The organism is Pseudomonas sp. BLCC-B112 (assembly GCF_028550695.1).
GTDB lineage: Bacteria > Pseudomonadota > Gammaproteobacteria > Pseudomonadales > Pseudomonadaceae > Aquipseudomonas > Aquipseudomonas danubii.
This window is the reverse complement of the sequence record NZ_JAQQGK010000006.1, coordinates 501455-559125: the sequence shown is the minus strand read 5'-3', so window position 1 is coordinate 559125 and position 57671 is coordinate 501455. Positions and strand designations below refer to the sequence as shown.

Below are 57671 nucleotides of genomic sequence, written 5' to 3'. Positions count from 1 at the left end.
AGCCGGCTCCTGCAACCTCATTTTTCAACCCGCTGCCGGCTTTGCCACGTGGCGGATTTGCTGCGTCACTGCATTGTCATCTTTCTGTCATACAGGATCGCTAGGGTGTGCGCATGAATGATCTGGCCAATTCCCCCATGACTACGACTTCTCCCCCCAAGCGCATTGACTTCAATACGCCTGAACTGCAACGCAAGCGTCGCATTCGCGCGCTCAAAGACCGCCTGACCCGCTGGTACGTCCTTGTTGGCGGACTGGCGGTACTGGGTGCGATCACCCTGATCTTTTTCTTCCTCGCCTATGTCGTGGTGCCGCTGTTCCAGGGCGCCGACCTGACCGTCAAGGACCCGCTGACCCCGGCCTGGATGCAGGACGCCGGCAAGCCGCTGATGTTCTCCCTGGAAGAGCAGAACCAGGTCGGCATGCGCGTCTCCGACAAGGGCCAGGCGCTGTTCTTCGACATCGACAGCGGTGCCGAGCTGCGCAAGGTCGACCTGCCGATCCCGGCCGGCGCCAACGTGGTGTCCATCGGCAAGGACCAGCCCGGCAATCCGCTGGTGGTGGTCGGTCTGTCCAACGGTCAGGCCCTGGTGTTCCGCCACACCTACAAGGTCAGCTACCCGGACGGCAAGAAGACCATCTCGCCGGCCATCGAGTACCCCTACGGCGACAGCCCGATCACCCTGAACGAGCAGGGCGGTGCCCTGGAGCACGTCAACCTCAACGCCACTGATTCGTCGCTGATCATCGCCGGTTCCACCGGTGCGCAACTGCATGTGCTGAAGCTGACCCGCGAAGAAAACATGATGACTGGCGAGGTCACCAGCGAGCAGAGCCGCATCGAGCTGCCGCAGATGACCGAGGCGGTGAAGGCCATGTACATCGATCCGCGCCAGCAGTGGCTGTATGTGATCAATGGCCGGGCCCAGGCCGACGTGTTCAGCCTGCGGGACAAGAGCCTCAACGGTCGCTACAAACTGCTGGAAGACGCTGACACCGAAGTGACTGCCAGCACCCAGCTGGTGGGCGGCATCTCGCTGATCATCGGTACGTCCAAGGGTGGCCTGGCCCAGTGGTTCATGGCCCGCGACCCGGATGGCGAACTGCGCCTGAAGCAGATCCGTACCTTCCAGATGGGCACCGCGCCTATCGTTGAAATCACTGCCGAAGAGCGTCGCAAGGGCTTCGTTGTCCTGGACGCCGTCGGCAAGCTCGGGGTGTTTCACAGCACCGCCCACCGCACCCTGCTGGTGGATCAGGTGGTGGACGGCCCTGGCGTGTTCGGCCTGTCGCCACGGGCCAACCGGGTGATCGTCGAGGCCGGTGGCAAGCTGCAGCCGCTGCTGCTGGACAACCCGCACCCGGAAGTGTCCTGGAGCGCGCTGTGGAGCAAGGTCTGGTACGAGAACTACGACGAGCCTAAATACGTCTGGCAATCCACCGCGGCCAACACCGACTTCGAACCCAAGCTGAGCCTCTCGCCCCTGACCTTCGGCACTCTGAAGGCGGCGTTCTACGCCATGCTGCTGGCTGCGCCATTGGCGGTTGCGGCGGCGATCTATACCGCCTACTTCATGGCCCCGGGCATGCGCCGCAAGGTCAAGCCGGTGATCGAGCTGATGGAAGCGATGCCGACGGTGATCCTCGGCTTCTTCGCCGGCCTGTTCCTGGCGCCCTATGTCGAAGGTCATCTACCGGGCATCTTCAGCCTCTTGATGTTGCTGCCAATCGGCATTCTGGTGGCCGGTTTCATCTTCAGCCGCCTACCGGAGTCGATCCGCCTGAAAGTGCCGGATGGTTGGGAAAGTGCGCTGCTGATTCCGGTGATCCTGTTCGTGGGCTGGTTGTCGCTGTACATGAGCCCCTTCATGGAAAACTGGTTCTTCGGCGGCGACATGCGCATGTGGATCTCCCACGACCTGGGGATCACCTACGACCAGCGCAACGCCCTGGTGGTCGGCCTGGCCATGGGTTTTGCGGTGATTCCGAACATCTACTCGATCGCCGAAGACGCCGTGTTCAGCGTGCCTCGCGGCCTGACCCTGGGCTCTCTGGCCCTGGGCGCCACGCCGTGGCAGACCATGACGCGGGTGGTGATCCTCACCGCCAGCCCGGGGATCTTCTCGGCGCTGATGATCGGCATGGGCCGCGCCGTGGGCGAGACCATGATCGTGCTGATGGCCACCGGCAACACCCCGGTCATGGAAATGAACCTGTTCGAAGGCCTGCGCACCCTGGCCGCCAACGTCGCGGTGGAAATGCCCGAATCGGAAGTCGGCGGCAGCCACTACCGCGTGCTGTTCCTCTCGGCGCTGGTGCTGCTGTTGTTCACCTTCGTCATGAACACCCTCGCAGAACTGATTCGTCAGCGTCTGCGCAAGAAATACTCGTCGCTTTAAGAAAGGTAGAAGTCTGTGAAACAGAACTCCCTAAAAGACTGGTTCAAGAGCGGCGCCCCGGGCGTCTGGATCAGCGGTGGCGCGGTGTCCATCGCGGTCATCATGACCATCGGCCTGCTGGCGGTGATCGCCGTGCGCGGCCTCGGCCACTTCTGGCCGGCCGACCTGGTGCACGCCAGCTATGACGTGCCGGGCCAGGCCAACCACCTGGTCATCGGTGAAGTGGTGCAGAAGGAAGAAGTGCCCCGGGCGCGCCTGAAGAGTGCCGGTTTGCCGGTGCCCGACCAGGGCCCGGAGTTCATGACCCGGGAGCTGATCAAGGTCGGCAACCGTGATCTGAACGGCAACGACTTCACCTGGATCGTCGGTGAGTGGCTGACCAATCAGAGCTACCCCAAGGAGCTGATGGCCGTCGAACGCCGTGAGTGGGGCAACTTCTATGGCTACCTGGTCAACGTCAAGGAAAGCGGCAAGGTGATCGCCGAAGGCGAGGCCGCCTGGCCTGAGCTGCAAGCACGGATCAACCGCGTGAACCAACTGGCGGCCCAGCTCAAGAGCCTGGAGAAGTCCGACATCGGCGCGATCAACGCCGGTCTGGAGCGTATCCGCCTGCACGGTCGCAAGCTGGAGCTGGAGGGTCGGATGAGTCCCGCCGCTCAAGCCGACATGGACGCCGAGCGTGCCGAACTCAATGCCCGTTACCAGGACATCGAAGCCCGGCTCAATGACCTGCACGCCCAGTTCAATCGCGACAGCCTGACCGCCCGCGATGCCAACGGCAAAGAGCTGGAGATCAGCCTGGGCAAGGTGGTGCACGCCTACCAGCCGAATGCCATGGGCACCTTCACCAAGATCGGTTTCTACTTCAGCAAGATCTGGGAATTCCTCAGCGACGACCCCCGTGAAGCCAACACCGAAGGCGGGATCTTCCCGGCGATTTTCGGCACCGTGATGATGACCCTGATCATGGCCATGATCGTCACCCCGTTCGGCGTACTGGCGGCGGTCTACCTGCGTGAATATGCCAAGCAGAACACCCTGACCCGGGTGATCCGCATCGCGGTGAACAACCTGGCAGGGGTTCCGGCCATCGTCTACGGCGTATTCGGCCTGGGCTTCTTCGTCTACGTGCTTGGCGGTTCCGTGGACCGGCTGTTCTTCCCCGAAGCTCTGCCGGCGCCGACCTTCGGCACCCCGGGCCTGCTCTGGGCTTCCCTGACCCTGGCGCTGCTGGCAGTGCCGGTGGTGATCGTGGCCACCGAGGAAGGCCTGGCGCGGATTCCCCGTACCGTGCGTGAAGGTTCCCTGGCCCTGGGCGCGACCAAGGCCGAGACCTTGTGGAAGATCGTCCTGCCGATGGCCAGCCCGGCGATGATGACCGGCATGATCCTCGCGGTGGCCCGTGCCGCCGGTGAAGTGGCGCCGCTGATGCTGGTGGGTGTGGTGAAACTGGCGCCGTCGCTGCCGCTGGACGGCAACTACCCGTACCTGCACCTGGACCAGAAGATCATGCACCTGGGCTTCCACATCTATGACGTCGGCTTCCAGAGCCCCAACGTCGAGGCGGCGCGGCCGCTGGTGTACGCCACCGCGCTGCTGCTGGTGCTGGTGATCGCCGTGCTCAACCTGTCGGCCGTGTGGATTCGCAACCACCTGCGCGAGAAGTACAAGGCGCTGGACAGCTAATCGGCTGGCTTCTACAGAACACAATGATGTCACCGCAGGCCAGACGCCTGCGGTTCACGACAAACGAATTGGTAGCACAGGGAGCATCCCATGCAACACGAAGCACATACTCACGGCATCAACATGTCCGCCCTGGGCCGCGACAAGCAGAGCCTGAGCCTGGAACAAGAGACCGTGGCCATCGAAGTGCCCGGCCTGAGCCTGTTCTACGGCGAGAAACAGGCACTGTTCGACGTCAGCATGAACATCCCCAAGCAGCGCGTGACCGCTTTCATCGGCCCGTCCGGTTGCGGCAAGTCGACCCTGCTGCGGACCTTCAACCGCATGAACGACCTGGTGGACGGCTGCCGTGTAGAAGGCGCGATCAACCTTTACGGCAACAACATCTACCGCAAGGGCGAAGACGTGGCCGAGCTGCGTCGTCGGGTCGGCATGGTGTTCCAGAAGCCCAACCCGTTCCCCAAGACCATCTACGAAAACGTGGTCTACGGCCTGCGTATCCAGGGCATCAACAAAAAGCGTGTGCTCGACGAAGCCGTAGAGTGGGCGCTCAAGGGCGCGGCGCTGTGGGATGAGGTCAAGGACCGCCTGCACGAATCGGCCCTGGGCCTGTCCGGCGGCCAGCAACAGCGTCTGGTGATTGCCCGGACCATCGCCGTGGAACCGGAAGTGTTGCTGCTGGACGAACCCTGCTCGGCCCTGGACCCGATCTCGACCCTGAAGGTCGAAGAACTGATCTACGAGCTCAAATCCAAGTTCACCATCGTCATCGTCACCCACAACATGCAGCAGGCGGCGCGGGTTTCCGACTACACCGCGTTCATGTACATGGGCAAACTGGTGGAATTCGGCGATACCGATACGCTGTTCACCAATCCGGCGAAGAAGCAGACCGAAGACTACATCACCGGGCGTTACGGCTAGAAAGCAGCTGCAAGCCGCACGCTTCAAGCGGCAAGTAACAGCAGTTCAACGCGACGAAACCTATCAACTGGCAGCTTGTAGCTTGCGGCTTACAGCTTTTGTGGAGCAGAACCATGATTTCGAAGGAAGGCCTCACCCACCACATCTCCGCGCAGTTCAATGCCGAGCTGGAAGAGGTGCGCAGCCACCTGCTGGCCATGGGCGGGCTGGTGGAGAAGCAAGTCAATGACGCGGTCACCGCGCTGATCGAAGCCGACTCCGGGTTGGCCCAGCAGGTGCGCGAGATTGACGATCAGATCAATCAGATGGAGCGCAATATCGACGAGGAATGCCTGCGCATCCTCGCCCGTCGCCAGCCGGCGGCTTCCGACCTGCGCCTGATCATCAGCATCTCCAAGTCGGTGATCGACCTGGAGCGCATCGGCGACGAAGCCACCAAGATCGCCCGTCGGGCCATCCAGTTGTGCGAAGAGGGCGAAGCTCCTCGTGGCTACGTGGAGGTGCGGCACATCGGCGACCAGGTGCGCAACATGGTGCGCGATGCCCTGGACGCTTTTGCCCGCTTCGATGCCGACCTGGCACTTTCCGTGGCTCAGTACGACAAGATCATCGACCGTGAATACAAGACTGCGCTGCGCGAGCTGGCCACCTACATGATGGAAGACCCGCGCTCTATCTCGCGGGTTCTGAGCATTATCTGGGTGCTGCGTTCGCTGGAGCGGATCGGCGATCACGCGCGCAACATTTCCGAGCTGGTGATTTATCTGGTGCGTGGCACCGACGTGCGCCATTTGGGGCTCAAGCGCATGAAGGAAGAAGTTGAAGGCACAAGTGGCGAATCCGCTAATGTTCCGGATCAAGCTGACGATAAGTAAGAGTGCCCGAGAAGAGCGCCCGGCCCTTTGGCCGGGCGTTTTTGTTTGTGCTCCTCGAATTTGAAAAGCAGCACCCGCGAACGAAAAGTCCCGGCGTGACTGAAGAGTTTTGGCAAAGTGCCATCAGCCAGCGTTATGCTTGCCGGGATTTTTAAAGGGGTGGTCGATGAGTAAGGTAAGTGTGTTGGTGGTGGATGACGCTTCGTTCATTCGTGACCTGGTGAAGAAGTGCCTGCGCAACTACTTCCCTGGCATCAAGATCGAAGACGCGATCAACGGCAAGAAGGCTCAGGCGATGCTCGCCCGCGAAGCCTTCGACCTGGTCCTGTGCGATTGGGAAATGCCGGAAATGTCCGGCCTTGAGCTGCTGACCTGGTGCCGTGAGCAAGAGGCGCTGAAAACCATGCCGTTCGTCATGGTCACCAGCCGTGGCGACAAGGAAAACGTGGTGCAGGCGATCCAGGCCGGGGTTTCCGGCTATGTGAGCAAGCCTTTCACCAACGAACAGCTGCTGACCAAGGTCAAGCAGGCGCTGAACAAGGTCGGCAAGCTCGACACCTTGATGAACAGCGCGCCGACCAAGATGAACTCGGCCTTCGGCAATGACTCCCTGAGCGCCCTGACCGGCGGCAAGCCGGCGGTGGTGGGGGCGGCTTCGGCCCCGGTCAATCCGTTTGCCAAGCCGGCGGCCCCTGCGCCGGCCTCTGCAGCCGCAGCGCCGGCGCGTGGTTTGCTCAACAGCCCTCCGGTCAAGGCGCCGACGCCCGCGGCAGCGGCCAGTGGCGGTCGTGGCCAGGGCCAGCTGCGGTTGTCCAGCGGCAATCAGCCGTGCGTGATCAAGGCCCTGAGCATCAAGGAAGCGTTGCTGGTGGTGAAGCGTACCGACAGCCTGCCTCAAGTGCTGGAGAGCGCGGTGCTGGACCTGGAGCAGGGCGACAACGCTGAAGTGGCGCGGCTCAACGGCTACCTGCATGCGGTGGTGGCGTTGGAGCCCAAGCCGGACAGCGATTGGCTGCAACTGACCTTCCGTTTCGTCGACCAGGATGCCCAGAAGCTCGACTACATCTCGCGCCTGATCGCTCGCGGCACCGCGCAGAAGCATTTCGTTCCCGGCGCCTGATCCTCCCAGTCCGCTTTGTAGGAGCTGGCTCGCTGTAGGAGCTGGCTCCTACGAGGATCGAGGCTGCGGAAACCTGCGGAAAACACTTTTCCCGTTGCGGATTTTTGCCTTGCGCTGAGGCGGCCTGCTGCACCATCCCGCTATCGCGCGAACCACTCGCAACATAGGCCGTAACCCTCAAGCCACAAGGCCTTCGCCGTACCCCTCGATACTTTCTGCCGTACGTCCGATTGATTTTTCTGCCCTTGATTTATATCTGTTTGGATATAGATTGTGCATAGCGCTACGTGCCTTTCAGCGCTTGCGGCCATGCCTTGAAACAACCCGGCGCGGCCGGTCCTGGCCGTGTTGATTAGCCTTGTTCCTGTTCATTAACAGGAGAGGTTCGATGCCCAGGCACAAGGATGTGGTGTTTGTCGGGAGCGCGCTGCGAGATCTCAGGGCGTTCCCTGAAGATGCCCGTCGGGCCGCCGGTTTCCAGTTGGATCTGCTGCAGCAGGGTGAACAGCCCTACGATTGCAGGTCGGTGAAAACCATCGGTCCGAGCGTTTTCGAGATCAGGGTCCATGAGGATTCAGGGGCGTTTCGGGTGTTCTATGTGGTCAAGCGGCCGGCAACCATCTATGTGCTGCATGCGGTGCGCAAGACCACCCGCAAGACCGAAGCGCGGGATATCGAACTGGCTCGCGCCAGATATCAGGAAGCAGGTTCACGTCATGACTGATTCACCGGTTACTCAGCGGTTCACCAGTGTCTGGGATGCCCTTGAGGCCACTCCCCAGGAAGCCGCCAACATGCGCCTGCGGGCTAAGCTGATGCTCGAACTGGGCAAGACCGTGCAAGCCTGGGGCCTCTCGCAGAAGGAGGCGGCCAAGCGCCTCAATATCACCCAGCCACGCCTCAACGACGTGCTCAGCGGCAAGATCAACAAGTTCTCCCTCGATGCCCTGGTCAACCTCTCGGAGGCGGCCCATCTGGGGGTGGATCTGCGCTTCGATGGGCCAGGCCTGGAACCCCTGGTGCCGGCCTGATTCACACAAGCTCCATATCCGGCTGTTAGCGTGGCTGCATAACCTGCCAAGAAGCTGCCCAATGTTTGTGCGCCTGCTGTTTTTCTGTGGACTGTCCCTCGCCGCCACGTCGCTGGCGGCGATGACGGTCTACAAGTCCATCGACGCCGATGGCGTGGTGTCCTACAGCGACCGGCCTTCGCCGGGCGCCCAGGCGTTCGTGTTTCGCGATCGCATGGAGGAACACCTGGAGCGCCAGGTGCGCCTGGATATCCAGAAGCACAAGGGCGGGGACGTGGTGTATGTGCGCAACGACCTCTACGCGCCGGTGGAGATCGAGTTGGGCTTTGCCGGTTTGCACAACGTCAGCGGAGCGCCCGGACGCCCGATCCGACAGGTACTGCCGGCCCGCAGCAGGCAGCGCCTGGCGCTGCTCACGGCGACTCGCGCCGACCAGCCCCTGAGCTATGTCCCCAGGTTCCGTTACTCCCTGGGGGACCCGGTAGCGACCACCCAGGCCTATCGCTACCCGCTGCCCTGGCGTGGCGGGCCGTTTCGCCTGACCCAGGGCGCCAATGGCCAATACAGCCATTTCGGTCCCAGGAGCCGTTATGCCATGGACATCGCCATGCCCGTGGGCACGCCGATCATCGCCGCCAGGGGCGGGGTGGTGGTCAAGACCGAGAATGCGCAGAACGGCCGGGGCAACAATCCGGCGGGCAACTTTGTCCGGGTGCTGCACGACGACGGCACCATGGGCGTGTACCTGCACCTCAAGCAAGGTTCGGTGAGTGTGCGCGAAGGGCAGCGGGTGGCGGTGGGCAGCCCGTTGGGGTTGTCGGGCAATACCGGCAACAGCAGCGGGCCGCACCTGCATTTTGTGGTGCAGCGCAATACCGGGCTGGGGCTGGTGTCGATTCCCTATCAGTTCAACCAGCCGCTGGGGGATCTGCCGAATTTTGCCTTGGGCAAAAAATGATCTTTGCCTGTAGGAGCCGGCTTGCCGGCGAGCGGGCCGAAGGGCCCGTCAATCCAGCATCAACACCTTGGCCAGGATGATCTTGGGTCCCTTCATCTTCTTGATGATGATGCGCAGGCCTTCGACTTCCAGCACTTCTTCCTCTTCCGGCACCCGTTTCAGGGTTTCGTACACCAGGCCGGCGAGAGTTTCGGCTTCGATATGGTCCAGGTCGATGCCCAGCAGGCGCTCGACCTTGAACAGCGGCGTGTCACCGCGCACCAGCAGCTTGCCCGGCTGGTAGGCGAGGATGCCGCGCTCGGTCTTGCGGTGTTCGTCCTGGATGTCGCCCACCAGCACTTCCAGCACGTCTTCCATGGTCAGGTAGCCAATCACCTTGCCGTCGGCTTCTTCCACCAGGGCGAAGTGCGAACCGCCCTTGCGGAACTGCTCCAGCAACTGCGACAGCGGCATGTGCCGCGACACACGCTCCAGCGGGCGGGTCAGCTCGGCCAGGTTGAACGACTCGGGAATATGGTCCAGGGCCGCCAGTTCCAGCAGCAGGTCCTTGATGTGCAGCAGGCCGACGAACTCGTTGCGCTCGCTGTCGTAGACCGGATAGCGGCTGAACTTGTGGCGACGGAACAGGGCAAGGATTTCCTTGAGCGGCGCGTTGAATTCGACGCTGACCAGGTCCTCTCGGGAGTTGGCCCAGTCCACCACTTCCAGTTCGCCCATTTCCACGGCCGAGGCCAGTACGCGCATGCCCTGGTCGCTGGGGTCCTGACCGCGGCTGGAGTGCAGGATCAGCTTGAGTTCTTCACGGCTGTAGTGATGCTCGTGGTGCGGGCCGGGTTCGCCCTGGCCGGCAATGCGCAGGATGGTGTTGGCGCTGGCATTGAGCAGGTAGATGGCCGGGTACATCAGCCAGTAGAACAGGTACAGCGGTACCGCCGTCCACAGCGACAGCAGCTCGGGTTTGCGGATCGCCCAGGATTTGGGCGCCAACTCGCCGACCACGATGTGCAGGTAGGAAATGATGAAGAACGCGGTGAAGAACGACACGCCGCGGATCACTTCCGGGGAGTTCACGCCTACGGCGCCCAACAGCGGCTCCAGCAGGTGGGCGAACGCCGGCTCACCGACCCAGCCCAGGCCCAGGGAGGCCAGGGTGATGCCCAACTGGCAGGCCGACAGGTAGGCGTCCAGCTGGCTGTGCACGGTACGCAGGATCTGCCCGCGCCAGCCGTTCTTGTGGGCGATGGCTTCGACTCGAGTCGAGCGCAGCTTGACCATGGCGAACTCTGCGGCAACGAAAAAGCCGTTGAGCAGGACCAGGATCAGAGCAAAAAGAATCATGCCGAAGTCGGCGAACAGAGACGCGAGGGTGAAACCAGGGGAAGGGTCCATGATGGAGTTTTGCGGGTTCCGTGTATTCGAAGAAGAAGGAAAGGCGGTGCCTGAATGGCAGGCACAGGTGACGCAATGTAGCGGCTGACGGGGCGATTGCCTAGGGGCAAACCACGGTCAGCGCTGTTCGGTAAGGCTGCCAGCTGCGGCTTTTTTAACCTGGGCCGGGGCGAAATGGCAGGTAAAGGTGCTGCCGTGGCCCAGTACGCTGCTGATTTCCAGGCGTGCGCGATGACGCAGCAGCACGTGCTTGACGATGGCCAGGCCCAGGCCCGTGCCGCCGGTATTGGAGTTGCGGCTCGAATCCACGCGGTAGAAGCGTTCGGTGAGGCGCGGCAGGTGCTTGCTGTCGATGCCGATCCCGGAGTCTTGCACGCTCAGGTGCGCGCCCTGGTCGTCGCCCCACCAGCGGATGCGGATATTGCCTTCGGCCGGGGTGTATTTCACCGCGTTGAACACCAGGTTGGAGAAGGCGCTGCGCAGTTCCGCCTCGCTGCCCTTGAGCTGTACCGAGGCGTCGGCTTCCAGGGTGATGCGCTGGTTGCGCTCCCCGGACAGGGCCTGGGCATCGCTCTTGATCGATTGCAGCAGCCCATCGATGGGCACCGGCTGGTTGTCCGAGGGGTAGTCGGTGGCTTCCAGCTTGGCCAGCAATAGCAGGTCGTTGAGCAGGGTCTGCATGCGCCCGCCTTGCTGCTGCATCTGTTGCAGGGCACGGCTCCAGCGCGGATTCACTTCCTCGACGTTGTCCAGCAGGGTCTCCAGATAGCCGCAGATCACCGTCAACGGGGTACGCAGCTCGTGGGACACGTTGGCGATGAAGTCCTTGCGCATCTGTTCCAGCTGGTGGATGCGGGTCACGTCGCGCACCAGCATCAGGTGCTCATTGTTACCGTAGCGGGTGATGTACAGCTGGATGCGGACCCGGTCGTTGGCCGGGGAGGGGATCTCCAGCGGTTCGGCGTAGTTGTCTTGCTCGAAGTATTCCTTGAAGCGCGGATGGCGCACCAGGTTGGTCACCGGCTGACCGCTGTCCTGGGGCGTCTTGAGGCCCAGCAGGGTTTCGGCGGCGCGGTTCCACCATTCCAGGTTACCGTCGCTGTCGAGCATGATCACCGCGTCTTTCAGGGCCGCGGTGGACTCCTGGACCCGGTCGATCACCGCCTGCAGGCGCCCGCGCACCCGTTGGTCGCGGCGTTGCAGGTGATAGATGCTGTCGAACACCTCGCCCCACAGGCCATAGCCGTCGGGCGGAGCTTCGTCAGGTTGATGCAGGCGCAGCCATTCGTGCAGGCGCAGCAGCTGCTTGAGGGTCCAGGCCAGGTAGAGCCCTAAGCCGGCGGCCAGGCTCCAGCCGTAGTAACCACTGATCAGGCCCACCAGCAGGCAGCCGGTGATCAACAGCAGCAGGTGGCGAATCAGGGTGCCATGCCAGTTTTGATTCACTTGAAACACGTCCGTGGGGGTGAAGCAGCTCCGAGCTGCAAGTGTTGAAGCGGCCACTCATCGGCGCGCCGCTTATCGCTTGCCGCTGCTGTCAGGCCTTGGTGGAAAAACGATAGCCGGTGCCGCGCACGGTTTGTACCAGATTCTCGTAGGCGTCACCCAGGGCTTTGCGCAAGCGGCGGATGTGCACGTCTACGGTGCGTTCCTCGACATACACATTGCCGCCCCAGACCTGATCCAGTAGCTGGCCGCGGGTGTAGGCACGCTCCTGGTGGGTCATGAAGAATTGCAGCAGGCGGTATTCGGTGGGGCCCATTTCTGCCGGCTTGCCGTCGATGGTCACCCGGTGGCTGATGGGGTCCAGCAGCAGGCCGCCGACTTCGATCGGCGCTTCGCCATCGGTAGGGCCGGCGCGGCGCAGCACGGCCTTGAGGCGGGCCACCAGCTCACGGGGCGAAAACGGCTTGGTGATGTAGTCGTCGGCGCCGACCTCCAGGCCCTGGATCTTGTTGTCCTCTTCACCCTTGGCGGTGAGCATGATGATCGGGATGTCCCCGGTCAGCTCGTCGCGCTTGAGGCGTCGGGCCAGCTCGATGCCGGAGGTGCCGGGGAGCATCCAGTCCAGCAGGATCAGGTCCGGCTTGCGGTCGACGATAATGGCATGGGCCTGCTGAGAGTTCTCTGCCTCCATGCAGTCATAGCCGGCCATTTCCAACGCAACGGCGATCATTTCGCGAATCGGCGCTTCGTCGTCAACGATCAGAATGCTTCTGCCAACCATGCTGGAACCTCTTGTCATTTAACTGTCTTGCGCCGCATTAGATAACGGAATTATTGCAGTCGTGTGACAGTATTTCAGGTCGCGAGGCGCGGTGCAGCTTCGTCGACTACGCTTTGGGTCCGATTCCTGACAACCACAAAAGAAGGTTTCCATGACTCTGTTCAAGCAATCGTTGAAAGTCCTGCTGGTAGGCGCTGTCCTGGCCCTGCCGACATTCGCCATGGCCGCTGACCCGGCGATGAGCAAGGACGGCGTGCTGGTCAATCTCCAGGGCATGACCCTCTACACCTTTGCCAAGGATGCCGGCGGAAAATCCATGTGCAACGACAAATGTGCCGCCAACTGGCCGCCGCTGATGGCCGAGGGCAGCGACAAGGACATGGGCAAGTGGACGGTGGTCAAGCGTGATGACGGCAAGGCGCAGTGGGCCTACGACGGCAAGCCGTTGTACAGCTTTGTGATGGACAAGAAGCCCGGCGACATGACCGGTGAAGGCAAGATGGACGGCGCCTGGAAGGTCGCCAAGTCCGACTGACCTTTTCGGGCTGTTCGCAGCCTGCGGCAGCGGCTACACCGATCTCTGTAGCCGCTGCCGAGCCATGGCGAAGCTGCGAAAAGGCCCGCTGGGCCTTGCTTGACGGTCTAACGCAACGCGTAATCCAGGACCACGCCGATAAAGATCGCCATGCCCGCCCAGTGGTTGTGCAGGAAGGCCTTGAAGCATTTCATCCGGTCGCGATCCTGGGTGTACCAGAACTCCCAGGCAAAACACGCCGCCGCCACCAGCAGCCCCAGGTGGAACCAGACCCCCAGATGGAAGCGTGCGCCTGCCAGCAGCAGGCAGCCCAATGACAAGCCCTGCAAGGTGAGAATGATCACCCGATCGGCATCGCCGAACAGGATCGCCGTGGACTTGACCCCGATCTTCAGGTCGTCGTCGCGGTCGGTCATGGCGTAGTAGGTGTCGTAGCCCACGGTCCACAGCAGATTGGCGATGTACAGCAGCCACGCACTGGCTGGCAGTTCGCTGTTCTGCGCGGTGAAGGTCATCAGAATGCCCCAGGAATAGGCTGCACCCAGGACCACCTGTGGGTAATAGGTGTAGCGCTTCATGAAGGGGTAGCAGGCAGCCAGGGCCAGGGCGCCGAACGACAGCCAGACCGTGGTGGCGTTGGTGCACAACACCAGCAGGAAGGCTGCGCCCATGAGGAGCGCGAACAGTGCCAGGGCTTCCTTGGCGCTGACCTTGCCGGTGGCCAGGGGCCGTTGGTCGGTGCGCTTGACCTGGCCGTCGACCTTGCGGTCGGCGAAGTCGTTGATGGCGCAGCCGCCGGCTCGGGTCAGGATCACGCCGAAGGTAAAAATCAGCACATGGCTCAGGGAGGGCTGGCCCTCGGCGGCGATCCACAGGGCCACCAGGGTCGGCCACAGCAGCAGGTAGATGCCGATGGGCTTGTCCATGCGGGTCAGTTGCAGGAAGTCCCAGGCCCGTGGATGCAGGCGATTGAGGGATTTGAGCAGGCTCAGGTACATCAGCAGGCCTCCGGTTGGGCTTCGATGGCGCGCCACAGGCTGGGCAGGAAGACCTCGGCGACCAGCAGGCTCAAGGGGCCGCGATCGAAACGCGAACGCCGGCCCCAGAGCCCCTCGGTGGCCACTGCGGTGGGCAGCCAGGCTTGTGGATAGCGGCAGACTTCGATGGGCTGGCGGGTAAAGGCTTCATCGCAGAACAGCAGTTCCCCGAGGGAGCGGCTGCCCAGTTCGTCGATGTTCAAGCCACCTTGCTGCAAGGCGCTGCGGGCGGCCACGCTGCGGGCGAATACCCAGGCTTCGCCGTGGCCCCGCAGGTACACCTCGCGAACCCAGCCTTCACTCTGTTCGGGCAGGCCCAGGGCGGCGCACTCGTCGTTGCGCAGGGTTTGCCATTCCTCCACCAGCGGCGTGACGCTGAAGCCGTCGCGGGAGAGTCGGGTCAGGCGCCGGGTCAGCGACCCTTCATCGAACAGCCAGTTGGCAACGGCTGAGCCGGGGAAGGGGGACAGACGGCTTTGCACCAGCCAGGTCGGGGCCGGTGCGGGGGGCATTGAGTGCGGCACAGTGGGTCAGTATTGGCAGCAAATGAGGCGGCGAGCTTAGCATGGCAACCGCCGGTTTTGATTGATCCAGGACGCCTGGCAGCACGAACGTGCTTGCATCTGCCGGTAGTGATCAGTAAAAAACCCCAGTGCCGGACGCTGATCAGCGTGGCCTTTAGAGTCGATCCATCGACCGAGCCTGAACTCCCGAGGAAATGCATCAATGAAAAAGTGGCAATGTGTGGTCTGCGGCCTGATTTATAACGAAGCGGAAGGCTGGCCGGACGACGGTATTTTGCCGGGTACCCGTTGGGAAGATGTGCCTGAAGACTGGCTCTGCCCGGACTGCGGCGTGGGCAAGATGGATTTCGAAATGATCGAGATCGCCTGATCGAATTCTGTGGATTGAACGACCAATAATAAGGAGCAGGGAATGAGCGCACCGGTGGTGATCGTGGGAACAGGTCTGGCGGGTTACAACCTGGCCCGGGAATTTCGCAAGCTCGACGGAGAAACGCCGTTGTTGCTGATCACTGCCGATGACGGCCGTTCCTACTCCAAGCCGATGCTGTCTACCGGTTTTGGCAAGAACAAGGACGCCGACGGCCTGAGCATGGCCGAGCCCGGCGCCATGGCCGAGCAGCTCAAGGCCGAGGTTCGCACCCACACCCGCATCAGCGGCATCGACCCGGGCCACAAGCGTTTGTGGATTGGTGAGGAGGCGGTGGCCTACCGGGATCTGATCCTGGCCTGGGGCGCGGAAACCGTGCGGGTGCCGGTGCAGGGCGACGCATCCGAACTGATTTTTCCCATCAACGACCTGGAAGACTACGCACGCTTTCGCGCCGCGGCGGCGGGCAAGCGGCGGGTGCTGTTGCTGGGGGCCGGGCTGATCGGCTGCGAGTTTGCCAACGACCTGATCCTTGGCGGCTACAGCGTGGACCTGGTGGCCCCGTGCGAACAGGTGATGCCGACCCTGCTGCATCCGGCCGCTGCGGCGGCGGTCCAGGCCGGACTGGAAAGCCTGGGCGCGCGCTTCCACCTGGGACCGGTGCTCAACCGCCTGCAACGTTGCGCCGACGGCCTGGAAGCCCATCTGTCCGATGGCCAGGTGATCGCCTGCGATCTGGTGGTCTCGGCCATTGGCCTGCGCCCGCGCATTGATCTGGCCGCGGCTGCCGGGTTGGTGGTCAATCGCGGCGTGGTGGTGGACCGCGAGCTGAAAACCTCCCACGCCAATATCTATGCCCTGGGCGATTGCGCCGAGGTCGACGGCCTCAACCTGCTGTACGTGATGCCGTTGATGAGCTGCGCCCGGGCCCTGGCGCAAACCCTGGCCGGCAAGCCCACCGCAGTCAGCTACGGGCCGATGCCGATCACCGTGAAGACTCCGGTCTGCCCGCTGGTGGTGTCGCCACCGCCACGGGGCACCGAAGGTGTCTGGACCGCTGAAGGGCAGGGGGCCGACATCAAGGTGCTGTGCCGTGACGCCAGTGGCCAGCTGCTGGGTTACGCCCTGACCGGGGCGGCGGTGATGGAGAAACTGGCCCTGAACAAGGAACTCCCGGCCCTGCTGGCTTAAATACCGGTCGTTCTGTCGGAATAACCGGGTTTTTGCACCTACAAAGGTCGTGGCAAGACTGGCGCCACTCTCAAGCGCGTGCCATCCTCACTCCCGTCTGCCGCAGCGTAGAGCCTGCGGCGCCTTGGGCGCTGTTCCCGTGAACAGCACGGACATAACAACAAAAAACCGTCAAAGAGGCTTCACACTATGCGTAAACCAGAACTCGCCGCAGCCATTGCTGAAAAAGCGGACCTGACCAAAGAGCAGGCCAATCGCGTGCTCAACGCCATCCTTGAAGAGATCACCGGGGCTCTGCACCGCAAAGACAGCGTCACCCTGGTTGGTTTTGGCACCTTCCTGCAACGCCACCGTGGCGCCCGCACCGGCAAGAACCCGCAAACCGGCGAGCCGGTGAAGATCAAGGCCAGCAACACCGTGGCATTCAAACCGGGCAAGGCGCTGAAAGACAGCGTCAACCCATAAGCATTGAGCGAGCTCCCGGCAGCGGGAGCTTGCAGGGGAAAATAGGCACGCCGAGCGCATCGGGTGCCTATTTTTTTTGCCCGCTGATTGCTTGCGGATCAGCTTGCGAAGCCGCGGTGGCGTGGCTAGGATGCGCGATTGTCCGACACGTGATCTAAGGCCAAGGATGACCCGTTCCACTGACAAACCCCCGGCATGGGTGGCCGCGTTGCGCTACCTGGGGCGCCCCGATATCGCCGCCATGCTACTGGCCTGCATCCTCTCCCTTGGCCTGTCATCGGCCTTTGCCGGCAGCGACTCGCGACTGGCCCAGATCGGCTATCGCGAGGCCCTCAACTGGTTCCACAGTCAGAAATACGACAGCGCCGGCGTCTGGCTCTGCGGCTATTCCCTGGCCCGCGAGGACTACAGCGTGGCGCCCAAGGCGCCGCGTTTGCTGGTGGAAGTGGATGAGCGCTTTCTCTACCTCAAGACCGGCGGGCAACTGGTGGAACTCACCGGCGCCGCCCAGGGCCCCGAGCGCAGCGAGTACCAGAATGCCGGCGCCCATATCCGCGTCACCCTGAGCATCCTCAAGCGCAACAACTTCAGCGAGTACCAGGAATCCCACGACCGCCAGGTGCTGGCAAAGATCGAGATGAACGATCAGATCCAAACCCTGACCCTCAAGGGGCAATCATGCGGTACTTGAACCGGGCGGGCCTGAGCCTGCTGCTCAGCGCTTGCACCCTGTCGGCCCTGGCCGATGAGGCCAACCCGGGTCAAGGCTGCTACGGCTACCTCACCGAAATGGTCAGGAGCAGTGATTTTCCCTACCGCGACTTCACCACCCCAGAGCGACTCAAGCTGCTGATCGACCGCGATGATGGCGATGAACTGAGCCTGCAGCTGTTCTACGAAACCTCCGGCAGCGGGATCATCGGCTGGGTTCGCTACGACGTGCCGCAGCAAGCGCTGTGGAATGTCAGCATCGATCCCGAGGAGCCCCAGGCCCTCAAGTTCGACCGGCGCTTTGCCCAGGCTTACGCCTCCTGTCTGGAAGCACGCTGAGCCTGATCCTGGTGCCTTTGCCGGGCTGGATTGGTTTGTTCAAAGTTGCCGACGGGTTCCTTGATTGTTGCCGGTCATTGCTTGAAAATCCGCCGCTGTCCGACCCCCCTCAGCATGGAACGCGAACCTCTTGTCCTCTTACCGCATTCAAGAAGCCGACCTCGACATCCCCGACGCCTGGCAGGACCAGAGCATCAATATCTTCAAGCTGCCGGCTGTGGGCGGCGCCCAGGAAGCCAGCTTCGTCATCAGCCGCGACCCGAGCCAGGGCGACGCCTCATTCGCCGATTACGTGGCCCGGCAACTGAGCGGTGCCGAGCAGCAACTGCCGGGCTTCACCCTGATCAAGCGCTGGGAGTTCGACATGCACGGCCACGCCTCGGTCCTGCTGGACTACAGCTGGAAACGCGAAGGTCGCGAGCTGATGCTGCGCCAGGTGTTCATCGAGCGTAAGCCGGCGGTGCTGATCACCACCCTGACCACCACGCCGCAAGACCTGGTGCACCACGAGCCGGCCTGGAAACAGGCCATGCAGAGCCTCAAGCCTCAGCCTTCGCGGGCCTGATCCCTTCGCTGAGTAGCGCACCATGGATATGTTGGCAGCAGCGCGCCTGGGGGATGAGATCGCCCACGGTTTTGGCGTGGCGGCGATGGTGGCGGGGGCCGTTGTCGGTGCCCTGATTGGCGCCGCGGTGGTGGCGGCGACCGTGGCCACCGGTGGGGTGGCGATCGCCATCATCGCCGGTTCGGTCGCGGCCGGTGGCCTGTCGATGTTCCAGATCGCCAAGGGCCTGAGCACGATTTTCAACCTGCCTGAACCCAGCACGGGGGTGCTGGTGGAGGGCAGCTTCAACGTCTACATCAACCTGCGCAATGCCATGCGCGCGGGGCAGGACCACTCATCCTCATGCAGCGGCCTGCCCATGAACCACCCGATCTGGCCGTTCCCGGTACTGATCGCCGAGGGTAGCGCCAAGGTCACCATCAACGGCAAGCCGGCGGCGCGCCTGCAAAGCAAGATGGTCTGCGGCGCCCACATCAAGACCGGCAGCGAAAACACCTTCATTGGCGGGCCCACGGTGCAGGTGGCGTTCGTCCTGGATATCGAAGGCTGGATGCACACCGGGCTGGAGGCGCTGGGGCTGCTGGCGGCCGGGGCCGCCCTGGTGCTGGCGGCCTGTGCCGGAGCGGCGGCGTTTTTCGGCGCCCTGGCGGTCGGTGGCGCGATGTATGGCGGGATGTCGCTGCTGGGGGACCTGGGCGACCGTTTGGGCCCGGGTTATCGCGATCTGCTTCAGGGCGTGGCCGGAATGGCCTTGCTGGGCATGGGCCCCAAGCTGGCGCGCACGCCGATGAGCGCGACACAACGCACGCTGATGGCGCAGCGCCGCCAGGCGCAGATGCTCAAGGACAATCGGGGTTTCAACGTCAGCCCGGTGGCGTGGGACAAATACCCGACCATCGGCCGCAATGGCACTTATGTTTCCGACAAGAAGGGTGTCGCGGATATCATCGGCGACTTTTCCGGGCGCTCGAAAGTCACCATCAGCACCGAGAAAGCGGCGAAGCTCGAACGGGCTTTCGGTCTGGAAGAAGGCTCGTTGAAAGACGGCTTCAAGATTCGTCAGGTCGATAATGTCATCGAGCGTATGCCCAGAAGCCCGATGGAGGGCAACCAGTACTTCCTCGGCCCGGGTAAGCACCTGCCGGGAGGAGCACCGGAAATGGTGGTCGAGTCGATCCCGACCAAAGACATGGACGGGGTCAAAACCTTAACTGAGGTGTTTGTAAGTGACTGAGCAAGAATTGCAGGCCTATGTGGAAAAGGCGGATGCCGACACAGTACGTGTTCGGGTCATGGACGCTTCGCTGGACGCGGCCCTGGTGGCCCTGGGGTTTGGCGCAACGATCGAACCGGGGGTGTATGCCCTGGACGTAGCGGACGACGGGCGCAAGGCGCAGCTCTTCGATGCCTTGCGCACGCTCGGCGTGGCCTTCGCCGATGGCAAGGAATGGTGCCCGGCCGAGGTTTTTGAATACCTGCGCGACATGAACCTGCTCAGCGGCACGTTCACCCGGGTTTCCTGGCGCGAGCCCGGACGTTATCACCTGGTCGAGGTCTGATCGTCCGCCTCGAAGGACCACCCTTGACCAGTGGCCGTCTTACACGGGACCGAGATGAAATTCATCGATCTGTTGGTCAACCGCGAGGAGATGTTCTCCATGGGCATCGAAGCACTCAGCGGCCAGTACTACGTCTCCTTCCCGGTCAGCCTCGGCGTGGTCGACTACGAGGAGTTCTACGCCATCGATCGCGCGACCTTCGAGCGGTTCGAGCAGGACCTGCCCGCCGCGCTGGCGTTCGTCATCCGCGCCAGAAAGCGCGAGCTGGATCGGTTGCTGATCATCCAGCCGGGCGAGAATCGCGGCTCGGCGATCTGATTCGGCACTCCGGCAATTGCTCAGTCCAGCGCCGCCAGGAGTTGCTTGTTGAACGACTCTTTCAGTTCCTGGTTGTTGGTGTAGCCCAGGGTCTGCTCGCTCAGAATCTTCGCTAGCGTTGCGTCGTCCGGTTGGATTGCGTTGGTATTCAAGGCGATAACAATCAGCGGGACCGGATAGGCGTAATACTTTGGCCTCTCGATGACATCGTTCACCAGTGCGGGGCTGACATTGAGGAGGTTGTACAGGATAGGCAGGTGAACATCCTGGAGCCGGCGCAGAATCACCTGGCAGGTATTTTCAATGCCTTGTTCGGTCACGGGCAGCAGTGGACAGCCGTCTTTTTCGCTGACCGTCGACATGCAGTAGAGCAATTTCGGATTGGCCAGGTTGGACGGGTAGGGCGGGCTTATCCGCTCGATCTCCGCCTGCAGGGCCGGGTGTTCGACAAAGATGATGATTTCGTAGGCGCGGGTGTTGGCCAGGTACTCGAAATGCAAGGTCGCCACGGCGCCCGATTCTTTATGTGTAATCACCACTTTGTTCCTGGTGACTTTGACTCCGGGATAAGCCGAGAGCTCGCTCTTCAAGAAAAGCTGGAGTGCCTTTTCGAAGTTGCTGCGCAATTCCTTGGTGTCTGCTTTCATTTCTCGATTACTCGTTCAATAGCGAAGAAGCCAGAAGTTGGCCGGATGCTGTGCGCCATTTCCACCGAACGGTGTGCCTTTGCCGCTTTTGGTCGCAACTTCGAACTGGCCTTGGGTGGCGCCCGACGGTTTGATCAGGCCGCCGCCCAGGCCACCGTTGGTATTGGCCGGATTGCTCATGTCGAACATCCCCGATCCCTGTTGGTTCTTGGTCAGTTTGCCGCTGCCATTTTTGACTTCGAACACGTGGTAGTTGCCGGCTTTGTCCTTGGCGATGATATCTGCCCTGATGCGGTAGGACTTCTGAGTGACAGGATGCTTGACCTTCATGGTCAATTCTTCACCTACCACAGTGAAACCGTTCCTCTCGAGGTCGGCCTTGGCCTTTGTGGTGCCCCTTCTGCCGCTGTAGGCCGATTTGCAGATCCAGCCCAGCGGGTCGATCCAGCCGATGGGGTTGGGAGCATAGTGATAAAGGTTCAAGCCTCCGGCCAGGCCGATGGGGTCCGGCGTGGTGAAGCGCCCGATATCCGGGTCGTAAAAACGGAACGTGTTGAAGTGCAGCCCGGTCTCGCGGTCCAGGTACTGGCCCTGGAACCTGAGATTCTGCTCCTCGATGTAGTAGGGCTCGCGTATTTCTTCGATGGTGTTGCCCCAGACCTGATAGCGGGCCTGCCAGACGCTGTGGCCGTCAGGCTCGCAAAGCTGGTGGGGCAGGCCATTCAGGTCGTTGTGGTAGTAGCGGATCTTCTGCTGCGCGCCGAGGCCATCGACCCGCGCCAGGGGCGCGTGGCCCAGGTCTTCATAGACATAGAGGCTGGTCTGTTGATTACGCTGTTCCTGCAGCAGCCGCAGGCCATCCCAGATGAATCGGGTTTCACCCAGAAGGTTGCCCTGGCTGTCGTACTCACGCTTGCTGATGCGTCGACCCAGGACGTCGTAACTCATCCTGACCAGGGTTTCGCCGCTGGCGGTCTGATTGCGCACTTCGATCAAGCGGTGTTCGGCATCGTAGGCAAACCGTTGCACGCCTCGCCGACCACTGCGTTTTTCAATCATTCGCCCAAAGGCATCGTAGCGGTAGCGCTTGTCCTGGTAGGTCAGCAACTTGTTGTGCACCACCAGCCCGGCGCCTGCTTTCGGGCCGTCAAGCAAATTGGCGGCGGCGTCGTAGGCGAAGGTTTCCTTCTGGCCCTGCAGGCCGTCCTGGCTGGCGATGATTCGCCCGGTCGCGTCGTAATGGAACAGTTGTCGATGTTGCCCGTTGACATGCCGCTCGGCCAGGCCCACCAGGTTATCGCTGTCGTCGTACTCGAGGTGCCGTTCCGGGGCTGTCGGCAAGGTGTTTGTCAGCAGGTTGGAATGCCGCAGGCGTGCGCGCAGTCGGCCACAACGGTCGTATTCGCTGCGGGTGCTGATCTGACCCTGGGTGCGCAGCACTTCACGGTGCAGGCGATCACGTTGAAAATCGCTGATTACCTGGCCATCGAGATTGATCTGGTGCAGATGGCCGCTGCCGTAATAGAGCCGATTGAGCCAGCGCGTGTCCGGTAGCTGGGTCTGAATCAGATTGCCCAGTTCGTCGTATCGGTGTTTCAGGCTGCCGGCCGCTGTGTGTTCTTCGAGTAATTGGCCCAGGGCGTCGTAGCTGAAACTCAGGGCCTGCTGGTTGCCGAGGTTGTCGGTAAAGCTGGCGGCGATCAGTTGGTTCAAGGGATCGTAGGTGTATTGACTGCGCCCATCGTCCGTGATCTTGGCCAGCAGCCGCCCCACGGCATCGCGCTCGAACTTGTGGATGATCGGTGCGATTGGTTGCGCGGGCACGGCGCTCAATCCGGAGCCATAAGGCGCGGCATGGGCCTGGAGTTCGACGACGTTGTTCAGTGGGTCATAGCCATAGCGCTTGGCACTGCCGTCGAGGTCCTGCTGTTCGCTCAGACGGTTGCCGGCATCCCAGGCAAAGCGATAGCTTTCGCCGTTTTCGTTGGTGAGCGCCAGCAGCCGTCCGAACGCGTCATAGTCGAATCGGACCTGCCGGCCGTGGGCGTCGGTGCGCTGGCTTATCTGCCCGCGCCGGTTGTACTGGTAGAGCGTGGTGTAGCCGGACGGGTCGGTATAGCCCTGCAGCTGGCCGTTGCTGCTGCGTTGAAAATGCTCGGCGCGGCCATCGGCCAGTTGGCTGCTCAGCAACCGTCCCTGGCCGTCGTAATGGAACCGGGTGTGCTCGCCAAGGGCATCGATGATGGCTTTCACGTTGCCACGTCGATCGTATTCGAAGCGGGTCGGATAGCCCGAGCAATCCAGGTGTTCAAGCAATTGCCCGGACGAGTTCCAGCGCATCTTCCGGCTTCTTCCCGTGGCATCGATGATCTCCACCACCTGCCCGTGTGCGTCGTGGCGGTACTGAGTCACCTGGCCTAGCGGGTCTGTTTCGGCGATGCAATTGCCTCGGGGGTCGTAGCGCAAGTGCCAGCTTTTGCCGGCAGGATCGGTCAGGGTCTGCGGCAGCGACCAGTGCTCCAGCCACAAGGTCGAGTGGCTGTGCCCCAGAGGATCGGTCTCGGCGATCAGGTTGCCGGTTTCGTCGTAGCTATAGGCATAGCGCCCTCCCAAGGGGTCAGTGGCGCTGAGCAGTTGGCGTTCGTCGTTCCACTCGAAGGCCCATGTCTGGTTGAGGTTGTCGGTGTATTCGACGATCTGCAACTGGCTGTTCCAGCGACGGCGGCTGATGCGTTGCAGGCTGTCGGTGACCTGGGTGATTCCGGCCTCCAGATCATAGTCGTACTGATAGCTATCGCCTTCGTCGGTCCAGTGACGGATCACTCGCCACTGCTGGTCGGCGAACAGTGTCCACTGGTAGAAGCAGCGCAGCCCGGTTGCCAACTGGTGCTCGGTCATCCGGTGGCCGGCGTCATAGGCGAAGCGCCGCTGTACCTGCCTTTCGCCATCGCGGACCTGTGCCAGGTTCCCTGCGGCATCGTAGTCATAGCTGACCAGCACTTCCCGTTGCTGGTCAGGGTACAGCCGTTCGACCTGGGCAATCCGACCGGGCCAGCGCGTGCTGTAGCCCAGTTCGAGCTGCGCCTGTTCAAAAGTATCGCGCAGCAGCCAGAGCCGCCCGGCCGAGTCGTATTCCAGGTGCAGGCGATTGTCGTTGCGGTCCCCCAGCTGGCTCAGGCGCAACCGCGAAGGATCGCTCGCCAGCGGCTCGAACAGACGGTAGAGGCCGTCGCTGCTTTCGATCAGCAACTGCCCGTTGTCGTTGCGTCGCACGCTCAAGCCTTCACCGGGGCTGAAGGCTCCACCGCCCAGGGCAATGGCACCCATGTCGATGCGGCGTCCCTGCTCATCAATGTAGAGCAGGCGTTCGCCGCCCTCGGGATGGGGCTCGATCTGGATGCTGACCTCGTAAGGCAGGCTCCAGCCGGCCCCGAGCAGGCCGTCACGGCGTTCGTCGCGGCTGTTGTAGAAGCGTTGCCATTCGATGGGCACCAGCCCTGGCAGGGTGAAGTCCAGATCGTCGTCGGCCCCGAGCACCTTGGCCCCGGTTGCTGCATGCACCGGATGGGGCGAGGCGACGACGGCCTGGGTCAGGGCATTGGTCGCCTGGCTGACGACAAACGAATTGACCCCGGCCATCAGCATGCACGGCAGGTTGCTGAGGAACTTGCCCTTGCCGCCCTTGAGCATCATCAGCACGGTCACCGCCAGGCCCACCCCCGGGGTCTTGCCGCTGCGGATCTCGCGCACCACCACCGAGCCGCCACCGATGGTCACGTCGGGGGAAATCGGCCCGGCCGCCACCACCTTGGCGTCGCAGGTGCTGCGGTCGCCGCTGCGCACCGCCGGCTGGCCGTCGATGCTGACCTTCTCCGAGCCTTCGGCCAGGTACTGCAAGGGCATCGGCGGGTGCTTGGTGCAGGTCACCAGGTCCAGTTCCTTGGTCTGGGAGCCGGGGGCCGGGGAGGCCACGGTGGGCCGCCACATCTGCGAGAAGAATTCCTTGGCCATGTCGAGAAAGCCCGGGCCTTCCTCCGGGGTGGCCGAAGGGGTGTCGGTGGCTTCGCCTTCCTCGGCGCCGTCACCGCTGATATGCGACGGCGGGGCGATGCCCGCCGCGCGGGCCGCCGGTTTGTTGTTGGTCAACACCTTTTGCGAACCGCTGGCGATGGTGGCCTGGATCGAGGGCGGGAACAGGGCGTTGGCGAAGCCCTCGCATAAATTGCTCAGGCCCTTGTCGGCCCCGGTCTTGCTCATGACCACGCCCACCACCACGCCGACCACCAGCCCCAGTACGCAAGCGCCGAGGCCGCCGGTAGCCACGGTGATGCCCGCCGCCGCGGCCACCGCCATGGTTGCCAGGGCGCCGATGGCGACGTTGGCCGCCACCTCCAGCACGCCGCCGAGGATGTCGGCCATCATCGAGGTGTGTTCCAGCCCGTCGCCCAGTCGGGCGGCCCACAGCGCGTCAGACATGGGCCCGCCTCAGCTCAGCACCAGGGTGCTCTTGATCTGCGCCCAATGGGCGGCTTCCCCATCCCCGAGTTTCTGTGCCTTGACGTAGCTCATGGCGAGCATCTGCCGGGTGCCGGGCAGCACCAGGGCCAGCTGGAACTGGAACACCTGCTCGCTGCCCTTGCTGAACTGGCTGCGCAGCTCCAGGCCCGGAATGTCCTGGGCCGGACCCAGCAGCACCGGTTGCGGGGTCTGGTAGCGCAGTTCCTGGACCTGTTGCTCCAGCCGTTGCAGCTGGCTTGTCAGGTTGCTTTCCAGGGTTTCGCCGTCGCCCAGCAGGCTGCGGCTGACAATCAGCGACGTACCCAGCTGCGGGAACTTGAGGATGTTGATCGAAGCGTCCTGCAGCTCGTCGGCGGGCGCTTGGAACTGCAGTTCATTGAGGCGATAGGTCATGGTGCAAGCATCCGTTTACTGGCCCTTGGGCGTGGGGAAGGCGGCTTTCACCAAGGCGCTGATGGTGCCTTGTGCACCCTGGCCCTCGGTGGTGGTGTCCGGGCCGCCGCCGTTGTTCAGGTGCAGCACGCCGCCGGTGTTGATTTGCGCGTCGCTGCTGGCGTGGACACTGATGTTGACCCCGCACAGGTTGATCTGGCCGCTGGCGTTGAGCTCCAGGATGCTGGCCCCGCACACCAGGCGCAGGCGTTCGCCGACCTCGATCACGTAGCTCTGGCCGACGCTGTCGACTTTTTTCTCGCCGACCCGCAGCTCGTCCACGTGCTGGACGATGCGCGTGCGCTTGTTGCCAACGGTCACGTACTCGTCGTGGCCAATGCTCTTGTTGCGGTCATTGCCCACCGAGTGGCTTTCGTTGACCTCGACCACGATGTCCTGGTTGCGCTCGGCGTGGATGTACAGCTGTTCGGCACCCTTTTTGTCTTCCATGCGGATTTCGTTGAAGTTGGCCGGGCTGCCGCCCTTGCTCGAACGACTCTTCATCCCGCTCTGGGTGGCGTTGGCCGGCAGGTCGTAGGGCACGGTCTGCTCGGCGTTGTACACCCGGCCGGTGATGATCGGGCGGTCGGGGTCGCCTTCGAGGAAGCTGACGATCACCTCCTGGCCGATGCGCGGGATCTGCATCGAGCCCCAGTTCTTGCCAGCCCAGGCCTGGGACACGCGAATCCAGCACGAGCTGTTCTCGTTGGACTGGTCGTGGCGGTCCCAATGGAAGTGCACCTTGACCCGGCCATATTGGTCGGTCCAGATCTCTTCCCCGGCCGGGCCCACCACCCGCGCGGTCTGCGGGCCCTGGACGATGGGCCGCTGGGTCTTGGCCAGGGGGCGGAAACTCTGCTGGGCGTCGATGCAGGTCAGGTGGCTTTCGAACTGTGCCGAGCCGCCGCTGCCGCCGGTCTCCAGGCTCTCCTGGACCACGTAGTAGTGGATGCCGACGATCAGGTATTCGCGGTTCTGGTCCTGGCGGCTGAAGCCGGTGAGGTTGAACAGGTTGCCCACCCCCAGGCCACGGGCATTGCCGCTCAGTTCGATGCGCTCGTGCAGGCTTTGCAGGGCTTCGATGCGGGTCTGCGCGTAGTGCTCGCCGTCGCTGCTCTGCACGTAGGTGCCGGGGTAATCGTAGAGCGGGTAGTCGCCAGCGCTGTGGGGGCGCGGCATGGCCGAGCGCACGTCGATCCGTGCGCTGGGGCGCTGGAAGTCGTAGTCGTTGAGCTCAAGGGAGCCGGGCTGGACTTCCTGGGCCAGGTGCCAGTCGAAGATGTGGTCGCGCTCGCGCTGTTGCTCGTCCCGGGGGTAGTAGGGCACCGAGGCGTAGCCGGGCACGCTGCTGTGGGCACCGTAGGCGTCAGCCAGCACCAGCACGTGGCGGTCCTTCTCGTGGCGGAAGAAGTAGTAGATGCCTTCCTGTTCCATCAGCCGGCTGACGAAGTCGAAGCTGGTCTCGCGGTACTGCACGCAGTATTCCCATTCCCGATAGGGACGGCTCAGGGCGTCTTCGAAATCGGAAAAGCCCAGGTCGCGAAACACCTGCTTGATGATCTGCGGGATGCTCAGGTTCTGGAAAATCCGGCAGTCGGAGGTGCGGCTGAGCAGCCACAGCCAGGGGCGCAGGGTCACCTGGTAGCTGGCGAACTGGCCGCTGTCGACGTTCTGGCTGCAGCGGGCCACGATGCCGTGGAAATAGCGCTGGCTGCCGTCGTCCAACTGCACGCTCAGACCCATGGGTTTGCCCAGCAACTGGTTGAGGTCGATGTTGGCGTCGCTGGAAGTCAGCTGCAGCTGGTAGTCGAACAAGCGCCCCAGCTCTTCGCCGCCGCCCATGCTGTTGAGCAGCAGGACGTCCGGTCCCAGTGGGCAATTGACCTGTGCCAGTCGTGTGGATTGCTGAAATAGCATCGTCAGTCTCGTTGAATGCGTGGTGTGCCTGAACACTGCGTCCGGCGCGCTCCCTGTAGCCGCTGCCGAAGGCTGCGACAAGGCCCGAAGGGCCTTCTCTGGCCCTCAAGGCAATGCCGCCCAGCTCGTTCGCAGCCTGCGGCAGCGGCTACAGGGAACCCGGGGTCAGGCCGGCTCGCTGAAGTCGTAGTGCAATTCGTTGTCCCGCTGGCGAATGCGCACCCCGGCCAGCGCGCGGCCTTCGAGCATGCGGGTGAGGAACTCGCGGCTCATGTCCGGCAGCAGGCTGTTGGTCAGGATGGCGTCGATCATGCGGCCACCACTCTCGGTCTCGGTGCAACGGGAAACGATCAGGTCGATGACCTCGTCGTCGAAATCGAAATCCACCTTGTGGGTGCTTTCCACGCGCTTCTTGATCCGTCCCAGTTGCAGGCGGGTGATCGCCTTGAGCATGTCGTCGCTCAGTGGGTAGTAGGGGATGGTCACCAGGCGCCCCAGCAGCGCCGGCGGGAAGATCTCCAGCAATGGCTGGCGCAGGGCCTTGGCGATCTCTTCCGGCTCGGGCAGGGTCTGCGGGTTCTTGCAGACGTTGGCGATCAGCTCGGTGCCGGCGTTGGTGGTGAGCAGGATCAGGGTGTTCTTGAAGTCGATCATGCGGCCTTCGCCGTCTTCCATGACGCCTTTGTCGAACACCTGGAAGAAGATCTCGTGCACGTCCGGGTGGGCCTTTTCCACTTCGTCCAGCAGCACCACGCTGTACGGCTTGCGCCGCACCGCTTCGGTGAGCACGCCGCCTTCGCCGTAGCCGACATAGCCCGGCGGGGCGCCCTTGAGGGTGGACACGGTGTGGGCTTCCTGGAACTCGCTCATGTTGATGGTGATGACGTTCTGCTCGCCGCCGTACATGGCTTCGGCCAGGGCCAGGGCGGTTTCGGTCTTGCCCACCCCGGAGGTGCCCGCCAGCATGAATACGCCAATCGGCTTGTTGGGGTTGTCGAGGCCGGCGCGGGAGGTCTGGATGCGCTTGGCGATCATCTGCAGGGCGTGGTCCTGGCCGATGATGCGTTTCTTCAGGTGCTGGTCGAGGTTGAGCACGGTTTCCAGTTCGTTGCGGGCCATGCGGCCCACGGGAATCCCGGTCCAGTCGGCGACCACCGAGGCCACCGCCTGGTAATCCACGGTCGGCAGGATCAACGGGGTTTCGCCTTGCAGGGCCGTCAGGCGCTGTTGCAGGTCCAGCAGTTTTTCCCGCAGGCCGTGGCTTGCGTCGCCAACGTCGCTGTCCACCAGGCCGACGTTTTCCCGCAGTTGGGCGCGAGTCGCCAGCAGTTCGTCCACCAGGGTCTTCTCTTGCGCCCAGCGGCTTTCCAGCTCGGCCAGGCGCTCACGCTCGGCGGCCAGGAGGTTTTCGCTGTTGACCTGGCGGTTGCCGATGGCCACGCCGATCGCCTGTTCCCGGGCGATGATCTGCAGCTCGGTTTCCAGGGCTTCGATGCGCCGGCGGCTGTCATCCACTTCCGCCGGCACCGCGTGCAGGCTGATGGCGACGCGGGCGCAGGCAGTGTCCAGCAGGCTGACGGATTTGTCTGGCAACTGGCGCGCCGGAATGTAGCGATGGGACAGCTTGACCGAGGCTTCCAGGGCTTCGTCGAGGATCTGCACCTGATGGTGCTGCTCCATGGTCGAGGCCACGCCGCGCATCATCAGCAGCGCCTTGTCTTCCGACGGCTCGGCCACTTGCACCACCTGGAAGCGCCGGGTCAGGGCCGGGTCTTTCTCGATGTGCTTCTTGTACTCGGCCCAGGTGGTGGCGGCCACGGTACGCAGGGTGCCGCGGGCCAGGGCCGGTTTCAGCAGGTTGGCCGCATCGCCGGTGCCGGCGGTGCCACCGGCGCCCACCAGGGTGTGGGCTTCGTCGATGAACAGGATGATCGGCTTGGGCGAAGCCTGGACGTCTTCGATGACCTGGCGCAGGCGCTGTTCGAACTCGCCCTTCATGCTGGCACCGGCCTGCAGCAGGCCGACATCCAGGCTGCGCAGTTCGACGTCCTTGAGCGCCGGCGGCACGTCGCCGGCGACGATGCGCAGGGCGAAACCTTCCACCACCGCGGTCTTGCCGACCCCGGCTTCGCCGGTGAGGATCGGGTTGTTCTGGCGGCGGCGCATGAGGATGTCCACCAGTTGGCGAATCTCTTCGTCACGGCCGACGATGGGGTCGAGCTTGCCGCTACGGGCCTGCTCGGTGAGGTCGACGGTGAAGCGCTTGAGGGCTTCCTGCTTGCCCAGGGCGCTGGGGGCCATGGCGCCGCTGGCTTCGCCCGGCACCGCGCCGGCAGTGAAACCGTCGCTGGCGCTCAGGGCGTTTTCCGGCGAGTCGCCGATGTACTCGTCAAAGCGCTCGCACAGGGCCTCGATCTTGATCTTGTCGAACTCCCGGGACAGCCCCAGCAGCGCGTGGCGCAGGCTTGGCGTCTTGAGGATGCCGATCACCAGGTAGCCGGTGCGCACCTGGCTTTCGCCGAACATCAGGCTGCCGTAGACCCAGCCGCGTTCCACCGCTTCCTCGACGTGGGACGACAGGTCGGTGATCGAGGTCGAGCCCCGGGGCAGGCGATCCAGGGCTTCGGTCAGGTCCTTGGCCAGGCGCGCCGGCTCCAGGTTGAACTGGCGGATGATGCGGTGCAGGTCCGAGTCCGCAAGTTGCAGCAACTGGTGCAGCCAGTGGGCCAGTTCCACATAGGGGTTGCCCCGCAACTTGCAGAAGACTGTGGCGGCTTCGATGGCTTTGTAGGCAACGCTGTTGAGTTTGCCGAACAGCGCCGCGCGACTGATTTCACCCATGCTCTGTGCTCCTTGGTGTACGTGAGGTAGTGGCCAGGTCGGCGTAGTGCCGGGCCAGTATGAGATCCTTGGCATCACTGCCGGGTTGACCGAGCCAGGTGTTGAAACCCAGGCGCTGGCGGCCGTTGAGTTGCAGCTTGGGTACTTCGTCCTTGAGCAGGACCAGGTTCAGGTCCCAGTCCAGCTCGAAGCCCAGGTATTCGGCGACCCAGGCCACCAGTTCCTTGAACGGCTGGCCGTCGGGCAGCATCCCCTGGTAGTCCTCCAACTTCAGCGGACCCAGGCGAATGCGGAATTTGTGCTGGCGGTCCCAGACGTGGCTGCCCAGGCAGAAGTCCACCCCCAGCTGATGGGACTGCACCCCGACCCGGCTGCGCTCCGGCAGCTCTAGCCACTGGCCGACGTATTCCTCGATCGCCACCGGCAGGCCGAAATATTCGCCGATGATGGCGCGCAGGCCGTCCGGGTAGCGGGTCTGGGCCGCCAGGTGGCCGCTGTAATGCAGCTTGGCGGTGTCGGGAATCAACCCCTGCTTGAGCAGGCTGGGCATGCCCCGGCCACTCAGGGCCGCCAGGCGCGCGGACCAGTAGTCGTCGTCCGGGCGGTCGTGGCTCACCGTCGGCCGGGCTTCGGCCCAGGCCCGGTAGAACAGGCTCAGCAGACGATGGTGGAACACATCGAGAAAGCGCTTGCTGGTGCTGTCGGCGTTGTTGCGCTGGCGTTCGCGCACGTACTCGGTGATGTGCAGCGGCAGGGGGCCGTTGGGGCCGCCCAGGCCGAAGAAGAACTGCTCCAGGCGCGTGGCCGCGCCGTCGCTGCCCGGTGTGACCGAAGCCAGGGTCGAAGGCGCGAAGGTGCAATCGGCCTGCTGGCCCAGGCGCAGCGGATCGTCCGCCAGGCGCAGGGAGTGACCGAAGCGCGGCAGTTGCGGCGACAGGCATTCGATACGCCGCAGGGCCTGGAAGAAGTCGTACTCCCAGGGCTCGGCGTGCATCGCCGTCAGCGTATTCAAAGAGTCGGACGACGTCCGGGCTTGGCTTTCCATCGCATGATCTCGCCGCGTTCGGTGGTACGGATCACCGTCTCGGTAAAACTGTTGATCGACACGTAACGTGCCAGGAAGCGCTCGAAGACCGCGCCGAGCAGGAACACCCCGGTGCCGCGAAACGCGTTTTCATCGAATTGCAGGGTGATCTCCAGGCCCCGGCCGAAGACGATCGGCCCGGGCATCGGCAGGCGCCGGGTCACCGCCTTGCTGCTGACGTCCCGCAGGCCCTCGATCTGCAATTGCAGGGCCGCATCGTTGCTGTCGCCATACAGCCGTAACAGCTCGCGCAGGGCCGCTGCGCCCTGGCCCTGTTCGCTCAGGGACAGGTAGTTCAGCGACAGCTGGCTGATCAGGCGCCAGGCCTTGCCGTCATGGGCGTGGCTGGGGCGTGGTCGGCTGGGGCCGGCCAGGCAGCGGATGGCCTGCACCGGGGCGCTGTCGGCCAGGGTGAAGTCGGTCTTGGCGTTGCCGGTGTTCATGAATAGCGGCAGGTCGCGGTTGGTGCACAGGGCGCTGACCCCGAGCTGGCGCAAGTCATGGCGGTAGGGTGCCTGCTGGCTGTCCACCAGGCTGACGAAAGACTCACTGCCGATGTAAGTGGAGCGCGGGCCGTTGCGGCGCTGGTCGCTGGACAGCACCCGGGGTTCACGGCGGACGATGTAGTAAGCCTGGTCGCGGCCGTAGCGGGACGGGTCACGCACCGCGTAGAACGGCAGGAATGGCTGCTCCGGCCCGGTGCCGTGGCCACTGATGGCGGTCAGCGAGTGCACTTCGAAATCCATGGGCCGGGTGCGGTCGGCGATCACATGGTGTTCGTTGACCCGGTCGGACAGGTGGATGCGGTCCAGGCGCTTGGGAAACAGGTTGATCGCCGGGGTGCAGAAGGGCACGAACTGGGCACTGCCGACGCTGCCTTCCAGGCTCTGGTCGAAGCGCTCGAAGAGTACGATCAGCTCCAGCTCCTGGCCGGCGCAGCGTTGTACCGCACGGCCCAGCTGGGCGAACTCGACGAACAGGAAGCGGTTGGGCAGGGCGAAGTATTCCTGCAGCAGGCGATAGCCCTGGAAGGCCTGGGGCACCACTGGCAGGGCCGCGTCGCGGTCGTCGAAGCCACGGGAGCGCAGGGCGTCCAGTGGCAGGCGCTCGACCCAGTCGCTGCCCGGAGCCCGGGCGAACACCGCACAGGCGTTGCCCAGCAACTGTTCGTAGAGGCGGAACGGCAGCTCGTCGTTGCCGTTCAGGTACAGCGGCAACTGCTCCAGGGCCAGGCTGTTGAACGGCAACTCGGCACCGGTGCGCAGGGTCAGGCGCAGCCCGGCCTTGGCCTTGGGCTCGTTGGCGGCCAGGCGTCCGAGCACCGCTGCCGGGTTGCCGAAGTATTCGGCCTGGCTGACTTGCAGCGGCCACAGCGTCACCGCGTGAGCGGTGCGGTACTCGCAGCAGGTCTGGGTGTCGCGGCTCAGGGCGGCCCGCAGGCTGGTGTCGCGCTCCAGGGTGAAGCCGCTGCTCAGGGAGCCTTCATCGGGATCGGCCTGCAACTGCACCACGGTCATCGACGGGGTCGGCGCCAGGTAGTGCGGGTAGGCGATCTCCAGCAGGTTGTGGGTGAAGGTCGGGTACTCGGCATCGAGCTTCAACTGCACCCGGGCCGTCAGATAGGCGAAGCCTTCCAGCAGGCGCTCGACATAAGGGTCGGCGCAGTCCATGCCCGACAGGGTCAGGCGGCTGGCGATCTTCGGGTATTCCTTGGCGAACTCCGCAGCGCTTTCGCGCACGTGGTGCAATTCCTGGTTGTACAGCTCCAACAGGCGCGGATTCATGAGCGCCTCCGGGAGTCGGCTTGCACCACCCGGACATGCCCGGATTCCAGGTCCATGTCGGTTTGCAGCAGCAGGCGCAGGGGCATCGGCTGGGCCCACAGATCGCCCTCGATCTCGAAGCTCAGGGCGTTGTGGTTCATCTCGCCGGGCGCGGTGCGCGCGCGAACCCGCAAGGTGCTGCGCAGGATGCGTGGTTCAAAGGTGGCGATGGCCTGGTGGATCAGGCTTTCCAGGGCCGGAATATCGATGCTCGATGCGCTGTACCCGGCCAGGGCCGGCAAGCCGTAGTTGACCACCGACGTACCGGCGGGGGTGTGCAGGGTGGCATCGGCTTCCAGCAGGGAAGTGGTGTTGAGCAGCCATGCCAGGTCGCGCAGTACCGAGGCCTTGAGCTGGCTCAGGGACAGCACGCGCTTGTCCGGGCTTTCTTTCAGGTTGCCGGGTTCATCGTCGGTCAGACGATCCAGCAAAGAGGGTTGCAAGCGATCGCGGGCGGCGATGTCGGTTACCAAAGGGTTCGCTCCAGGATCGGATTGCGCAGGCATGACGTCACGAAAAGGGGCACAGGCGCACACCCCTGTAGCCGCTGCCGCAGGCTGCGAACGAGGACAACGTCCTCGCAACCCGGGCCATGCATGCAGCATGGCCCGGATCTATCGCCGCCGCGGCGCGACCGCAGCGGATCAGCGCTTGGTGTTCGAGCGGATGTTCCAGCCGTACTTGATCGGGCCGCCGTCCTTGGTGCCGTCGGCTTTCTGCGGCTGGTACTCGACCATCACCTGAGCGAAGTTCAGGGTGATGTTTTCGGTCAGGCGGTCATCGCTGCCCGAGCCGCCGGTGCTCAGGGACGTGATCAGCACTTCTTCCAGGTCGATGATCATGTACTCGACCTGGCTTTCGCCGCCGGCCTTGCGCACGGTCAGGCGCACCTTGTCGATGTGCTTGCCGCTGGAGCAATGCATCATCAGGTTCGGCGAGGCCTTGTCGACGTACTTGGTCAGCGACAGGTCCTGGATGTTCACCTTGCCCGCACCGCCGCCGCCACCCACGTGCATGTTGCCGGACTGGGACATGCCCCAGCTCCAGTTCAGCACGTCGATTTCGTCTTTGTGGGCTTTGTCCATGGACTCGCCCTTGATGTCACCGATCTTGATGAAAATATCAACAGCCATGTTTTCTCCCTGTGTGGCACTTGCCACGATGTTGATTCAGCGTCTGTCGCCGCTGCGCGAGGCCCTGGGGACCTTGCGCGGCTTGTGGCGGCGGCGACAGATTTGAGTCGGTTATGGGTCAGGCGCCCTTGGCGGACGGCAGTTTGGATACCAGGCGCAACGACACGGTCAGCCCTTCGAGCTGGTAGTGCGGGCGCAGGAAGAACTTCGAGTTGTAGTAGCCCGGGTTGCCTTCGACTTCCTCGACCACCACTTCCGCCGCGGCCAGTGGGTGCTGGGCCTTGGTGGTTTCGGTGGAGTGCGCCGGATCACCGTCGACGTAGTTGAGGATCCAGTCCTGCAGCCAGCGCTGCATCTCGTCCTTCTCTTTGAAGGAGCCGATCTTGTCGCGCACGATGCACTTCAGGTAATGGGCGAAGCGGCAGGTGGCGAACAGGTACGGCAGGCGCGCGGCCAGGTTGGCGTTGGCGGTGGCGTCCGGGTCGTCGTACTCGGCGGGCTTCTGCAGCGACTGGGCGCCGATGAAGGCAGCGAAGTCGGTGTTCTTCTTGTGCAGCAGCGGCATGAAGCCGTTCTTCGCCAGTTCCGCTTCACGGCGGTCGGAGATGGCGATCTCGGTCGGGCACTTCATGTCCACGCCACCGTCGTCGGTGGGGAAGGTGTGGGCCGGGAGGTTTTCCACCTCGCCACCCGATTCCACGCCGCGAATCCGCGAGCACCAGCCGAAATGCTTGAACGAGCGGTTGATGTTCACCGCCATGGCGTAGGCGGCGTTGGCCCAGGTGTACTTGGAACTGTCGGCGCCGTCGGTGTTTTCTTCGAAGGCGAAGGCTTCCACCGGGTCGGTCTTGGCGCCGTACGGCAGGCGCGCCAGGAAGCGCGGCATGGTCAGGCCGATGTAGCGCGAGTCTTCCGACTCACGCAGCGAACGCCAGCCGGCGTATTCTGGGGTGGTGAAGATCTTGGTCAGATCGCGCGGGTTGGACAGTTCCTGCCACGAACCCATGCCCATGACGGTGGGCGAAGCCGCGGCGATGAACGGGGCGTGCATGGCGGCGCAGACTTTCGACAACTCGCCCAAGAGCTCGACATCCGGTGGCGACTGGTCGAAGTAGTAGTCGCCCACCAGGCAGCCGTAAGGCTGGCCGCCGAACTGGCCGTATTCCTCTTCGTACATTTTCTTGAACAGCGGGCTCTGGTCCCAGGCCGTGCCCTTGAATTTCTTCAGGGTCTTGTGCAGCTCCGGCTTGGAGATGTTGAGCACGCGGATCTTCAGCTGCTCGTCGCTCTCGGTGTTGTTGACCAGGTAGTGCAGGCCACGCCAGGCGCTTTCCAGTTTCTGGAATTCCGGGTGATGGATCACCTGGTTGACCTGGGCGGTGAGCTTGGCGTCGATGGCGGCGATGATCGATTCGATCGACTTGATGGCGTCGTTGGACACCAGGTCGGTCTGTGCCAGGGCCTGTTCGGCCAGGGTCCGCACGGCGGTTTCCACGGCTTCGCGAGCGCGCTCGGTCTTGGGTTTGAATTCCTGCAGCAGCAGCGAAGCGAATTCGCTGGCCTGCTCGGTGGCGCCGGGTTGGGCCTGATTGTCACGCATCAATTCGGTCATGATCGTTGGTCCTGATTTACGCGTTCGGCTCGGAGTCCACAGGTTTTGGCGCACTCGCCAGGGCCTGGAGCAACGCCGGATCCTTGATGGCTTTCATGATGATTTCTTCAGCGCCGGTCTTGCCGTCCATGTAGGTCAGCAGGTTGGCCAGTTGGGTACGGGCCTCCAGCAGCTGGTTCAGGGAGTCGACCTTGCGCGCCACCGCGGCGGGGCTGAAGTCGTCCATGCTCTCGAAGGTGATGTCCAGGCTCAGGTTGCCTTCGCCGGTCAGTTCGTTGGGCACGTGGAACGCGACCCGTGGCTGCATGGCCTTGAGGCGCGAGTCGAAGTTGTCGACGTCGATTTCCAGGAACTTGCGATCGGCCACCGCCGCCAGGGGCTCGACGGGCTTGCCGGCCAGGTCAGCCATCACGCCCATGACGAAGGGCAGTTGGACCTTTTTCTCGGCGCCGTAGAGTTCGACGTCGTACTCGATCTGCACCCGGGGCGCGCGGTTGCGCGCGATGAACTTTTGAGAACTTTGCTTCGCCACGTTGTGCTCCTGGTCGCTGTTGCGACGGTGTTGGCGTCGGTCGGTGATTGCCGCTGACGATACTGTTCGGCCGTACCGGGGTTAGTCGGATTCGGGGCCGCGCAGGTTTTCAAATTGGGACATGCCATCGGGGATCAGATTGCGCACGATGGCCGCGAAATCGGCGTTGACCAGATTCTTGGCTCGGTTGAGCAGCACCGGCAGCGGGCTCGAAGGCTCGTGACGGCTGTAGTAGGCCAGCAGCCGGTCAAGGCTGTGCAGCACGTCCTCACGGCTGTTGATCTCGCCGGAAATCCGCGTTGCGGCTGGCGCCACGGGCGCGTTGCCGGCCTCGTTCGCGGGGGCTTCGGCGGGCTCATCGACCGGGCTTTCGCTGGTTTGCGGGGCGTGCTGGCCCAGCACCTGCAGTGCCAGGCGCAGGGGCTGCTTGAGGGCGCTGAGGTCAACGCCGCTGGCGGAACCCACTTGTTCGCTGACTTGCTTTTCGATGGATTCGGCCGCCGAGCGAGCGCTGCTCAAGGCGTGGCGAATGGCTTCCAGGTGCTCTGGGTCGCTGTCTTGCAGGGCCCCGGCCAAGTGATCGGAACCCAGGCTTTCGCCCGAGAAGTGCTGCAGGCCGGCGGCGTTCAGCGCCGCGCGCACGCTCACCGGGCCGAAGGTCCGGGAACGGGTGAGGATGGCTTCGCGCAACAGGCCGATAGTGGAGTCTGCTGCCAGGCCGGCCAGGGCATTGATCCGCACCGTGGGATCGTTGTCGTCGTCGGCGTCCAGGCGCGGGTGCAGCTCGGCCCAGTAATCACGGAGCAAGCCGTTGATCAGGTCGAGGCTGGTGGCCAGGCCCGGCAGGCCTTCAAGGGCCAGGGTACTTTGCAGGAGGAAATGGGTGATGCGCAGGTCTTTGCTGCGGGCCAGCAAGTCCAGGCTCTGTTGCTGGACGCTGCGCCAGTCCGGTGGCTCGGCCGGCAGGATCGAGTCGCCCATGCTGCGCTCGGGCTGGCCTTGTGCGGCCCGCTCCAAGTGCAAGAATTCCGCGTCATATTCCAGGTCTTCGCCACAAGGCGAAGTTGCTGAAATAGCGGCGAGCAACATCGGTACATCCACCTGGTTCGATCTCCCTATCAGCCTGCAGGACAGTCAGGCAATTAATGCACTAGTTGTTTGTGAACTCGCGCACATTTCTTGGTTAACATGGACTCATTGATACTAGTGAGCCATCATCCGTGTTCAAGAAGTTGTGCATTTTTGGTGTAGTAGTTGTGGCTTGTCAAGGTAAGCTATTCGCCCCGCATGACAGTGTTATGTCGACTTACTTAGTTCCTTGACCGGCGAGTCAGATTGGGGCGGGACGAAAGGCTTTTGTCATCTGTGTAGTTTAAGTTGAGCGATCATGCTGTGAACGGTGCTGTTTAAAGGATTTTTTGCGGGTTTTTCATTTTTTACGGAACTTTTTCCCCGCCGCCGGTTCGCACGCGGAAGTACAGCAAGGAGGCGCAATGTCGCTGTGTTTGACTATCACTAGTTATCACAAGATTACCCCTGGCCAATGCCCTGAGAAACTAATGGATCAGGGAATGATGGCAATTGGCCGCAGTTCCGATAATGACTGGGTACTTCCTGATCCCGAGCGCTTAGTTTCAGCGCGACATTGTGTCATCCAATACAAGGATGGCCGTTATTATTTGACCGATAACAGTACTAATGGTGTGGAGTTAGTCCGTGCCGGTATTCGTATGCGCCGGGGTAGCAGTGAGCCATTGGAAGATGGCGAGGTTATTCGCATTGGCGATTATGAAATCAGTGCGCGGATCGATTTCAGTCTCAATCGTGCTCAGGTTGAGGCCTTTTCCGGGGACAGCTCCAACAGTTTCGAAGCGCTGATGGGGCGCCACTCGTCGCCTCCCACGCCGATCGAGCCGATTGCCATGGCGCCGGTGGCGCATTTTCAGGGGGCTTCGGCCCAGGACACTTTTCCTGACCTGTTCGATTTCCTGACTCCGAGCGCCACGCCTCCGGCCACTCAGCCCGATCACGTGCCCGCCGAGCAGCACGATTTTCGCCCGCCGACCCCCACGACCGTGCCTCAGCCCGTAGCTGCGCCTCAGCCGGCTGCGCCCCAGGGCGCGGCGGTGATTCCGGAGGACTGGGACCTGTTCGGCGAAACACCGGCCCGACCGGCTCCGGTGGCGAGCGCAGCGCCAGTGGCAGCGCCGCCTGTTGCCCCGGACCCCTTTGCCAGCGTCGCTGAGTTCAGTGCAGTACCACCGCAGCCGCAGCCGCAGCCGATCGAGGTCGCAGCCGTGGTGCCCGTTGCCCCTGTCGCCCCTGCGGCTCCCGTTGCGCCAGCGCCAGCGGCCGAGCCGGGGCCACAAACCGACCTGTTGCAAGCCTTCCTGCGGGGCGCCGGGCTGGACCAGCTGCGCATCGACCCGCAGCAGGCCCAGGCGCAGATGGAAAGCCTGGGGCGCAGCTACCGCTTGATGGTGGAAGGCCTGATCGATGTGTTGCGTGCCCGCAGCAGCCTCAAGGGCGAGTTCCGCATGCAGCAGACCATGATCCGCCCGGTGGAAAACAACCCGCTGAAGTTTGCCCCTAACGTGGACGAAGCCATGCTCCTGCTGCTGCGCCACAGCAACCAGGCGTTCATGGCCCCGGACCAGGCGGTGCAGGAGAGCTTCGACGATTTGCGGGCTCACCAGCTGGCCGTCATGGCCGGTGTGGAAGCCGCGATCAAGCACCTGCTGGGGCGCTTCGAACCCACTGAGCTGGAAGCCCGCATGGCCCGCCCCGGTGGCCTGGGCAACCTGTTCAGCGGTTCGCGGCAGGCGCAGAACTGGCAGCAGTTCACGGCGCTCTACAAGCAGATTTCCCAAGAGGCCCAGGACGATTTCCAGGACCTTTTCGGTCGTGAATTCAGTCGCGCCTACGAAGAGCATACCCACCGGCTGCGCCGTTCCTGAGCGCGCCTGGAACCCCCCGAACACACGGATACACGGACAGCTGACACGTCATTGAGGACGCAGGATGATTCAACGATTGCTGACATTGGTCGCCATGCTGGTACTGGCGGCCTGTGCCAAGGACGCACCAACGCCCGCCGAGCCGGCCAAGGAAGAACCTGGCGCCACCACCGTCGAGCTGCGTTTCCAGGCCGTGGCCGGGCTCAACCCGGGCCCTGACGGCCTGAGCACGCCGGTGCGGGTGCGGATCTTCGAACTCAAGAACCCGGCCACCTTCATGCGCGCCGACTACTTCGCCCTGGCGGAGCGGGCCCCGGCCACCCTGGGCCCGGACCTCATCGACCAGGATGAAGTGCTGGTCAAGCCCGGCGACCAGTTCACCCTCAAGCGCACCCTGGACCCGGCCACCCGTCAGGTCGGCCTGTTGGTGGGCTATCGCGAAGTGGACCAGGCCCTGTGGCGAGTCGGGGTCAACACGGCGCAGCGCCTGAACAATCAGTATCAGATCGTCCTCGATGTCCGCGCGATCAGCGCCGAGCTCGTGGCCCCCCCATCCAGCCCTGCCCAATAGGCAATCGGAGCAACCATGTCCTGGAACAATCGCGTGGTCTGGTCGGAAGGCATGTTCATTGGAACCCAGCACTTCCAGCAGCATGACCGTTACCTGGAAAACCTCATCGATGCCCGCAGCCGTCCGCTGTCGGCAGGGGCCTGGGGATTCTCCGAGCTGCGTATCGATCAGGGCCTGCTGGCCCAGGGCAAGCTGGCCATTGTCAGCGCCCGCGGCCTGTTGCCCGACGGCACACCGTTCAACATTCCCCATGACGACCTGGCGCCGAGCCCGCTGAGCATCGACGACAGCCTGCGCGATGGCCTGGTGTACCTGGCGCTGCCGCTCAAGCGCGCCGGCGCCCGTGATACCGTGGACGAAGGCGAGGAGCTGGGCGCTGCCCGCTACCTGAGCCAGGTGCGCGAGGTGCGGGACGACAACGCCCCCTTTGAAAACCGTGCGCCGGTGGCGGTGGGCTCCCGGGCCTTGCGCCTGCTGACCGCGGCGGACGGCCTCAGCGACTACGCCGCCATCGGTGTGGTGCGGGTCAAGGAAAAGCGCGCCGACCGCGCCCTGGTGCTGGATGACAGCTACATCCCGCCGCTGCTGGATGTGGCCGCGTCCAAGCCCTTGAGCGCCTTTCGCAGCGAGCTGCTGGGCCTGCTGCACCAGCGGGGCGAAGCCCTGGCCGGACGGGTGGTGGCTTCGGGGGCCGGGGGCGCTTCGGAAATCGCCGACTTCATGCTGCTGCAACTGGTCAACCGCGCCCAGCCGCTGGTCAGCCACCTGAACCAGATCAGCCCGCTGCACCCCGAGCGCTTGTACAGCGAACTGGTGAGCCTGGCCGGCGAATTCTCGACCTTCTCCAACAGCGCTCGACGCCCCGCTGAGTACCCGCAGTACCAGCACGATGAGCTGGCCCTGAGCTTTGCCCCGGTGATGCAGGCCCTGCGCGAGGCCCTGTCGATGCTGATCGACAGCAAGGCGACGCCGATCCCGATTGTCGAGAAAGCCTATGGCGTGCACGTGGCCATGCTGGCGGACCGCACCTTGCTGGAGAGCGCCAGCTTCATCCTGGTGGTGCGCGCCGACGTGCCCGGCGAGACCCTGCGCGGGCGCTTTGCCCAGCAGAGCAAAGTGGGCTCGGTGGAGCACATCCGCGATCTGGTCAACCTGCAGTTGCCGGGCATCGGCCTGTTGCCGCTGCCGGTGGCGCCACGGCAGTTGCCGTATCACGCCGGCTCCACCTACTACGAGCTCGACCGTGGCAGCGAGCACTGGAAGCAGCTGGTTCATTCCGGCGGCTTCGCGTTCCACGTCGCCGGGGAATTCCCGGGCTTGAACCTGGCCTTCTGGGCCATTCGAGGATAAGTCGCGATGCATCCTTTCGACGATTCGGCAGGGCAGCCGTCCCCGGCCAATGACCGCACCCAATTCATGCCGCGCCCCGGTGGCCGTGCTCCCGAGCCCGGGCGTCCGGCTCCGGCGCCAGCGCCGTCCCTGGCCATGCCGGCGGCGCCGCTGCCGGCCGGCCAGGCCCAGGGCCTGAACCCCCTGGAGAGTGCTGCCGGCCCGCTGCTGGCCTTGCTCACCCGGCTGCGCAACACCCTGGCCCATCCGGCGCCGGCCAGCCTGCGGGCGCAACTGCTGGCCTACCTGCGCCAGTTCGAGGAGCGGGCCGAGGCCGCCGGCGTGCCGCGCAACGATGTGCTGCTGGCCCGCTATGCGCTGTGCACCGCCCTGGATGAAGCAGTGCTCAGCACCCCCTGGGGCAGCACCAGCGACTGGGGCAAGCAGAGCCTGCTGATCACCGTGCACAACGAAGCCTGGGGCGGCGAGAAGGTCTTCCAGTTGCTGGAGCACTGCCTGCAAAGCCCCCGCGAGCGCCTGTACCTGCTGGAGCTGCTGTACCTGTGCATGTGCCTGGGTTTCGAAGGCCGCTACCGGGTGATGATCGACGGTCGCAGCCAGCTCGAAGCCCTGCGCGAGCGCACTGCGGCGATCATCCGCAGTGCCCGTGGCGAGCATGAGCGCGAGCTCTCGCCCCATTGGCGCGGGGTCAGCGTGGCCCGTGATCGCCTGGCCCAGTTCATGCCGCCCTGGGTCGGTATCGCCATCGGTGTGGCCTTGCTCCTGGCGCTGCTGTTCGGCCTGCGCCTGAAGCTGGCGGCGGACGCTGAGCCGGTGTTCAAGAACATCCATGCCCTGGGCGAGATCCCGGTGCAGACCCTGGACCGCCCGGTGATCCAGCCCAAGATTGTCGAGCGTCCGCGCCTGGCGGGCTTTCTTGCCGAGGACATCAAGGCCGGGCGGGTGGCGGTGGAAGACGCCGTCGACCGTTCGGTGGTGACCATCCGTGGCGACGAGCTGTTCGCCTCGGCCAGCGCCAGCATCCTCGATGACTACCAGCCGCTGATGCTGCGCATCGCCGACGCCGTGCGCAAGGTCAAGGGTCAGGTGCGGATCACTGGCCACAGCGACAACCGACCGATCGCCACCTTGCGCTTCCCGTCCAACTGGAAGCTGTCCCAGGCCCGCGCCGAATCGGTGTTGCAGATTCTCGCAGCGAAGACCGGGCAGCCGGAGCGCTTCAGCGCCGAAGGCCGCAGCGACACCGAGCCGTTGGCAACCAATGCCACCGCTGAAGGGCGGGCGCGCAATCGTCGGGTAGAAATCAGCGTATTGGCGGAGGGAGTCGAGTGAAGGCGTTTTTCAGTTTTGTGACGCGCTGGGTGATTCCACTGCTGGGGCTGATCGCCCTGAGCCTGATCATCTGGTTCATTGGCCCGTTGCTGGAGTTCCTGGTGCCGGAAGGGCGGCGTTGGGCGCTGATCATTGTCATTTTCGCGGTGTGGATCGGCTACCGGGTGTTTCGCATCATCCAGGCCCGCCGGCACGCGGCCAAAGTCCTGCAAAGCCTGGCCGCCGATACCCCGCCGGACCCGGACAGCGTGGCCACCGCCGAGGAACTGGCGGCCCTGCGCCAGCGCATGGACGAAGCCCTGGCGCTGTTGAAGAAGGCCAAGCTCGGCGGTGACGAGCGGCGCAACCTCTACGAGCTGCCGTGGTATGTGATCATCGGGCCACCGGGCTCGGGCAAGACCACCGCGCTGGTCAACTCCGGCCTGCATTTTCCCCTGGCCGCGCAGCTGGGCGCCGGTGCCGTGCGCGGCGTCGGCGGCACCCGCAACTGCGACTGGTGGTTCACCGATCAGGCCGTGCTGCTGGACACCGCCGGCCGCTACACCACCCAGGACAGCCATGCCGCGGTGGACAAGGCGGCCTGGCTGGGCTTTCTCGACCTGCTGAAAACCCAGCGTTCGCGGCGGCCCATCGATGGCGCCTTCGTCGCCATCAGCCTCTCCGACCTGCTGCTCAGCAGCGAAGCCGAGCGGGCGGCGCATGCTGCGGCGATTCGCCTGCGTATCCAGGAGCTGTACACCCAGCTGGGAGTGCGCTTCCCGATCTACCTGATGCTCACCAAGCTGGATCTGGTGCCGGGTTTCATGGAGTTCTTCGATTCCCTGAGCAAGGAAGAGCGGGCCCAGGTCTGGGGCATGACCTTCGCCCTGGATGACGGCAAGAGTGGCGACAGCCCCCTGGCCCAGTTGCCGGCGGAGCTGGCGGCCCTGGAGCAGCGCCTCAACGAACGCCTGGTGGAGCGCCTGCAACAGGAACGCGATCCGGCCCGGCGCGACCTGATCTACGGCTTCCCGCAGCAATTCGCGGCGCTCAAGGAGTCCTTGCAGGGCTTCCTCGAAGGCGTGTTCAAACCCAACGCCTTCGAAGAGCGCGTGCTGCTGCGTGGGGTGTATTTCACCAGCGGCACCCAGGAAGGCAGCCCCATCGACCGCCTGATCGGCGCCATGGCCCAGAGCATGAACCTGGACCGCCAGCACCTGGCGCGGCAGACCGGCACCGGGCGCAGCTACTTCATCGAGAAACTGTTCAGTGCGGTGGCTTTTGCCGAGCGCGGGCTGGTGGGGGTCAACCCCAAGGTCGAGCGGCGGCGTAAATGGATCGCTCGGGGTGCCCTGGCGGCCACCGTGGCCCTGGTGCTGGTGGTCAGTACCTTGTGGATCATCAGCTACCGGGCCAACCAGGCCTATATCGCTCAGGTCGACCAGCGCGTCGGCCCGGTGCGTCAGGACGTGCAAAGCCTCAGCCCGGCCCAGCGCGATGTGCTGGCAGTGCTGCCGCTGCTCAACGCCACGCGCAACCTGGCCGGCGATGCCCCGGGCTGGGCCGAAGGCCTGGGTCTGTATCAGGGCGATATGCTCGAAGCCGAGGCCGCCAGCGTCTATCGCAAGCTGCTGGTGGCGGTGTTCGCCCCGCGTTTGATGACCCGCATCGAAGAGCAACTGCACAGCGGCGGCAACTCGGACTTCCTCTACGAGGGGCTCAAGGCCTACCTGATGCTGGCGGACAGCGAGCACTACGATCCGGACTTTATCAAGGCCTGGATCACCCTGGACTGGGACCGCACCCTGGCCCGCGACCTGCCGCCCGAGCAGCGCCAGGCCCTGACCGGCCACCTGCAGGCGCTGTTCGAAAAACATCCACCCAATGCGCGGCTGGACCAGCGCCTGATCGACGACCTGCGCCGCCAGCTGCAACAGCTGCCGGTGGCCCAGCGCGTGTATGACCGGGTCAAGCGCGCCAAGCTGCCGGACGGTGTGCCGGACTTCCGCCTCAGCGAGGCCGGTGGCCGTGACGCGGCGCTGGTGTTCACCCGCAAGAGCGGCAAGCCGTTGAGCGAACCCCTGAGCGGGCTGTTCACCGCCAAGGGCTACCGCGAAGGCTTCCTCCTGGCCAGTCTCAACCAGGCCGGCACCCTGGCCGAAGAGCAGTGGGTACTGGGCCGCGATCAGGCCGACCAGCAGAACGTCGCCAGCCTTGCCGCCGACGTGCGTCGCCTGTACTTCCAGGACTACCTGCGCCAGTGGGACGCCTTGCTGGCGGACATCGACTTCGTGCCGATCACCAGCGTGGCCCAGGCCGCGGACGTGCTGCGGATTCTTTCCGGTCCCACCTCGCCGCTGAAGAAGCTGTTGGTGGCGGTGGCCAAGGAAACCGATCTGCAACAGGAAGAACGCCTGTTGGCGGTCCAGGGCCAGAAGGTCGAGGGCGGTGTGGATCAACTCAAGCAGCGCCTGGGTTCCCTGCTGGGCCAGGAACAGGCGGGCAATCCGGCGGCCGTGGCCAGCAGCGAAGACCCGGTAAGCGCGCATTTTGCCGAGCTCAACAGCCTGGTGAGCAAGGGCGAAGGCGAGCCGGCGGCCATCGACGGCCTGCTGGCGGACATGAATGCCCTGTACGTGCAGGTCAGTGCCATGGTCGGGGCCAGCGGCGATGCCTTGCTGGGCGAGGCCAAGAACCAGGCCAGTGCCGCGGCGGCGCGGGTCAGCCTGACCGCCGAGCGCCAGCCGCCGGTGGTCCAGGGGCTGGTGAAATCGGTGGTCAGTTCCACCACCAACACCATGATGGGCGGGGTGCGCAACCAACTGAATGCGGCCTGGGTCAGCGAAGTGGTGAACGTTTATCGCCAGTCCCTGAGCGGGCGTTATCCGATGTCGCCGGGCAGCTCGCGGGACGCGACCCTGGAAGACTTCGGGCAGTTCTTCGGCACCGGCGGGGTGATGGACAACTACTTCCGCAAGTACCTGCAGCCTTACGTCAACACCTCGACCACCACCTGGAGCTGGCAGCCGGGCGCGGCGCAGAAGCTGGGCATTTCCCCCGGCGTGCTGCAAACCTTCCAGCGCGCCTCGAACATCCGCGATGCGTTCTTCCGCTCCAGTGGCGGGACCCAGCCGGCGGTGCGTTTCGAACTCAAGCCGGTGGCCATGGACGCCAATATCAGCCAGTTCCTCCTCGACCTGGATGGCCAGCAACTGAGCTACGACCACGGTCCGAGCCGGCCGGTGGCCATGCAATGGCCGAACCCGGGGAGCATCGGCGTGGTGCGCCTGTCGATCATGCCGCCATCGGCCACTGGGCGCTCCGGGATCACCCTGGACGGCCCCTGGGCCTGGTTCCGTTTGCTGGAGCAATCGGACCTGACCGCCACCAACTCGCCGGACCGCTTCAACCTGCGGCTGCGGGTGGATGGCGCGAGCATCTCTTACGAACTGCGGGCCAGCAGTGCCTTCAACCCGTTCAAGAGCCGGGTGCTCAGCGGCTTCAGCCTGCCGGAGCGGCTATGACGGTGGTCGGCCTGTACGGCAAGTTGGCCAGCCGCGGCGATTTTGTCAGCCGTGGCTTGCCGCAGAGTTTCATCGGCCCTTGGGACAGTTGGCTGGCGGCGGGGTTGCTGGCCAGCCAGAACGCCCTGGGCGAGCAGTGGCTGAACGCCTACCTGGTCAGCCCGCTGTGGCGTTTTGCCCTGGCCCCGGGAGTCTGTGGGCCGCAGGCGGCGGTGGGCGTGGTGATGCCGAGCATCGACCGGGTCGGGCGTTACTTCCCCCTGACCGTGGCCGCCTTGCTGGAGCCTGAAAGCGATGTGGCCTCCCTGGTGAGTGGCCCGGAGCTGTGGTTCGAACAGGTGGAAGAGCTGCTGCTGGCGACCCTGGACCAGGACGCCAGTTTCGAAGCCCTGGAGGACGGGTTGCAGGCCCTGGGAGCGCCGAGCCCGGCGACTCGCGCCGAATGCAGCCATTTCGCCGGCCTGCAGCGGTTTTATGTCAGCGATCCACAGTCCCGTGGCGCGATCCTCGCGACCCAGGGCAGTGAAGGGTCGAGCGCCTGGTGGGGCCGGGGTTCGCCGTCCATCAGCCCGATGCTCCTGCGTTGCCAGGGGCTGCCGCCGGCCAGCGATTTTGCGCAATTTTTGCTCGGACAAGAAGGTGCCGTCTAAATGGGTTCAGCGCCACAACTGTCCTACCAGTCCGCCAGCTACAGCCATGTCGGCATGGTGCGGAAAATCAATGAAGACGCCTGGCTCGAAGCCCCGGAAGCCGGCCTCTGGCTGGTGGCTGACGGCATGGGCGGGCACGCTGCCGGGGATTACGTCAGCAGCCTGATTGTCGATAGCCTGCGCGGCATTGCGCCGGTCGACAGCCTCGACCATTACGTCGCCGCGCTGCGCAATGGCCTGGCGGCGGTGAATGCCGCCGTGCGCGAGGAAACCGCCAATCGCGGGGTGACCATGATGGGCAGCACCGTGGTCCTGCTGGCGGTGCGCGGTGCTCGGGCGGTGTGCCTGTGGGCCGGCGACAGCCGCCTGTACCGGCTGCGGGACGAGCAGTTGGAAAGCATTTCCAGGGATCACAGCTACGTCCAGGACCTGCAGGACAGCGGCCTGCTCAGCGAAGCCGAGGCGCGGGTGCATCCCCGGGCCAATATCGTCACCCGGGCCATTGGCGTCGAAGCCCAGTTGGAGCTGTCCCAGGTCGACCTGCAGGTGGAGGACGGCGACACCTTCCTGCTGTGCAGCGACGGCTTGAACAAGACCGCCGAAGACTTCGAGCTGCGCGATGTGCTCAGCCACAGCGAGCCCAACGACGTGGTGCGCAGCCTGATTCACCTGGGCCTGACCCGGGGCGCGCCGGACAACATCACCGCCATCGTGATCAAGGCCGCAGGACAGTGACCATGGACATTCTGATTCCCGGCTTTGACATCCAGGGCGAGATTGGCGAAGGCGCCATGGCCACCGTGTACCTGGCGACCCAGCGTTCGCTTGAGCGCAAGGTGGCGCTCAAGGTGATGGCCGCGGCGCTGGCCGCCGACCCGAGCTTCTGCGAGCGCTTTTTGCGCGAGGGCAAGACCCTGGCGCGCCTGTCCCATCCGCACACCGTGACCATCCACGACATCGGCAATGTCGGCGAGCTGTACTACATGGCCATGGAGTACCTGCCCAACGGCACCCTGAAAGAGCGCATTGCCGCCGGGCTGACCCCGGAGCAGGGCCTGGCCTACATCCGCCAGATCGCTTCGGCCCTGGGTTACGCCCACGCCCAGGGGCTGGTGCACCGTGATGTGAAGCCGGCCAACATCCTGTTCCGCGCCGACGGCACGGCGGTGCTTTCGGACTTCGGCATCGCCAAGTCCCTGGATGACCGCACCCAATTCACCCAGGCCGGTTTTGCCGTGGGCACGCCGAGCTACATGAGCCCGGAACAGGCCCGGGGCCAGGACATCGACGGGCGCGCCGACCTCTATGCCCTGGGCGTGGTGTTGTACGAGATTCTCGTCGGCGAGCTGCCGTATAACGGCACCGACGCCCTGTCCACGGCCCTGGCCCACCTCACCGAGCCGTTGCCGGAGCTGCCGCTGCACCACGGGCGCTACCAGCACATCCTGCGCAAGCTGCTGGCCAAGGACCCGGCGGAACGTTATCCGGATGCGGCGGCCTTGCTGACGGCCCTGGACAACCTGCCGCCGGAGGCTACCGAGGTCGAGGCGACGCTGATCCAGCCGTTGCCGTTGCCGTTGCCGCCTCAGGCTGCACCCCAGCCTGTACCTCAGGGCAACGACCTCGCCGGGTTGACCCCGGTGTCGATCGAGATTCCCCGGCAGGCGCCTGCGCCACAACCGGCGCCGCGCCGCGAGCCGCCCGAGGAGCCAGCGCCGCCGCCGCGCACCTCCAATCTGCCACCAGCCGGCAGTGGGGCTTCCGAACAGCACCGTGGCCCGGTGCTGGCCCTGGCCGGCGTCGCCGTGGCCGTCGCCCTGGCGGTGGCCGGCGCTGGTTATTGGTGGCTGTCCGGCGACAGCCCGGCGCCTGCGCCCAAGACCGCTTCGACGGTCAGCACCCCGCCTGCCGTGGTGGCGCCGCCGGTGGAGCAGCCACTGGCAGCGGATGTCGATGGCGGCCAGCGGCCGTTGCTGATGCCGGGCAAGAAGACCCTGTTCCAGCGGGTGCTGAGCAAGCCGGGGGCGAGCTTTTCCAGCGAGCCGGGCGCCACGCCGGACAAGTCGGTGCCGGCGTTCTCGGTGCTTTACGTGTACCAGCGCAAGAACCTCGACGGCCGCTCCTGGCTGCGCCTGGGCGCCGCCAGTGACGGGCGCAGCGCCGGCTGGCTGCCGGCCGAGCAGGTCAGCGACTGGAAGCAGAGCCTGGTGTTGAAGTTCACCGAGCGTTCCGGTCGTGCACCGGTGATGTTCGTGCGTCAGGCCAGCGAGCTGGAGCGTTTGCTGGCGGACCCGGCGGCGGCCAAGAACCTGCTGCTCAGGGCGCAGAAGAATCCTCAGGACGAGCAGCAGGTGCTGGCCCTGGAACCCAATGCCAGCGCGGTGCCCCAGGAGCAGTTCTACCTGCTGCCGATCTTCGACGCCAAAGAGAGCTTCGACGAGAACGGTCAGCCGGTGCAGTTGCTCAATGTCGCCTCGATCGACCCGGGCAACAGCCCGCAGAGCATCAGCGACAGCAGTGGCCAGCGCCTGCCGGCGAACAGCCCGCCGGCCGCCGCCGATGCCTTCCGCACGGCAGTGGTGCTGGTGGTGGACACCTCGGTGTCGATGCAGCCGTACATCGATCAGGTGCGCGACGTGGTCCACGAGCTGCAGAGCAAGATCGCCGAGCGTGGCGAGCTGGACAGTGTCAGCTTCGGCCTGGTGGGGTTTCGCAACAACACCAGCAAGACCCCGGGCCTGGAGTACGTGACCAAGACCCTGGTGACCCTGGATCAGGGCCGCGACCCGCAGCGCTTCCAGGAGCTGGTGAGCCAGGTCAAGGCCACCAGTGTCTCCAGCCACTCGTTCAACGAAGACGCCTTTGCCGGGGTGATGCAGGCAGTGGAAGGCATGGACTGGAAGGGCTACGGCGGTCGCCTGATCCTGCTGGTCAGTGATGCCGGGGCCCTGCGCAAGAACGATCCCTACAGCCGCACCCAGATGAACGAGGCGGAAGTGCGCCAGGCGGCTTTGGGCAAGCAGATCAAGATCTACGCCCTGCACCTGCGCACCGATGCCGGCAAGAAAAACCACGCCCAGGCGGAAACCCAGTACCGGGTGCTGACTGCCGACGCCAACCCGAAGATCGGCGACCTGTACATTCCGGTGCCCGGCGGCGATGTGCGCAAGTTCGGCGAGCAGGTCGACGAGATCGGCACGGTGTTCGCCGACCTGGTGCATCAGGTGCGCAGCAACCAGAACCAGGACGTCCCGCAGCTGGCGGCGGCGCCGAGCATCGCGCAGAAGTCGGCGGCCATCGGCTACGCCATGCACATGGATTTCCTCGGTCGCAAATCCGCGAGTCAGGCGCCGCAGCTGGTCAGCGCCTGGACCGCCGACCGCGACCTGACCAACCCAGCGCTGCCGGCGTTCCAGGTCTGCGTGATGCTCACCAAGCTGCAGCTCAACGACTTGCAGCAGTCGCTGAAGCTGATTGTCGATGCGGCACGCAAGACCCAGACCTCGCCCAAGGATTTCTTCCAGGAAATCGCCAGCGCCAGTGCCTACATGAGCCGCGACCCCTCGGCCCTGCGCAAGGGCGGCAACCTGGCCGACGGCGGCGTGCTGGGGGAATACCTGGAAGGGCTGCCGTACCGCAGCAAGTCGCTGAACATGACCCAGGACCTGTGGCTGTCCCTGAGCGTGGCCGAGCAGGAAGATTTCATCGACGAGCTGGATTCGAAGATCCGTCTCTACGAGACCTTCCACAACGACCTGGCCAACTGGGTGCGCTTCGGCGATGCCGAGCCGGGTGATGCCCTGTACCGCGTTCCGTTGTCGACCCTGCCGTGATGCTTGATCTGGCAGAGGTGCGCAAGAGTCGCGGCGAGGGTCGCCAGCGCTACAGCCTGGTGATCCCCAGGCTGCAATTGCGTGCGGGCGATCAACTGGCGGTGGTCGGCCCCAGCGGCTGCGGCAAGAGCACGCTGCTCGATCTGCTGGCGCTGGTGCTGGCTCCGGACTCGGCGGCGCGCTTTGAATTCGCGCCGGCCAATGACCCCATCGATATTGCCGGCATCTGGCGTGGCACCGGTCACAGCGCCTTGGCGCAGCTGCGCAGCCGGCACCTGGGTTATGTGCTGCAGACTGGCGGTCTGCTGGGGTTTCTTGATGTGCGCAGCAATATCAGCCTGCCCCGGCAGTTGCTGGGGCTGGCGGACGAGGGCATTCCACGGCGTTTGGCCGAACGCCTGGAAATCGCCGATCAATTGCACAAGAAACCCGCCGCCCTGTCGGTGGGCCAGCGTCAGCGGGTCAGTTGTGCCCGGGCCTTGGCCCATGGTCCGCAGGTGCTGCTGGCGGATGAGCCGACCGCGGCCCTGGACCCCTTGAACGCTCAGCGGGTGATGCAACTGTTGGTGCAACAGGCGCGGGATCAGCGGCTGTGCTGCGTGATCGCCACCCACGATGAGGTGCTGGCCCGGGCCAACGGCTTGCAGGTGCGGCGCATTGCCTGCCAGCGCGATGCCGACGGCGGGGTCACCGCGACGCTGGGGGAGGCCTGCTGATGCGTGCGTCCCTGACCGCTGCCCTGGCCTGGCAGGACTACCGCGCCGATACCTGGTTGTCGGCCTGTTCGGTGCTGGCCCTGGTGGCAGTGATTGCGCCGTTGCTGGTGCTGTTCGGGCTCAAGTTCGGGCTGGTGAGCAGCCTCACCGAGCGCCTGGAAAAAGACCCGGCGGTACGCGAGATCATTCCCCTGGGCGGTGGACGTTTCAGCGCCAGCTTCATTGCTGAACTGGGCCAGCGTCCGGACGTAGCCTTTGCCTTGCCGCGCACCCGGCAGATTGCCGCGACGGCGGACTTGTCCCGGGGCACGGGGGATATCGGGGTGACCGTGGAAATGTTGCCGACCGCTGTCTCGGACCCCTTGCTCGGGCGTTTGCCGGTGCCGCGGAACATGAGTGGCGTGCTCCTGAGCCGTACCGCCGCCGAGAAGCTTGGCGTACAGCCTGGTGATTGGCTGCAGGCGAGCTTCGGCCGGCAAGTGGCGGGGCGCAGCGAAGTGCAGCGGACCCGAGTCCAGGTGGAGGGCGTATTGCCCCTGGAAGCCTTTGCCCGGGATGCCCTGTTCGCCCCGCTGGCCTTGCTGGAGGCCGCCGAGGACTACCGCGACGGCCGTGCCGTAGCGGCCCTGGGCTGGCTCGGCGAAGCGCCGGCCGCGTCCGCGCAGCGGGTCTACCCGGCCTTTCGCCTGTATGCCCGCAGCCTGGATGACGTCGAACCCTTGCGCCGCTATTTCGCCGAGCGTGGCCTGTTGGTGGCGACCCAGGCCCAGACCATCGCCCAGGTGCAGTCCTTGAGTCGCAACCTGTCCATTGTCTTCTGGGTGATCGCCGGGCTGGCCCTGGCGGGCGCCTTTGCGGCGATCTTCGCCGGGGCCCTGGCGGCGGTGGAGCGCAAGCGCCGGGAGTTGTCGGTGCTGCGCCTGCTGGGATTCTCCACCGGTGCCCTGTTGTTGTTCGTGGTGGCCCAGGCGCTGTACAGCGCCGGTTTCGCTGCGTTGTTGAGTGGCGCTCTGTATGGCCTGGCCCAGGCCGGGCTGAATCATTTGTTCATGCAGGTGCCCGGCGAGTACGCCAGTCATCTGCTGCCGGCCCATTACGGGCTGGCCCTGTTGGCGACGCTGGGCGTCAGCACCCTGGCCGCCGCGCTGGGCGGCTGGCGGGTGTCGCGCATTGAAGCCTGTGAAGGAATTCGCGATGTATAAGTTGATCGGCCCCGTGTTGGCCATGACCCTGGCCGGCGCCGTGTGGGCGCAAGAGCCCGGCAACAAGATGGACAACCCCAAGCCCTTGCCGGACGACGTCAGTCTGCCGCTGCCCTGTGAAGGCGAGATGGTGTTTCGCTATGTCTACGTCCTGGCCCAGGGCACCCTGGACGACCGCGAGGTCAACCTCGGCTATCCCTTCAGCGAAGGTGAGAGCGGCTACCAGCAATCGTTCATCTCCGGCTATCGCCGGGACTACATCAATGGCCAGTTCACCCTCAAGGACCTGCCTGGTGCCTGGAGCAAGACCATTGCTCCGGCTTTGCCGAAAACCGGTGCCGGGGTGCCCCTCAAGCCGATGCTGTATTTCATCGGCAAGTACGAAGTCACCGCTCGCCAGTATGCCCAGGTGATGGCCCAGGCCCAGTCCCTGGCCAGCGGCGAGCCGGCCCCGGCCTGTGAAGCCTCGGAGGGCATGCAGGGGCGTTTGCCCAAGGTCAAGCTGTCGCGCTTCGAGGCCGAGCGTTTCGCGGCGGTGTACAGCGCCTGGCTGATGAAGCATCACCGTGACTTGCTGCCGGTCAGCGGCCGTGGCAGTTCCTCCGAAGACGGCGGCCTGGGCTTTGTGCGCCTGCCCACCGAAGTGGAGTGGGAATACGCCGCCCGTGGCGGTCAGGCGGTGAGTCGCCAGGAGCTGGAAGGGCGGCTGTTTCCACGGCGCCTGGAGGGCAGCGAGAGCGATGGCCCGCTGGCGGACTGGGCGGTGTTCAATCAGGTGGCCGGCGGCACGGGCCAGGCGGCGCGGCTGATGCCGATCGGCACCAAGCTGCCCAACCCCATCGGCCTGTTCGATGTGATCGGCAATGCCGCCGAGATGGTCCAGGAGTCGTTCCAGCTGGTGCGCGCCGGACGGCGCCAGGGCACCTATGGTGGCTTCGTGGTCAAGGGCGGCAATTACCTGGAAGGCGAGGGCACGCTGTTTACCGGCATGCGCCGCGAGTACCCGCTGTTTGGCGCCGACGGCACCGAGCAGAGCAATGAAACCACGGGTTTTCGGGTGGCCATCGGCGCCTTGTCGGCCCCGCGTTCGCGCTACAAGGAGCTGTTCGCCCAGTGGCAGAAGGAAGGCCGCCTGGCGTCCCTGACCGACGCCATCGATGACGCCCAGGACCCCACCAAGCGCCTGGACGCCATCATCGCCGCCAGTGTCGACCCGCGTCTGCAGGCGGAGCTGGGGCTGGTCAACGAAGAGCTCAAGCGCAACGTCTCGCTGATCGCCCAGCAGCGCGAGGAAGCGGCGGGCAACCTGATCCAGTCGTCGGCCCTGGTGGCCGAGACCATCAATAACTACAACATCCGCCTGACCAACCTGAAGAAGAGCCAGCAGCAGGCCATCGATGCCAAGGACGAACCCAGCGCCAAGCTGTTCGCCGAAGCCATCGACAACGGCCGCAGCGCACTGGACGGGGCGGTGGCGATCTACATCGACAACCTGGCCACGGGCACCCGTTACACCGACGCGGTGATCCAGGCGCAATTTCAACGGATCAAGGAAGAACTCAATCGCAAGCCGGTGCTCGGCAAGAGCCTGGTGACGCGCGCTACGTTATTCGTCCGCCATGTCGGGAATTATCGCCAGCAACGGCGAGCCGACCCGGCGACGATTTTGAAGGAACTGCTCGCATCGACCGGTCAGAAGTCATGACCGGCCGCTGTCTGTCGAGCCTGGAGGAGCTCGGACGACCTGGCGTCGTACCGAGTTGGTCAAACTTAATCGAGATCACGAACATGCTTTTTTCCCGCAACCCATTTGCTTCAACATCCAAGCGTCACCTGCTGTTGGTTGCCGCCGGGTTCAGCACCGTATTGACCGGTTGCGCGACCTCTCCGGTGTCCAAGGTCGCCTCCACCACCAAGGTCGAGTACTACCCGAGCTGCTACGAGCCGGTGCAGCACCTGCGCGCCACTGATTCGGACATGACCAAGTCGGTGGTCACCGGTGCCGCTCTGGGCGCTGCTGGCGGTGCCTTGCTCGGCGCCCTGACCGGCGACGGCGACAACCGTGGTCGCAACGCCGCCATCGGTGCGGCCGGTGGTGCCCTGGCCGGTGGTGCCGCCGGTTACTACACCGAGCGCCAGAAGCAGATCGCCGATGACAATCAGCGCATCGCTTCCTACGCCGCTGACGTCAACAAGAGTGCTGCCGACATCGACCGCAGCACCGCCTACGCCCGTGCTTCGCAGACCTGCTACCAGCGTGCCTTCGACAGCCTGATCACTGCCCGCAAGGCCAACAGCATCAATGATGTGGAAGGGCGCAAGCGCCTGGCGGAGATCGTCAGCGGCCTGAAAGAGTCCAATGACCTGATTGCCGCGGTGAACGGCCGGGCCAGCGAAGACCTGAGCAAGTACAACCAGGCCTACGAGCAGGACCTGCAGCAAGTGGGCGTGCAGCGTACCGACGTGGTGAAAGTCGCCACCGCCGACACCACCCCGGTGACCACCACCGGTGGTAAGAAGAAGCAGCAGAAGGTCAAGCAACCCAAGCTGCCGACTGTACCGACGGAAGCGGTGAGCACCGAGAAGTCGATCCAGCAGGCCAAGACCAAGCAGGCCGAGAGCAACAAGGTCGCTACCACTGGCCAGACCCAGGTCAACAACATGTGCAAGAGCCCGGACCTGGGTGATTGGGCACCGGTGCCTTGCCCTAACGTCTGAGTCAGTGATTGTCTGACAAGATGTAGCGATAAGCGTTGAACGCCAGTCGATCTCCGAGTAATCGAGCAGATCGGCTGGCGCTCTTCGAGTTACAGGTTAAACTGCGGCGGCCATCCAATAATTCCACTGAGGCGCCGTGCATGAAATTTCGTTTTCTTCTCTGGGTGCTTGGCCTGTTGATGGGCAAAGCCAGCCGCAACAATCCTGCTTTTCAGCAACAGTTGGGTGACAAGGAACTGGTGTTCCAGTTGCAGACGCTCGACGGCAAGGTTGCTCGACACTTCTTCGTCAAAGACCAGCGCGTGACCAGCCGTTCGGGGTTCTATCCGGAGCCGGCGTTCGCCATTGCCTTCAAGGATGCCGCTTATGGCTTCGCCACGATGCAGGCGAAGAACAAGCAGTTGGCGTTCATGACCGGTATTCAGGACAAGTCGATCCAGATCAAGGGCAATCCGGCGCTGGTGATCTGGTTCCAGGGCTTGACCAAGTATTTGAAACCGAAGAAGGCCAAGCCCAAGGCTTGAGGGTGGGGCTTCGCCGGCGAGCCGGCTCCTACAAGCGCCCTGTAGGAGTCGGCCTGCCGGCAAATGGGGTCAGGCCTGGCTGAACTGCGAAGCCAGTTCCCGCAGCAACACTTCCGCTTCCAGCACCTTGCTCACCACGTCTTCGGCCTTGTCGCGGCTCAGGCCTAGGCGCTCGAACAGTGCGTCGGGAATTTCCTCGTGGGGGCCGGAACCGATGCCACGGCTGCGCAGCAGGCGCACCGCTAGGCACACCAGATTCGGGTACTCGGCGTAGGCGCCGTCGTAGCTCGGGTCGTGCTGGAAGCGCAGGGCGGTGGACAGCTCGTCCGGCATGTCCCAGTAACGCATCAGCCAGGAACCGATCTGTTCGCGGCTGATGCCCAGCAGGTGCTGCTCGACATAGCTGTGGCACAGGTGCGGGTTGACCTCCAGGTGCCGGCAGATCAGCGAGAAGTGCGGTGGGAACACGTGGGCCAGCAGCAGGTAGCCGAAGTTGTGCAGCAGGCCGGCGAGGTAGGTCAGGCCGGCTTCCGGGCGCTGGGCCCGAGGCATGGCGCGGGTCAGGCCTTCGATCACCGCTGCGGTGTAGATCGATTGCTGCCAGTAGGGCGTGGCGTGCTGCGGCTGGTCCTTGGGCAGGCTCAGGGTCTTGCCCAGGGCCAGGCCCAGGGCGAGGTTGATCACCAGGTCAAAGCCCAGCACGCGGACGATGGCGTCCTCCACCGAGCGGATCTTGCCCGGCGACGCGTAGTAGGGCGAGGCGGCCCAGCTGACCACTTGCGCGGCCAGGGCCGGGTCGGTCTCCACCACGCCGGTGATGTCGTCGATGGTGGCGTTGGGGTCGACCCGCAGCTTGATGATCTTCTGCGCGGTTTCCGCCAGCGGCGGGATCTCGATGGTGGCTTCCAGGCGTTGCTGGATACGCCGCGCGGTGAACGCCTGCATGGCCTGGGTGATTTCCTCGCGGTCGTCATCCGGGCGATCGAGGTTGGGGCGGATGCTGCTCAGGGGTTCGCCGAAATGCCCGGCGCTGGCCTTGTTGAGCATGCTCTTGAAGGCTTCGCTGGTGATTTCCAGAAGCACGCCCGGCTCGCCCGAATAGATCAACAGGCTGGGTTCGCGCAGCAGGCTTTCTTCGTACAGGCAGGGGGAACTGGTGAGTGCCGGCAGGCCGGGCAGCAGGCTCAGGCTGTGTTTGCCGAGCATGCGCTCCAGGCGTTCGGTGGACACCGCGGTGAGACGGCGGCCGGTGAGTTCGGTGAGGCTGTTGAGGTCCAGTAGCTGGCTCTGCGGAAACAGCACCATCAGCGCGCCGACGGCATCGTCAAGGAGCACGGCCTGGACCTTGCGCGCAGCCGGCAGGCCCGGCTGGTCGAGCACTTCGTTGTAGCTGATGGCCAGCTTGCCGAGCAGCAACCGGATAACAGACGGAGCGTGTGGGGTTGCAGTGGCGAGGGCAACTTCTGTCATGGCCTGGTATCCGTTTTTCTACAATTTGACGAGTATAACCAGCTTGGTTATGCCCATGGTCCATTAACTGAGCGTTGGTTCAC

Annotated in this window: 50 protein-coding genes (1 of these 50 cut by a window edge); 31 read left to right on the top strand and 19 right to left on the bottom strand. The window is 64.2% G+C overall.

Annotated elements, in window-relative coordinates; all coding sequences use genetic code 11:
* The first annotated feature begins 365 nt into the window (after positions 1-365).
* The 8 genes from PQT43_RS19115 (at position 366) to PQT43_RS19080 (ending at position 8993) form a co-directional block, all read left to right on the top strand.
* Positions 366-2399 (top strand): ABC transporter permease subunit, encoded by a 2034-nt coding sequence (locus PQT43_RS19115; RefSeq protein ID WP_253084178.1) that lies wholly within the window; start codon positions 366-368, stop codon positions 2397-2399.
* Positions 2400-2414: 15 nt separating this feature from the next.
* The gene (gene pstA, locus PQT43_RS19110) at positions 2415-4085 is read left to right on the top strand and encodes a phosphate ABC transporter permease PstA (RefSeq protein ID WP_253084106.1); all 1671 of its coding nucleotides are present in this window, start codon (positions 2415-2417) and stop codon (positions 4083-4085) included.
* A 90-nt stretch (positions 4086-4175) separates the two neighbouring features.
* The gene (pstB, locus tag PQT43_RS19105) at positions 4176-5009 is read left to right on the top strand and encodes a phosphate ABC transporter ATP-binding protein PstB (protein ID WP_102862316.1); all 834 of its coding nucleotides are present in this window, start codon (positions 4176-4178) and stop codon (positions 5007-5009) included.
* Between the two features lie 113 nt (positions 5010-5122).
* Entirely contained in the window at positions 5123-5884 is a 762-nt protein-coding gene (phoU, locus tag PQT43_RS19100; RefSeq protein WP_025130765.1) for a phosphate signaling complex protein PhoU, read from the top strand.
* Positions 5885-6050: 166 nt separating this feature from the next.
* A complete protein-coding gene (locus PQT43_RS19095) occupies positions 6051-7004 on the top strand; it encodes a response regulator (RefSeq protein WP_102862315.1) in 954 nt (317 codons plus the stop codon).
* A gap of 388 nt (positions 7005-7392) precedes the next feature.
* Positions 7393-7728 carry a type II toxin-antitoxin system RelE/ParE family toxin gene (locus PQT43_RS19090; RefSeq protein ID WP_110594205.1) on the top strand — a complete coding sequence of 112 codons (336 nt, stop codon included), beginning with the start codon at positions 7393-7395 and terminating at the stop codon, positions 7726-7728.
* Entirely contained in the window at positions 7721-8035 is a 315-nt protein-coding gene (locus PQT43_RS19085; protein WP_016964955.1) for a helix-turn-helix domain-containing protein, read from the top strand. The genes PQT43_RS19090 and PQT43_RS19085 overlap by 8 nt, the downstream gene beginning before the upstream one ends.
* 61 nt (positions 8036-8096) lie before the next feature.
* Positions 8097-8993 (top strand): peptidoglycan DD-metalloendopeptidase family protein, encoded by an 897-nt coding sequence (locus tag PQT43_RS19080; protein ID WP_272754437.1) that lies wholly within the window; start codon positions 8097-8099, stop codon positions 8991-8993.
* Positions 8994-9041: 48 nt separating this feature from the next.
* Here the strand turns inward: PQT43_RS19080 and PQT43_RS19075 are convergent, their stop codons facing one another.
* The 3 genes from PQT43_RS19075 to phoB form a co-directional block, all read right to left on the bottom strand.
* Complete coding sequence (locus tag PQT43_RS19075; protein ID WP_102862311.1) at positions 9042-10382, bottom strand: hemolysin family protein; 1341 nt, start codon at positions 10380-10382, stop codon at positions 9042-9044.
* Positions 10383-10499: 117 nt separating this feature from the next.
* Positions 10500-11828, bottom strand: coding sequence for a phosphate regulon sensor histidine kinase PhoR (phoR, locus tag PQT43_RS19070; RefSeq protein WP_102862310.1), 1329 nt, complete (start codon positions 11826-11828; stop codon positions 10500-10502).
* 91 nt (positions 11829-11919) lie between these two features.
* Entirely contained in the window at positions 11920-12609 is a 690-nt protein-coding gene (gene phoB / locus PQT43_RS19065; RefSeq protein WP_003177195.1) for a phosphate regulon transcriptional regulator PhoB, read from the bottom strand.
* 151 nt (positions 12610-12760) lie between these two features.
* Here phoB and PQT43_RS19060 point away from each other — a divergent pair, with 151 nt between their 5' ends.
* Complete coding sequence (locus PQT43_RS19060; RefSeq protein ID WP_102881320.1) at positions 12761-13144, top strand: COG4315 family predicted lipoprotein; 384 nt, start codon at positions 12761-12763, stop codon at positions 13142-13144.
* 107 nt (positions 13145-13251) lie between these two features.
* On the opposite strand, the gene ubiA is transcribed toward PQT43_RS19060, so the two are convergent.
* Positions 13252-14142 carry a 4-hydroxybenzoate octaprenyltransferase gene (ubiA, locus tag PQT43_RS19055; protein WP_102881319.1) on the bottom strand — a complete coding sequence of 297 codons (891 nt, stop codon included), beginning with the start codon at positions 14140-14142 and terminating at the stop codon, positions 13252-13254.
* Entirely contained in the window at positions 14142-14705 is a 564-nt protein-coding gene (locus tag PQT43_RS19050; protein ID WP_102881318.1) for a chorismate--pyruvate lyase family protein, read from the bottom strand. The genes ubiA and PQT43_RS19050 overlap by 1 nt, the downstream gene beginning before the upstream one ends.
* A 202-nt stretch (positions 14706-14907) precedes the next feature.
* On the opposite strand from PQT43_RS19050, the gene PQT43_RS19045 reads away from it, so the two are divergent.
* The 9 genes from PQT43_RS19045 to PQT43_RS19005 all read left to right on the top strand — a co-directional run bounded on the left by PQT43_RS19045 (position 14908) and on the right by PQT43_RS19005 (position 20223).
* Positions 14908-15075 carry a rubredoxin gene (locus PQT43_RS19045; RefSeq protein WP_025130776.1) on the top strand — a complete coding sequence of 56 codons (168 nt, stop codon included), beginning with the start codon at positions 14908-14910 and terminating at the stop codon, positions 15073-15075.
* Positions 15076-15117: 42 nt separating this feature from the next.
* Entirely contained in the window at positions 15118-16266 is a 1149-nt protein-coding gene (locus PQT43_RS19040) for an NAD(P)/FAD-dependent oxidoreductase (protein WP_123390091.1), read from the top strand.
* Between the two features lie 189 nt (positions 16267-16455).
* Entirely contained in the window at positions 16456-16731 is a 276-nt protein-coding gene (locus PQT43_RS19035; RefSeq protein WP_102862305.1) for an HU family DNA-binding protein, read from the top strand.
* 166 nt (positions 16732-16897) lie between these two features.
* Positions 16898-17422, top strand: a complete 525-nt coding sequence (locus PQT43_RS19030) for a hypothetical protein (RefSeq protein WP_272754436.1) — start codon at positions 16898-16900, stop codon at positions 17420-17422.
* Positions 17410-17781, top strand: a complete 372-nt coding sequence (locus tag PQT43_RS19025) for a hypothetical protein (RefSeq protein ID WP_272754435.1) — start codon at positions 17410-17412, stop codon at positions 17779-17781. Before PQT43_RS19030 ends, PQT43_RS19025 begins: the two co-directional genes overlap by 13 nt.
* 130 nt (positions 17782-17911) lie before the next feature.
* Complete coding sequence (locus PQT43_RS19020) at positions 17912-18346, top strand: DcrB-related protein (RefSeq protein WP_102862302.1); 435 nt, start codon at positions 17912-17914, stop codon at positions 18344-18346.
* Between the two features lie 22 nt (positions 18347-18368).
* Complete coding sequence (locus PQT43_RS19015) at positions 18369-19580, top strand: PAAR domain-containing protein (protein ID WP_102881314.1); 1212 nt, start codon at positions 18369-18371, stop codon at positions 19578-19580.
* Complete coding sequence (locus tag PQT43_RS19010; RefSeq protein ID WP_042940740.1) at positions 19573-19905, top strand: hypothetical protein; 333 nt, start codon at positions 19573-19575, stop codon at positions 19903-19905. Before PQT43_RS19015 ends, PQT43_RS19010 begins: the two co-directional genes overlap by 8 nt.
* 54 nt (positions 19906-19959) lie before the next feature.
* Positions 19960-20223: a hypothetical protein gene (locus PQT43_RS19005; protein WP_102881313.1), complete on the top strand. Its 264-nt coding sequence runs from the start codon at positions 19960-19962 to the stop codon at positions 20221-20223.
* Between the two features lie 20 nt (positions 20224-20243).
* On the opposite strand, the gene PQT43_RS19000 is transcribed toward PQT43_RS19005, so the two are convergent.
* From PQT43_RS19000 to tssA, 12 genes are all read right to left on the bottom strand, one after another.
* On the bottom strand, positions 20244-20870 hold the full coding sequence (locus PQT43_RS19000) for a hypothetical protein (RefSeq protein ID WP_102881312.1): 627 nt from the start codon (positions 20868-20870) through the stop codon (positions 20244-20246).
* Positions 20871-20885: 15 nt separating this feature from the next.
* Positions 20886-25346, bottom strand: a complete 4461-nt coding sequence (locus tag PQT43_RS18995; RefSeq protein ID WP_272754434.1) for an RHS repeat-associated core domain-containing protein — start codon at positions 25344-25346, stop codon at positions 20886-20888.
* A gap of 9 nt (positions 25347-25355) precedes the next feature.
* On the bottom strand, positions 25356-25781 hold the full coding sequence (locus PQT43_RS18990; RefSeq protein WP_102881310.1) for a DcrB-related protein: 426 nt from the start codon (positions 25779-25781) through the stop codon (positions 25356-25358).
* Between the two features lie 15 nt (positions 25782-25796).
* Positions 25797-27737 (bottom strand): type VI secretion system Vgr family protein, encoded by a 1941-nt coding sequence (locus tag PQT43_RS18985; protein WP_102881309.1) that lies wholly within the window; start codon positions 27735-27737, stop codon positions 25797-25799.
* 165 nt (positions 27738-27902) lie between these two features.
* Entirely contained in the window at positions 27903-30578 is a 2676-nt protein-coding gene (gene tssH, locus PQT43_RS18980) for a type VI secretion system ATPase TssH (protein ID WP_272754433.1), read from the bottom strand.
* Positions 30571-31623, bottom strand: a complete 1053-nt coding sequence (gene tssG, locus PQT43_RS18975) for a type VI secretion system baseplate subunit TssG (protein WP_253084099.1) — start codon at positions 31621-31623, stop codon at positions 30571-30573. Before tssG ends, tssH begins: the two co-directional genes overlap by 8 nt.
* Complete coding sequence (gene tssF, locus PQT43_RS18970) at positions 31587-33446, bottom strand: type VI secretion system baseplate subunit TssF (RefSeq protein WP_272754432.1); 1860 nt, start codon at positions 33444-33446, stop codon at positions 31587-31589. Before tssF ends, tssG begins: the two co-directional genes overlap by 37 nt.
* Positions 33443-33958: a type VI secretion system baseplate subunit TssE gene (gene tssE, locus PQT43_RS18965; protein WP_102862292.1), complete on the bottom strand. Its 516-nt coding sequence runs from the start codon at positions 33956-33958 to the stop codon at positions 33443-33445. Before tssE ends, tssF begins: the two co-directional genes overlap by 4 nt.
* Positions 33959-34129: 171 nt before the next feature.
* Positions 34130-34618 carry an Hcp family type VI secretion system effector gene (locus PQT43_RS18960; RefSeq protein ID WP_011064257.1) on the bottom strand — a complete coding sequence of 163 codons (489 nt, stop codon included), beginning with the start codon at positions 34616-34618 and terminating at the stop codon, positions 34130-34132.
* A gap of 118 nt (positions 34619-34736) precedes the next feature.
* A complete protein-coding gene (gene tssC, locus PQT43_RS18955; RefSeq protein WP_272754430.1) occupies positions 34737-36230 on the bottom strand; it encodes a type VI secretion system contractile sheath large subunit in 1494 nt (497 codons plus the stop codon).
* Between the two features lie 16 nt (positions 36231-36246).
* Complete coding sequence (gene tssB, locus PQT43_RS18950; protein WP_102881305.1) at positions 36247-36762, bottom strand: type VI secretion system contractile sheath small subunit; 516 nt, start codon at positions 36760-36762, stop codon at positions 36247-36249.
* 81 nt (positions 36763-36843) lie between these two features.
* Entirely contained in the window at positions 36844-37863 is a 1020-nt protein-coding gene (tssA, locus tag PQT43_RS18945) for a type VI secretion system protein TssA (protein ID WP_272754429.1), read from the bottom strand.
* A gap of 392 nt (positions 37864-38255) precedes the next feature.
* Here tssA and tagH point away from each other — a divergent pair, with 392 nt between their 5' ends.
* From tagH to PQT43_RS18880, 13 genes are all read left to right on the top strand, one after another.
* The gene (tagH, locus tag PQT43_RS18940) at positions 38256-39719 is read left to right on the top strand and encodes a type VI secretion system-associated FHA domain protein TagH (protein ID WP_272754428.1); all 1464 of its coding nucleotides are present in this window, start codon (positions 38256-38258) and stop codon (positions 39717-39719) included.
* Positions 39720-39783: 64 nt separating this feature from the next.
* Positions 39784-40290 (top strand): type VI secretion system lipoprotein TssJ, encoded by a 507-nt coding sequence (gene tssJ, locus PQT43_RS18935; protein WP_102881302.1) that lies wholly within the window; start codon positions 39784-39786, stop codon positions 40288-40290.
* A 15-nt stretch (positions 40291-40305) separates the two neighbouring features.
* Complete coding sequence (gene tssK, locus PQT43_RS18930) at positions 40306-41640, top strand: type VI secretion system baseplate subunit TssK (protein WP_102862287.1); 1335 nt, start codon at positions 40306-40308, stop codon at positions 41638-41640.
* A 6-nt stretch (positions 41641-41646) separates the two neighbouring features.
* Positions 41647-42972 (top strand): DotU family type VI secretion system protein, encoded by a 1326-nt coding sequence (locus tag PQT43_RS18925; protein ID WP_102862286.1) that lies wholly within the window; start codon positions 41647-41649, stop codon positions 42970-42972.
* Positions 42969-46475 carry a type VI secretion system membrane subunit TssM gene (gene tssM, locus PQT43_RS18920; RefSeq protein ID WP_267269114.1) on the top strand — a complete coding sequence of 1169 codons (3507 nt, stop codon included), beginning with the start codon at positions 42969-42971 and terminating at the stop codon, positions 46473-46475. Before PQT43_RS18925 ends, tssM begins: the two co-directional genes overlap by 4 nt.
* Positions 46472-47125, top strand: coding sequence for a type VI secretion system-associated protein TagF (gene tagF, locus PQT43_RS18915; RefSeq protein ID WP_102881300.1), 654 nt, complete (start codon positions 46472-46474; stop codon positions 47123-47125). Before tssM ends, tagF begins: the two co-directional genes overlap by 4 nt.
* Positions 47126-47860 (top strand): PP2C family protein-serine/threonine phosphatase, encoded by a 735-nt coding sequence (locus PQT43_RS18910; protein ID WP_102862283.1) that lies wholly within the window; start codon positions 47126-47128, stop codon positions 47858-47860. It begins immediately after the preceding gene.
* A 2-nt stretch (positions 47861-47862) separates the two neighbouring features.
* Positions 47863-50958, top strand: coding sequence for a serine/threonine-protein kinase (locus PQT43_RS18905; RefSeq protein ID WP_272754427.1), 3096 nt, complete (start codon positions 47863-47865; stop codon positions 50956-50958).
* Entirely contained in the window at positions 50958-51674 is a 717-nt protein-coding gene (locus PQT43_RS18900; protein ID WP_102881298.1) for an ABC transporter ATP-binding protein, read from the top strand. Before PQT43_RS18905 ends, PQT43_RS18900 begins: the two co-directional genes overlap by 1 nt.
* Positions 51674-52876 (top strand): ABC transporter permease, encoded by a 1203-nt coding sequence (locus tag PQT43_RS18895; protein WP_110594220.1) that lies wholly within the window; start codon positions 51674-51676, stop codon positions 52874-52876. The genes PQT43_RS18900 and PQT43_RS18895 overlap by 1 nt, the downstream gene beginning before the upstream one ends.
* Positions 52877-52898: 22 nt before the next feature.
* Positions 52899-54581, top strand: coding sequence for a formylglycine-generating enzyme family protein (locus PQT43_RS18890; RefSeq protein WP_372342486.1), 1683 nt, complete (start codon positions 52899-52901; stop codon positions 54579-54581).
* A gap of 83 nt (positions 54582-54664) precedes the next feature.
* Positions 54665-55594 carry a type VI secretion system-associated lipoprotein TagQ gene (gene tagQ / locus PQT43_RS18885; protein ID WP_272754426.1) on the top strand — a complete coding sequence of 310 codons (930 nt, stop codon included), beginning with the start codon at positions 54665-54667 and terminating at the stop codon, positions 55592-55594.
* Between the two features lie 140 nt (positions 55595-55734).
* The gene (locus tag PQT43_RS18880; protein ID WP_102862277.1) at positions 55735-56118 is read left to right on the top strand and encodes a helicase; all 384 of its coding nucleotides are present in this window, start codon (positions 55735-55737) and stop codon (positions 56116-56118) included.
* 69 nt (positions 56119-56187) lie between these two features.
* Here PQT43_RS18880 and PQT43_RS18875 read toward each other — a convergent pair whose 3' ends face one another.
* Complete coding sequence (locus PQT43_RS18875) at positions 56188-57588, bottom strand: aminoacyl-tRNA deacylase and HDOD domain-containing protein (RefSeq protein WP_272754425.1); 1401 nt, start codon at positions 57586-57588, stop codon at positions 56188-56190.
* Between the two features lie 79 nt (positions 57589-57667).
* Positions 57668-57671, bottom strand: the 3' portion of a protein-coding gene (recG, locus tag PQT43_RS18870; RefSeq protein ID WP_102862275.1) for an ATP-dependent DNA helicase RecG. The gene runs 2072 nt beyond the window's last position; only the last 4 of its 2076 coding nucleotides appear in the window; the start codon falls outside the window, past its right edge — the gene reads right to left on this strand; it ends in the stop codon at positions 57668-57670.

Bases quoted from the DNA above. Each gene is read 5' to 3' on its own strand.
- tagF (WP_102881300.1), top strand. From the start codon at position 46,472: ATGACGGTGGTCGGCCTGTACGGCAAGTTGGCCAGCCGCGGCGATTTT.
- PQT43_RS19000 (WP_102881312.1), bottom strand. From the start codon at position 20,870: ATGAAAGCAGACACCAAGGAATTGCGCAGCAACTTCGAAAAGGCACTC.
- PQT43_RS19080 (WP_272754437.1), top strand. From the start codon at position 8,097: ATGTTTGTGCGCCTGCTGTTTTTCTGTGGACTGTCCCTCGCCGCCACG.
- PQT43_RS18985 (WP_102881309.1), bottom strand. From the start codon at position 27,737: ATGCTATTTCAGCAATCCACACGACTGGCACAGGTCAATTGCCCACTG.
- tssG (WP_253084099.1), bottom strand. From the start codon at position 31,623: ATGGAAAGCCAAGCCCGGACGTCGTCCGACTCTTTGAATACGCTGACG.
- PQT43_RS19060 (WP_102881320.1), top strand. From the start codon at position 12,761: ATGACTCTGTTCAAGCAATCGTTGAAAGTCCTGCTGGTAGGCGCTGTC.
- PQT43_RS18960 (WP_011064257.1), bottom strand. From the start codon at position 34,618: ATGGCTGTTGATATTTTCATCAAGATCGGTGACATCAAGGGCGAGTCC.
- PQT43_RS18900 (WP_102881298.1), top strand. From the start codon at position 50,958: ATGCTTGATCTGGCAGAGGTGCGCAAGAGTCGCGGCGAGGGTCGCCAG.
- phoB (WP_003177195.1), bottom strand. From the start codon at position 12,609: ATGGTTGGCAGAAGCATTCTGATCGTTGACGACGAAGCGCCGATTCGC.
- PQT43_RS19035 (WP_102862305.1), top strand. From the start codon at position 16,456: ATGCGTAAACCAGAACTCGCCGCAGCCATTGCTGAAAAAGCGGACCTG.
- PQT43_RS18905 (WP_272754427.1), top strand. From the start codon at position 47,863: ATGGACATTCTGATTCCCGGCTTTGACATCCAGGGCGAGATTGGCGAA.
- tagH (WP_272754428.1), top strand. From the start codon at position 38,256: ATGTCGCTGTGTTTGACTATCACTAGTTATCACAAGATTACCCCTGGC.
- PQT43_RS19085 (WP_016964955.1), top strand. From the start codon at position 7,721: ATGACTGATTCACCGGTTACTCAGCGGTTCACCAGTGTCTGGGATGCC.
- PQT43_RS18875 (WP_272754425.1), bottom strand. From the start codon at position 57,588: ATGACAGAAGTTGCCCTCGCCACTGCAACCCCACACGCTCCGTCTGTT.
- PQT43_RS19045 (WP_025130776.1), top strand. From the start codon at position 14,908: ATGAAAAAGTGGCAATGTGTGGTCTGCGGCCTGATTTATAACGAAGCG.
- PQT43_RS19090 (WP_110594205.1), top strand. From the start codon at position 7,393: ATGCCCAGGCACAAGGATGTGGTGTTTGTCGGGAGCGCGCTGCGAGAT.
- PQT43_RS19115 (WP_253084178.1), top strand. From the start codon at position 366: ATGCAGGACGCCGGCAAGCCGCTGATGTTCTCCCTGGAAGAGCAGAAC.
- tssK (WP_102862287.1), top strand. From the start codon at position 40,306: ATGTCCTGGAACAATCGCGTGGTCTGGTCGGAAGGCATGTTCATTGGA.
- PQT43_RS19075 (WP_102862311.1), bottom strand. From the start codon at position 10,382: ATGGACCCTTCCCCTGGTTTCACCCTCGCGTCTCTGTTCGCCGACTTC.
- PQT43_RS19005 (WP_102881313.1), top strand. From the start codon at position 19,960: ATGAAATTCATCGATCTGTTGGTCAACCGCGAGGAGATGTTCTCCATG.
- PQT43_RS18895 (WP_110594220.1), top strand. From the start codon at position 51,674: ATGCGTGCGTCCCTGACCGCTGCCCTGGCCTGGCAGGACTACCGCGCC.
- PQT43_RS19030 (WP_272754436.1), top strand. From the start codon at position 16,898: ATGACCCGTTCCACTGACAAACCCCCGGCATGGGTGGCCGCGTTGCGC.
- tssF (WP_272754432.1), bottom strand. From the start codon at position 33,446: ATGAATCCGCGCCTGTTGGAGCTGTACAACCAGGAATTGCACCACGTG.
- tssH (WP_272754433.1), bottom strand. From the start codon at position 30,578: ATGGGTGAAATCAGTCGCGCGGCGCTGTTCGGCAAACTCAACAGCGTT.
- tssC (WP_272754430.1), bottom strand. From the start codon at position 36,230: ATGACCGAATTGATGCGTGACAATCAGGCCCAACCCGGCGCCACCGAG.
- tssJ (WP_102881302.1), top strand. From the start codon at position 39,784: ATGATTCAACGATTGCTGACATTGGTCGCCATGCTGGTACTGGCGGCC.
- PQT43_RS18910 (WP_102862283.1), top strand. From the start codon at position 47,126: ATGGGTTCAGCGCCACAACTGTCCTACCAGTCCGCCAGCTACAGCCAT.
- PQT43_RS18995 (WP_272754434.1), bottom strand. From the start codon at position 25,346: ATGTCTGACGCGCTGTGGGCCGCCCGACTGGGCGACGGGCTGGAACAC.
- PQT43_RS19040 (WP_123390091.1), top strand. From the start codon at position 15,118: ATGAGCGCACCGGTGGTGATCGTGGGAACAGGTCTGGCGGGTTACAAC.
- PQT43_RS18890 (WP_372342486.1), top strand. From the start codon at position 52,899: ATGACCCTGGCCGGCGCCGTGTGGGCGCAAGAGCCCGGCAACAAGATG.
- PQT43_RS18925 (WP_102862286.1), top strand. From the start codon at position 41,647: ATGCATCCTTTCGACGATTCGGCAGGGCAGCCGTCCCCGGCCAATGAC.
- tagQ (WP_272754426.1), top strand. From the start codon at position 54,665: ATGCTTTTTTCCCGCAACCCATTTGCTTCAACATCCAAGCGTCACCTG.
- PQT43_RS19025 (WP_272754435.1), top strand. From the start codon at position 17,410: ATGCGGTACTTGAACCGGGCGGGCCTGAGCCTGCTGCTCAGCGCTTGC.
- PQT43_RS19095 (WP_102862315.1), top strand. From the start codon at position 6,051: ATGAGTAAGGTAAGTGTGTTGGTGGTGGATGACGCTTCGTTCATTCGT.
- phoU (WP_025130765.1), top strand. From the start codon at position 5,123: ATGATTTCGAAGGAAGGCCTCACCCACCACATCTCCGCGCAGTTCAAT.
- PQT43_RS19015 (WP_102881314.1), top strand. From the start codon at position 18,369: ATGGATATGTTGGCAGCAGCGCGCCTGGGGGATGAGATCGCCCACGGT.
- PQT43_RS18880 (WP_102862277.1), top strand. From the start codon at position 55,735: ATGAAATTTCGTTTTCTTCTCTGGGTGCTTGGCCTGTTGATGGGCAAA.
- pstB (WP_102862316.1), top strand. From the start codon at position 4,176: ATGCAACACGAAGCACATACTCACGGCATCAACATGTCCGCCCTGGGC.
- PQT43_RS18990 (WP_102881310.1), bottom strand. From the start codon at position 25,781: ATGACCTATCGCCTCAATGAACTGCAGTTCCAAGCGCCCGCCGACGAG.
- ubiA (WP_102881319.1), bottom strand. From the start codon at position 14,142: ATGTACCTGAGCCTGCTCAAATCCCTCAATCGCCTGCATCCACGGGCC.